Raw genomic sequence first — 57,671 nt, 5'->3', positions numbered from 1 at the left:
GTCCAGCTCCGCGATCCTCCGCATCACGATATTAATATCGCCCTGGTACAGGAAGCTGGCTTCCCCGTTCTTGGAGTTCCATTCCGTCACGCCTTCTATAGCGAACATGCCCTCAGGCAGTTCATTCTTCGCTTGCAGCTTGAACTTTTTGTAGGTGCGGTCCTTCAGGTCGCTCATCTTCTCCAATGCTATGAGCCGCCCCTCTTTAATGATTGCGACACGGTCGCACAGGCGCTGCACCTCGCTCAAGATATGGGACGAGAACAGAATGGCAGCTCCCTTCCGGTTCTCCTCCTCCAGCAAGCTGAAAAATCTTTGCTGCATAAGCGGGTCCAGCCCGCTTGTCGGTTCGTCTAGAATAATCAGCTTCGGCTCATGGAGCAGCCCTTGCACGATACCGACCTTCTTCTTGTTGCCCAGCGACAGATCGTCAATCCGCTTGCTCATATCCAACTCCAGCACCTCTGCCAGCTCAATCATGCGCTTGCGGCAATCCTTCTTATAGAAGCTCGCTGAATATTGAAGCAGGTCCTTCACCCGCATATTGTCGTAATAAAAAACCTCCGAGGGCAAATACCCGATGTGGCGCTTAATTTCCGGCCCATGCTGTACACAGTCCTTGCCAAAAATTTTGGCGCTGCCGCTTGTCGGATAGATAAGGCCCAGCATCGTGCGAATGGTCGTCGATTTGCCCGCCCCATTGGGTCCGATAAAGCCAAAGATCTCCCCTTCTTCCACTTGAAACGTCAAATCGTGAATTCCGCGCGCTCCTCCGTATGACTTGGTCAGATGATTCAACTCGATGATCGGCATTCCCGATTCCTCCCGTGTTCATCCTGTTATCGCCCGATACGATTATTTGTAAAAGGTTGTTTTGAACATCTCCATGTACTGGCCGAATTCTTGGATAATGGCATCCAGATCAAGCGCTTCACCCGATAACTTGCTGCGCTCCTTGTATTGCTCGCCTAGTCCCTCGACCGTCCATAAAATAACGTTGATCGCCCGCTCCGGGCTGATCCCGTCCTTGAACTTCGTCGTGTCGATGCCGGAAAATATCTGTCCGTAATCGCTGGCCGCCATGCTCTGAATCCGCTCCAGAATCTCTCCTCTGACCTCTTCGGCTGCCTCCAAATACACGCTTTTCATGTAATCCATCATGCTTGGATACTTGCCGAATACCGCCAGATTCAGCATTGCCACCTGCTGCATGCGAACGAACAAATCCGTCTCCAGCAAATCCACCGTTTCCCTAAGCTCAGAGTTCACTACCTCAAGCGTATGGTCGTACAGGAAAAAATATAGGTCTCTCTTGCTTTTAAAATAATGAAAGACCAGCCCCTTCGAGATGCCTGCTTCCTTGGCAATCTCATTGGTCGATGCGGCTGTGTAGCCTTTCGATGCGAACTCCTTCAGCGCTGCGTTGATCACGCGCTCGCGCTTCTCTTCCTCTATGCTTAAAAACTTGCTAAACAATGGTATGCCTCCTATTCGCGAATAGAACGCTGTCCCCTTGCGCTGCCGGCAAGCAGGGAGAACAGCAAACAATAACATTGACCACTCCGGTCAATATCATTATATTGTTCGTTGACCACAGCGGTCAATAGCTATTTCATTTTAATTTCTCGATGGAATTATTAATGCGGTAATTGCCGAAACGAAGCATTTCCTCCAAAAAAGCGGACAACCCGGCAGGATCGCCGTATCTCACCTTCATCCAATAGCAGCCTTCTCCTGTCACGCGGTGCAGCTCCGTTACAGCAGGCTCGCTCACCGCCCAATCGCGGAATGCGCTGTGATGATTGGAGGGCAAAAACACCGTGACCATCGCCTCGAATGGCTTCTCCAGCTTGCTGTCGTCCAACTTTACTGTATAGCCGAGCAGAACGCCTAGCTCTTCTAAACGGGCAATCCGGTTTGCCACCGCTTGGCCGGTCATATGGACGCGCTCGCCGATTTCTTTCATTTGCATGCGGGCGTTGCTTTGCAGGCATGCCAATATGGCATGGTCGGTTTTGTCCAGCATATCGGTTCCATTCCTTTCATGAATCAAGCAGACGGCTCGTTATTATTGATTCAGATTATGGGCCTATTCATTCAATCGCATTATAATCGGTTCCATACCAAGTTGAGAAGGGTGATTCTAATGAATATACAATTGCTTAGACATGCTACCATGCGTATCGAGTGGAATGGGAAACATTATTTGCTCGATCCGATGCTCAGTCCCGCTGGCACATTTGATGCGACGTTCAATACAACGCCGGTGCTGCGCAACCCGCTGGTTGAGCTTCCTGTGCCGCAAGAGCAAGCGGCGTGGGCCGATGCCGTCTTGGTTACCCACCGTCATCCTGATCACTGGGATGAAGCGGCTTCGGCTTTATTATCCCGCAAACTTCCTGTCCTTTGCCAATCAGAGGATGCGGATGCTTTTGTTCAAGAGGGATTCGAGCTGGTGCAGGGACTGGCCGCCGGGGAATCCGGCCAATTGCATGACCTGCGCGTCAGCCGGACGGGCGGGCGTCATGGCTACGGTGCCATCGGCCAAATGATGGGCACGGTATCCGGCTTTGTGCTGGATGACGGGAAGCTGAAGCTGTATATTGCGGGCGATACGGTGTGGTGCGACGAGGTAAGTGATGCGCTGGATCGATATGAGCCGGACGTGACTGTGCTGTTTGCGGGAGAAGCCCGGTTTATCGGGAGCGGTGCCATCACGATGGGGCTGGGCGACATTATCCAGGTGCTGCACCGGGCGCCGCAGACGAAAGTCGTCATCGCCCACATGGAAGCATGGAACCATTGCGGCCTCACACGCGAATCGCTCCAGCGGGATCTGGCGCTGGAAGGCTTCTCCGGCCGCGTATTCATCCCGACAGACGGCGAGTTGGTGGTGCTGTAAGCCACAGGCGCGGCGCGCGATTGTATGCCGAGTTTCTCGGCTTAGAGCTCAGCCGCAGGCGCGGCGCGCGTTTGCAAGCCGAGTTTCTCGGCTTAGAGCTCAGCCGCAGGCGCGGCGCGGGCTTGCAGGCCGAGTTTCTCGGCTTACGGCTCAGCCGCAGGTACGGCGCGCACTTGCTAGCCGAGTTTCTCGGCTTAGAGCTCAGCCGTAGGCGCGGCGCGCACTTCCAGGCCGAGTTTCTCGGCTTAGAGCTCAGCCGCAGGCACGGCGCGCACTTGCTAGCCGAGTTTCTCGGCTTAGAGCTCAGCCGCAGGCACGGCGCGCACTTGCAGGCCGAGTTTTTCGGCTTAGAGCTCAGCCGTAGGCGCGGCGCGCACTTGCAGGCCGAGTTTCTCGGCTTAGAGCTCAGCCGCAGGCACGGCGCGTACTTGCTAGCCGAGTTTCTCGGCTTAGAGCTCAGCCGTAGGCGCGGCGCGCACTTGCAGGCCGAGTTTCTCGGCTTAGAGCTCAGCCGCAGGCGCGGCGCGCACTTGCTGGCCGAGTTTTTCGGCTTAGAGCTCAGCCGCAGGCGCGGCGCGCACTTGCAGGCCGAGTTTCTCGGCTTACAGCTTCCGTCCAAACGCGCGTACAACAAAAAAAGCTATCCAACCGGATAGCTTTTTTCACTCTTACACATCTCTGCGCAGTGCGCGCAGAACGTCGATGCGAGTTGCTCTTAGCGCTGGGCGGTAGCCGGACAGCATCGCCACTCCCAGTGCGATAGCGCAAGCCAGCGCTGTGAGGTATGGCGGGATGACGGAGAACAGGAAACCATCCGGCACCTTCTCCTCCATAAAGGTTTGAATCAATACCGGCAGTCCCGCGTTCACCGCGAACGATATGCCGTAGGAGACAATCGTCCCGATAACCGCGCCCATGATGCCGATCAAAGCGCTCTCCAGCAAAAAGATTTTGCGAATGACCGACGGATGCGCACCGATCGCCTTCATGATGCCGATATCCTGCGCACGCTCTGTCACCGCCATCGTCATCGTATTGAAGATGCCGATCGAGGCGATAATAACAGCAATTGTGCCAACGAAGATCAAGCCGATCTTCATAATGAGGAACATTAGATTCACTTGCTTCAGCTCATCAGCAATAGAATGGTTGAAGTAGCCCTTCTCGCGCAGCACTTCGGATATGCCTTTCACATCGTTCGCATGACCAGCGATCACTTGAACCTCAATATAGTTTCTGTCACCGCCTGGTGCCGGCAATTGCTTCAGCAATTCCTCAATTTGCTCAGGCGTGGAGCCCTCCTCCACATATGGCAGCTCGCCTCTTTGCGTACCCGTAATGCTCTCAACCTGCCCCAGCAGATCGACGCCGACGTATAGCGCCTGATCCATCTTCCACTCTTTAGTCGGCTTTGCCGATATGCCGGCAACTACAGCTTCAATCGGCTTTTTCTTCAGCACGCCGTTCTCATAATAACCGACATTCAGCACAATCGTCTTATTCAACCATTCCGAGGCGTCCTTATACTCGCTCGGCACGCCCTGATCATCGCGCTGCTGGCGGATGTTGTAGCCCAGAATCACTTCGTTATTCTTCTGCGGCATTCTGCCTGCGCTTAAGCTGAAGCCTGCGCGCTCCTCCGCTTGGAAGTCCACCTGAAAGGTACGATCGCCAGTTACCGGCTCGCCGTCAATCGTTGGCTCCATCCACTGGCCGATGAAGTTGCGGTACGTGACGGCCTTTACATTAGGGATCGCCTGCAAATCCTTAATATCCGCATCGTACAGATTCGTATCTTCTTTGAATTTGCTTGGGTCCTTGGAGTAAATATCGATGCCTGTCACCAAGCGGTCGCCCACAATATTGTCCACGATGCTTTGCTGCAGGCCGAAACCTACAGAAGCCAGCACAATTAGGAATGCGCAGCCCATCGCCGTAGCAAGCACGGTCATGAACAGCCTGGTTTTGTTTTTCTTCATATTTTGCCGGACGAACCGGAATTGATCCCCTAGCTTCATTCGCGTTCGCCCCCCTGTCTAATGTAGTCCACGCCTGCAACAGAGCGATGCTGCTCATCATGCGCAGCCACCTGCCGATAATCGCTTTGATGAACAAGCTTGCCGTCCTGCAAGCGGATAGCACGATGCGCGATCGAAGCCACCTGCTCATCATGGGTAATAATCACGAACGTAATGCCCATCTCATGATTGAGTTGTTGAATCATCGTCAGCAGCGTCTTCTCATTCTCGCTGTCGAGGCTTCCCGACGGCTCGTCCGCAAGCACGATCGGCGGCTCCAGTATAAGCGACCGCGCAACCGATACCCGCTGCTGCTGGCCGCCCGAGAGCTCGCTCGGATAGTGGCCCCCATATTCAGCTATCCCGATTTGCTCCATCAGCCTCATCACGCGCTGCTTGCGCTCCGCGCCTGTAATGCCTTTCAGCACGAGCGGCAGCTCCACGTTCTCATAAGCGGTCATGCTTCCGATCAGCTGAAAGCTCTGAAAAATAAACCCGTAATTCGCCAAGCGGAAATCCGCCCACTCCCCTTCGCTCAGCTTCGTTACATCTCTGCCGCCTATCTTAATCTCTCCTGCCGAAGGCCGGATATAACCGGACATCAGATTCAGAAGCGTTGACTTGCCCGATCCGCTCCGCCCTACAATAGCGACGATTTCACCTTTCGCCACCTTCAGATCAATATCATGCAGGACAGGCACGACACGTTCCTTGCCTTTCTTGCCAATTATAAATTGATGACTGACATTAGCCAGTTCGATCATAGGCCAACTCCACCTTTCGATAACCTTGCCGTTCACTAAACCTACTATAGCAAGCAAAGGATAAGCGAACTTAAAGAAAACCTTAAATAAAATTATAGAATCCAATAAGAATCTATAGCCTGCATCCGCCTATAGAACTACTTACATTTAAACCTTTTAGCACCTTTACTAGAAAAAAATTTCATTTTAAACTAGGCAAGACTTCCGTAGCTTGGACTACGATAACAGGTCGAGAAAGGGTTGAAGCCATGCGCGACGAACCTCTTGTCAGTGTCATCATACCTACCTACAACCGTGCAGACATTATCACTTCCTCTATACAATCCGTTATAGATCAAACCTACCGCAATTGGGAGCTTATCGTCGTCAGCGACTGCTGCAGCGATCACACCAAAGAAGTAGTAGAATCCTACAGCAAGAGCGATCCGCGCATACGGTTCATCGTCAACAATCGGACCAAGGGAGTAGGAGGCGCAAGAAACTGCGGGCTGCTAAGCGCCCAGGGCTCGTACATCTCATTCCTCGACTCGGATGACCAATGGTTTCCTTACCATTTGCAGGACAGCATCCAGATGCTTGGCGATTCCCGTTCGGATATTTGCTTCGCCTTGTGGGAAGAACATCATGGCGCTACGGTGTATCAAAGCTACAACAACGAGGTCGAACAGCGTCTCCTTGACGAGATGCGAGCTCAGTATGAAACGAAGGGCGACGCCATCATCATCGAGCATGGTCTGATGGAACGTTTTGTCCTCAATCCGCGTCATTTCTATTCCATTAACTCAATGGTTCTCAAAAAACGCCTTCTCCAGCCCTCCGACCTGTTCAACGAACAATTCAGCATAGGCGAAGACACCTCGTTTATTATCCGCTTCTTTGACCGCTGCCGTATCGCGCTCATTACGAAACCCCATTTCATCTACAATCAATCTCCGGACAGCGTCTATTTGTTTTGCGACAGAAGATTGCTTGACCCCGATACGCTATGCCTGCAGCAAGAGCTCCTGGACAAAATCGAATTTGTCGGCCTTCAAACGATTAATATGAGACTGGAAATGCAAGCTTTGGTCCGCCGCTCCCCTCATCTGGGCAACAGAAAAAGGCTGGAGCAGGAAATCAAATATATGCTGGCCCGTCAATATTATACGCTCAGCTATATTCATAAGCTGAATAAGCGGAAGGCTGTTCGTTACTGCTTCCTCTCGATGCGCTATAGCTTTAATGCGTTCAACCTGCTGCTTCTGTCCCATATCGTGTTTGGCGGCAGCAAGCGCAGCGATTTCCTTAGAAAACCTCTTAATCTGTGGTGAAGAAACGAATCAATACTAATCTGAGTACATAGGAGGCGTTTCATATGAATCCGAATCCGTTAGTCAGCGTCATTATGCCTGCTTTTAACCGCGCACGGACCCTGCCTGCCGCTATTGCTTCGGTGCAGGAGCAAAGCTACGGCAATTGGGAGCTTATTGTTGTGGATGACCGCAGCACGGATACAACGAGGAAAGTGGTGGGAGAGCTGGCAGCGAGCGACAGCCGAATTCAGTACATCTCGAATAAGCGCGCCAAAGGCGTCGGCGGCGCCCGCAACAGCGGCATGCTGCATGCCAAGGGAGATCTCATTGCATTCCTCGACTCCGATGACGTATGGCTCCCCTTTCACTTGGAGGAAACTTTGCGCATGATGCAGGATACCGATACCGATGTCGGCTTTGCCCTATGGCTGGAGCGCCAAGGAGACAGGCTGATTGATCCCTTCGAGGAAGCGCATCAGCAGGAACGCCTCAGGGCGCTGAAGCGCTCCTTTCATTCGCATAGCGAAGACATTGTGGTCATGCACAACGGGCTTTTCGAGCGGTATGTGAAAGATACCCTATGCATCTTCCACATCAATACGATGGTGTTCAAACGGGAGAAGCTCCAGCCTGGAGGCATGTTTCTGGAGGACTTTCATATCGGGGAAGACACGGCATTCATGATTAACTTCTTCGATCATTGCCGGATATCGCTGCAGATGAAGCCCCACTCCATCTATCATCTGTCGCCCGACAGCTTATACTTCTTCATCGACCGGAGGGAGATCGATCCCGATCGGCTCCACCTGGACAAGCAGGCGCTTCAGAAGCTGGAGCAAGCCGGACTTCAGGCGCTCGCGTTCAAGCAATTTTTGAGGCAAAAGATTGCGGCCTGCGATTGGCATGACCGAAAACGGCTGCTGCTGCTATCTAGCTACACCTTAGCCCGGCAATATTACACGCTAAGCTATATCCACCGCTTCGAGAAACGGAAGGCGCTCCGCTACTGCCTGCAATCCATGAAGCATAATGTCAATTTGTTCAATCTGCTGCTGATGTGCTATATCCTTTTTTCCGTGAAAAAAAGCAATAACTTCTTGAGGAGACCCATAGATTTGTGGTGATGCCGCCATTCTGTAGGGGAAGTGCGTTACAAAGCCGCCTTCAACAATAAGAAAAAGCCGGGCACAGAGGCGCAGCGCCTCTGACTCGGCCGTTCAATCTTATTCATTCGCCGCGCGCATCTGCTTGCTTCGAAGCTGTCCGCATGCCGCATCAATGTCCGCTCCATGCTCCAGCCTGACGCTTACACTGATGCTTTGCTTTTTCAGCACATCGTAGAACGCTCGGATGGACTCCTGCTCGCTGCGCTGGTATTGGCTATGCTCATCGACCGGATTGTACGGAATCAGGTTGACGTTCACCAGCTTGCTCCGGCCGCGCATGAGCTCTGCCAGCTCCAGCGCTTGCTCTACTCCGTCATTCACGTCCTTCAGCAAAATATACTCCATCGTCATCCGGCGATTCGTCTTCTCCAGATAGTAATCGATCGAGTCCATTAGCTTCTCGATTGGAATCGCTTTGTTGATCTTCATAATGCGCGTACGAAGCTCGTTGTTCGGCGCATGCAGCGATACCGCCAGATTGACGCCCAGATCGCTGTCCGCGAATTCTCTGATCTTGCCGGCAAGACCGCTTGTCGACACCGTAATATGGCGCGCGCCAATCGCCAGCCCCTTATGATCCTTCACGACTCGGATAAAATCGCCCATGTGCTGGAAGTTATCGAATGGTTCTCCGATTCCCATCACCACAATGTGGCTGACGCGCTCGCCAAGGCCCGCCGCGTCCAGATGCAGCTGCACCCGCATCAGCTGCTCCACAATCTCGCCGCTCGACAGATCGCGGCTCTTGGCGATCAATCCGCTGGCGCAGAAGCTGCAGCCGATATTGCAGCCGACTTGCGTCGTGACGCATACCGACAAGCCGAACTTGTGCCGCATCAGCACGGTCTCGATCAGGTTGCCGTCATACAGCTTGAACAGGAACTTGACCGTGCCGTCCTTGGACTCCTGCTTCACATGCTCGGTCATTGTGCTCATCGCGTAATGCTCCTTCAGCAGCGCAATGCAATCCGCATGAACGTCTATCATGTCGTCGAAGGATACCACCCGCTTCCGGTACAGCCAGTCCCAGACCTGCTGCGCACGGAACCTCCGGTGGCCCCTCTCCTCCAGCCAAGCTGTCAATTGCTCTAATGTTAATCCATAGATGGATGTCGTAGTCATGATTGTTCCTCTTTCCAAAACCGCTATATTCCATGCCGCCCCAGCCTGAACAGCCGGACCCGCAGCTTGCTCCTATTGTCCCAAAAATAAAGGGCGAATACAAGACTTACTGCGCCGCCCCTACCCGCTCGACGCGCCTCTTCATATCGGAGAAGCTGATAGCCCCAAGCATTCTCTCCTGAACGACGCCATCCGCATCAATAATGAAGGTCGCCGGGAACGCATTGACCCGGTAACTGTCGGCAGCCTCCCCCTTCGCATCCAGCACCAGAGGGAAGTCATAACCGTATTCCTTCATATATCGTTCCACACCGGCCACGCTGGACTCCTGGCTTGTCACGTTCACCGACAGCAGCTTCACCGCTTCACCCTCGGCGGCGTAATGCTCATACAGCTTCTGAACATGCGGCATCTCCGTCTTGCATACCTTGCACCAAGTCGTCCAGAAGTTGACGATGACGATGCTTCCTTCGTTCCGGGCCAGGGAAATCGCCTCGCCCTCTAAGCTCGCAAGCTCAATAGGAGGAGCGGTCAACCCTGCCCGGGGGCCGACTGTACCATCCGCTTCGCCGCTATCCATGAGCTTAGCTATAACCCCTGTCTGAACCTGTTCCTGAAGCGTGAAGCCAAGCAAGCCAATGACGCCCAGAACCACAATTCCCTGAGTCAGCATACGTCTGATCCACTGGCTGTCGTCAGCCCGCTTCTGCTGCCATTGCTGCCAGCGGTCCAGCCGGCGAAGCAGCACAATAACAACTATAGAGAGCAGCAGTCCGATACTATGTCCGTAATGGAAAGAATTCCGGTCCAAGAAGAGTACAGCAATTCCGTATACCAGCATCCAGCCCGATGCAAGCAGCGCTATCCTCGCGGCGGCCCCGCCCATACCATGTCTTCTAAATTTATAGCCGCACCATACAAGCGCGGCAGCTGCAGCCAGCCAAAATCCGATTCGTCCGCCGCTGAAGAATAGAAGCGACATCGGGTGCTGGATAACGCTCATAGGATCGACGAGCAGCAGGCTGCCTTTCCACACCGCGATCCACAGCACAATCGCGCTCCATGCAGCCGAAACATCCGTCTCCCGCTCGGCCTTATCCATGCCCCTGCTCCCCATCCGAAGCGCCAGAACACCGACGATTCCGGCAGCCAAATAGACGAGCAGTTCCGCGTTCAGCACGAGCGAGCCCAGTTGTATATTCGTCATCGGTCTCCGCCCTTCGTCACGATATGATCAGCCTTCATCATAGCATGATAAGCGCAGCCAAGCGAACGGCCTCTTCATCAAGCGGCGTGGCGCAGCGAGCTTGGCTGTTCCGTGAAGCCCTCCGCCAAGCGAATCAGCCCCTCCTTCCCGACCTTCCGCGACTCCGATCCTACCCGGTAAATATATTGTTTGTCCCCTTGCCCTGATGCGGCAACAGACCAGCTTACTTCCTGGTAGTAGCGGCTGGCGGAGAACGGAACGTCCTCTCCGCTTGTATAGGATGCCAGGTTTCCTCCAAGATTCAGCTCCTCCACTTGCGTTGAACCCGGAACGACCCACCTCTGATCCGTCCTTCTCTCCTCCAGCGCTTCGACCGTAACCAGCAGCGTATCTCCCTCTTCGTTGACATAAGCCAATGTGTACAGAATTGAGGCCGGCGGCTCAAGCTCCTTCATGCGCTTCCAAGCCACGCGTTTGCCGCTCGCGGCAATCTCGTCTTTTAGCTCCTGCATAATATTAAAGCCTTCGAGCCCTGCATTGGCGCTTAACGGCTCCCCCCGGAATGCATCGTTAAATACATATTGTTCCGGAAGCGCCTGCGGCACGGCTGCATGAAGACCTTCCTTCCTCATCCGGTTCACGACCTGCGCATAGCTCTCATGGAGCCATAGCGGCTCCTTAATGCCGAAGAGCGGATAATTACGATATAGAGGATGAGAAGATTCAGCCAGCGCTGCAAAATAGACCATCGCGGCCTCTCCAGGCCGCAGCTCCTTCTTCACATCCTGGAGGGAAGACCATATCTCCTCCGACACAGCCTCATCCAGCACCATATCATCTCCGCCCGAGAATAGCTTCAGGCTCCATAGTCCAAGCTGATTCTGGAACAGCAGCTTCCCGCCCCCATAGGCGAAGCCGGACAGCAAGAGAATCGCTGCCAGCCAGAAGACTGTGCTCCGATGAGAGGTCTTGCCGCCGTCATGCCGCTTTCGCTTGGCGTTCGAGGCCATTTCCCTGAATGCCGCCATCACTTCGTCACTCGGCTCTGCCGGCGCCGTCAACGCTCGCGACTTGCGCCGATAGGCCATCCGCAGCTTTTCTTCAATGAACATACATCGACACTCCTCTCTCGTTCGCCAGCGTCCCCATGCGCGAGCGCAGTTTCTTCAGCGCGGCATGATGCCTGGACTTCACTGTCCCAAGCGGCAGGTCCAGGACCTCCGCGATCATCTCCAGCGAATAGTCCTGATAATATCTAAGTACAATAACCTCCTGCAGCTTATGGGAAAGGTCCTTCACGTACGGCAGTATTTCATCCTTATGATCAATGGCCTCCAGTTCAGGGTCGACGGCTCCCTGCCCCCCTTGTCCGACTGTCTTCGCTTTCTCCAATAACCTGAAGCTGCGCCATATCTTCCTCTTCTGGGTTCTGACCTGACGAATGATAAGCCCATTAAACCAAGGAAGGAACGGCCTGCCGGTGTCATACTGCGGCAGAGACCGGAATAAGGCGATATACACCTCGCTCATGACGTCTTCCGCTTCCTTCTCGCTTCCAACCAAGTAATAGATCATGCTATAGGTATGCGCGCGCGTTGCCTCGAAGAGCGATTGAAACGCCGCTTCATCCCCTTCGCACATCCGAACCACCCACGCCCGAAGTAGTCGATCTTCCATAGGCCTGCCCCCTATCTATGTGTCTTTTCTATTATCCGTTCAGCCTTTATCGGACCTCAATCACAAAAGGGACAACGAGCACTTCGCCCTTCAGTTGAAATTGTCCCCATAGCTTATAAGTACCGGCAGCCGGGAATTCAGCATGAAACATTACGCTGCCAGAGCTGCTCATCCCTTCCACCGCGTGCACATGAACATATTGCTGCGCCGTCTCATCCAATATGACGCAATGTCCGCCCGTTCCAAGGTACGGCTCCAATTCAATCGGCCCGCCTGTATCCGCATCGCGATAAGAGAACACAAGCATCGCCATTTCTCCGCTTCGCAGCTCCTTGAAGCCAGGATACACAGACAACTCGAACTCCACTTGCCCCACCGTCTCCACGTAACTCTCGCTTACAGCCAAGTCCAATATAGAGGGAGGCACTCCTTCCCCTCTAACCCATTGCTTATGAACCGTAATTCCTTTTCGGTCTGGAATAAATTCGGCTGCTAACAGGAAATCTCCTCCATACGAAAGATCAAGCTCTGTACGGAAGGTCCCTTCCCCTTCGTAATCGGGATGCACATGCGAGAAAAACTGAAGATCCCTGCTCACCACGATGAGATGCATCAGCTTGGTCATATCCTCTGAAAAGTCCATTACTCGCTCCCCGCTCGGATTCAGCACCTGCAGCAGCATCACTTGCTCCCCTGTCCCTTTCTCCTCCACGTCGTATACCAGGACGGAATAGCTTTGATCCGAGGGATTGGCGGCCATTGACCCTTTCTGAAGATATGGCAATAGCCCCTTTGACGGAGGCTCATAATCCTTGTTGTACATAGGAGGCGCTGAACAGCCCAATAGCAGGATGACGGCGCACAAGAAACAAATCATCATGCTGCTTGCCCTCTTATGCATAGCTGACGCTCCTCGGCGAAGATATGGCCAGCAGGCTTACCGCGATGGAAGCCAGCATCGCTTGCACAATAGCTCCTGTCCACAGCTCGACCTCCCAGCCGATGCCTGCCGTCATATGCATCCAGAGGAAGTAAAGACTCCAGAGCATCAAAGGAACAGCGCCAGCCACCACACGGTAGCTCCATGTGCGCTCATAAGGACGAAGCCAGCGGTACAGCAAATCGCCCGCAATGCCCGCAGCTCCTGCAATCAGAATAACGGGATAATGCCTGAAGCCGTCCAGCGAGCTGTTGAGCGTGGTAGTTATGACAAGAAACAGGGTCATCGTTCCGATGGGCACGATCCACCGCTTCATAAGCAGGAACAACGGGATCATGAACAACAGCGTGTTAATCAGAATGTAGCTTAATCCTCTATGCTCATTATTGATGGCAATCAGCCAAAGCCCATACTCATTCTGCAGCCATTCAATACTTTTGGCGGAGGGCAGATTATAATGAAACATCCATGTATACATCAGGAAAAACCCTGCGGCAGCAGCAGCCAGCGTAATAGACAGAAACGGGGGAAAGAACAAGCGCCATCCGATCCTGCGAGCCCCTTGCTCGCTCACGGCTGCCTGATACGGGGCGGACAGCAGCAGAAGCGAACCGACAAGCAGCAGCAAATGTGAAGGGCTGAGCAGCGCCGCCGTATCCTTCTCGATGCCGAAGATCGTATGCCAGACCATGTCGGCCAACCCTCCGCATAGAAAAATCGCCACTCCGCATAACCCTGCGCCATAGCCTCTCGGAATACAGCTCATCCACGTTCCCCCGCTCCGCAACCGATTGCGGTATACAATGCCGGACATCCAGCATGCAGAGGCGATGAAACCTGAATACAAGATGGCATGCCATGGTGTGAAGAAGGTCTCCAGCACATCATGGCGATGAGCATAACCATCCACAAAGATCCCGAGCAGCAGCCATGTTCCAAGCAGAATCGTCATATAGTGCTGTACAAGCGTCGCTTCTGCCCGCATAACGGTGTGCCCGTGTGAATTCTCGTGCTTCTGTTCCATTCCTTATCCTCCCGCTCTCATCACCAGCACAGTCTCCACCTTTTCGTCTTTTAGTACAAATTCCAGCACGATGCCATTCTCCTTATCGTAATATCCAAAGAAATGAAGCTCATCCTGCGTCCGTTCTGTATAGTGCGCGCCATATTGCTCCTTAATGCGGTCACGGTTATCGCCAATGCCAATCCCTTCCGCTGTCTTGCCGTCTTGCTTAATCGAATAGCCCTGCAGCTTGCCCTTATAAAAGAAGTACTCATACCCCTCATATTCCAGTACATCTCCGCCTTTGTTAGTTGTCCCTTCAAAGACTGGCTTGCCCAGCTGCTCCCGGATCTCTGTCTGCGTCATATCCCATCCCGATAAACCGCCCTTCTCAGCACTAAGATCGGTGCTTTCCGCATTCGCATAAACCTCGGCCAGCTCAAAAGCCTCACCGCCGCCGCTGCATGCCCCAAGCAGTATGGTGAAAGCCAGTACAATCATCCACCATTTGTTCCTCATAGACGTTCCCCTCCATCCTTTCTCTGTATTAGCCCCATAGCCAGGAAAAGGTTCGATATGGATTGCAAATAATGGAAGCAAGCACGCCAAGAAAAGAGCTGCCGCAGGGATCGTTTCCGATCCGCCGCGGCAGCTCTACGGTAAGACATTGGATTTCTTTCTCAGCTACGCAGTTTTCAGTGCAAATTTCTTGAATCGGAGCAGCGCCACGCCAAGCCCCGCAAGTCCGAACGCGAACAGGATCAGCAGCGTCCAGCCGATGCCGCCAATATCCATGCCGCGAATCATGACGTCCTGCATGCCCTTCTGCGCCCAATATTGCGGCGTGAACAGGCCAATCGTCTGAACCGCCTTCGGAAGAAATTCGTACGGGAACCACAGCCCGCCGACAATGGCTCCGCCCATAGCGATAACTTGAACCATCGCAATCCCCATGTTCTCGCTGCTGACGAGCAAAGCCAGCATGAGTCCGATGCCCGTCGCGCATACGGCAAGTCCCAGCACAATCAAGGCAATGGCCAGTGGATGGCCAAGCTGAAGGCCATAGACAAGCTGGCCGAAGGTAAGCAGCACCGTCGATTGGACGAGGACGACAAGCACATTCGGCACCCACATCCCGACGAGATAATGAATCGGCTTCATCGGCGTGCCTTGCAGCCTGGACAGCATGCCCGAGCGGCGGTCCTTCAGCAGATTCTGAATCATATTAATCATGATGAAGAATACGAACATCACGGTATAGCCCGGAACGATCTGCGTGACAGCATTCGTTTTCGTCGCGTTCTCCTTCACCTCTTTGATCGAGATGGCAGGCTGCATAATCGCATCGATCGCTTCCTCATTCTGTCCCATGCCTGCAAGTATGCCGCGCAGCTTGTAGTCATGGTAGCTTGCAGACACGCTATCCAGCAATGCCAAGACCGGCGCAACCGCCTCATCGGCCACTGTATCCCGGTACAGCTCAATCTCCGCAGATTGCCCCGCCTCGACCTGCTGCCCGTAGCCAGCAGGCACCACAAGCAGATAACTGCGGGAGCCGTCCTTAATTTCTTTGACGCCCTCCTCCAGCGAGCCCCCTTCATAGGCCTCCAGCGCAAAACCTTTGATCTCCCCGAGTCTCTCCAGGAACTGTCCCGAAGCCGCCGAGCCGTCCGCATCATAATACGGAACCTTGTATGTGGTGCTGCTCCCCGCGCTTCCGAAGATGGAGGAGAAGATCACTATAAACAATACCGGGAGCGCGAACAGCCAGAAGAAAGCTCCTTTATCCTTTAGTGTAAGCAAGATTTCCTTGCGTATAATCGTTGCGATCATTTCGATTCATCCTTCCGTTTTCTCATATAGGCATTCTGATGCCCTCTATACCGCACGCCCTCCGCTTCGTTAATCTCGAAGCGTTGTTCCCGTCAGCTTCAGGAATACGCTGTCCAGCGTTGGCTGCATCAGCTCCAGCGCCTTGACCGTCACGCCTTCGCGTGCCCACTTGGCCGACAGCGCCGACAGAACTGACAGCGGATGATCACATTCCAGCACCCAGCCCTTGCCTTCTTGCGTCGCTTTCACAATGCCGTCCACAACGGGAGGCTCCGACACACCGGCAGCTTCCGCATATACCGCCTTCACCGCATGAAGCTCCAACAGCTCTCTTAGACCGCCTTGAGAAACAATCCGTCCATGATCAATAATGGCTACTTCATCGCAAAGGGCTTCAACTTCCTCCATGTAGTGCGTGGAGTAAAGGATCGTCACGCCGTCACGCTGCAGCTTCCGGATCATCTCGAAAATATGGTTCCGCGACTGGGGATCGATCCCGACCGTCGGCTCATCCATAATGACCAGCTTGGGCCGGTGAAGCAGCGCAGCCGCTATATTAATGCGCCGCTTCATGCCCCCTGAATAAGAAGCGACTTCATCGCCCGCCCGTTCCGTCAAGCCGACCGCTTCGAGCACTTCTGCAATGCGCTTCTTCAGCTCCGTCCCGCGAATACCGTGCATGCGTCCGAAGAAGGTCAAATTCTGCTTGCCGCTCAGCTTCTCGTAAAGCGTAATATCCTGGGGCACATATCCGATCAATTGGTGAATGGCTGAAAGCTCCTTGCGGATATTAAGCCCGAACACCTCGATATGGCCTTGATCCGGGTCAATGATGCCGGTCAGCAGCTTCATCATCGTAGACTTCCCCGCCCCATTGGGCCCGAGCAGTCCGAAGCAGCTGCCTGGCTTGACCGTCAGATCGACTCCCTTCAGCGCCTGATGGCTGCCATAACTCTTCTTCGCTCCTCTAACTTGCAGTACATCTGTCATCTCTATTTTCTCCCTCTCTTGTTCGCCGTTATCGTTACCTGTAGTATGCAAGCTTCCATACCTTCCCGCCACAGATTCGGGATAACCTGCAGCTATCCGTGCATCAAATGCTTAAATCGGTGACTGTCTTTCGCAGGGTCCAGCCGACCATTGTGACGTATCCCACTTTGTCATACACCAAAAAGAGGCTGGCTATTGTCATTCACAATGACAATAGCCAGCCTCTATCTCTATCTCTCCGCCTATCCTCTTTCCACAGATTTAGCCTATTCGACGCTAACCGCCACGACTCCGCCAATCCCCTTGATCGCATCTACCATTTCCTTCGGCTCAATCGATCGCGGCACCATCAGATCCAGCTGCACCTCCAGGCATTGCGGAGCGTCAAGCGTGGCTTGCAGCCGTTTCAGCGTCAGCTTCTGGGTCACAATGGACCAGCTCGCCAGCTTTTCCGATACCCTATCAAGCAGCTCCTCTTCTTCCGCCTGAATGGTCAGCTTCCTGACCTTCTTGCTTTTCAGAAAACGATGCTCCATCTTGTTGAACACCCATAATGTGATGAATACGAGCACCGTACCTGCTGCAGCGCCGACATAAAAACCCGCTCCAATCTGCAGCCCGATCGCTGCGACCACCCATAAGGACGCCGCTGTCGTCAGCCCCGTAATGGCTTTTCCAGTGAACAGAATCGTGCCTGCTCCGAGAAAGCCGACCCCGGTAATGACCGCTGTCGCCAGCCGCGCGGGATCAATTCGCACATTAGGCTCGCCGACAAATTCAGCAAAGCCATAGATGGACAGCAGCATAATCATCGAAGAGCCCAGGCAGACCAGGATATGCGTACGAAATCCGGCCGGATGGTTGTGCTGCTCCCGCTCGAAGCCAATGAGGCCGCCGAGCAGGACGGCCAGCACCAGACGAACCAGTATTACCGTATAGTCAATGACCCATGGATTGTAGGAGGCGTTCATTGAAGGATCGGAACCATAAGCCGCTTACGGTTGCGGAATATTGCCCATTCCCGATAGCCGATGTCGTACAAGTGCCGGCCAACCGCTTCAAAATGCTCGCCTACCCGCTCCGGCTCATGAGCATCGGAGCCGAACGTCACCTTAACGCCGTGATGGAGCGCCCGCTCCAGGAAGTACCCGTCCGGCACCCAATTATCGTCAGAGGAATTGATTTCGATGACGACATCGCTATCGGCGATAGCCTTCAGCGTAATGTCGGCAGCCTCCGTGCGCAGCTCCGGGTAACCGTAGAAGTAACGATTCAACGAATCGACATGGCCCAAAATATCATATAACCCGCATTTGGCAGACTGGGCGATAAAGTCATAGAATAGATTTTTCACTTCCAGCTTGCGTACTGAGGTCAAGCCCTCCCAGAACTCCGAATCGTAGATGCCAATGCCGGCAAACTCATGTACGGAGCCAATGACGTAATCAAAAGGATACGTTGCGATAACCGAACGATATAAGTCCAGATGCTCCGGCAGGAAGTCCGCCTCGATGCCAAGCAGCACCTCAATTTTCCCCTCGTATTCTTCCTTCAGCTGGAGCACTTCTTTGATATAAGCGGGAAATTCGCTCCTCGCCATGCTTCCGCTCAAGGACGGGCGATCCTCCTTGGAGGCGAAGAAAGGCGTATGGTCCGAAATGCCGATCATAGCCATCCCCTGTCCAATAGCCGCTTCTATATATTCTCTAACCGAACCGACCGCGTGCCCGCAGCGTTCATGATGCGTATGAAAATCAAACTTCATAAGTTACCTCCGATAAATATGTGATGAATGATGGATCCATTTCGGCTAGCCCTTAGAGCCGGATATAACAATGCCTTGAATGAAATATTTTTGGGCAAAAAAGAACAGGATCAATAGCGGCAATATCGCAATAAGCGAAGCTGCCATCAGCAGATGCCATGGCGTAGCGCCATAGGCCGCCGTAAAATTGGCAAGACCAAGCGAAATCGGATATTTGGTCATGTCGTCCAAATAAATAAGCGGACCGAACAGATCATTCCATCGCGATATCAGCTCCAGAATCGCTGCCGTTGCAAAGGCCGGCATAGACAGCGGGATCATAATGCGGAAGTACATCGTGAAATGGCTTCCCCCGTCAATCTTGACCGCCTCATCCAGCTCCTTCGAGATGCCGAGATAAAACTGGCGCATCAGGAAGATGGTAAAGGCGCTTGCAGTAAAAGCCGGAATGACAAGCGGCAAATATGTTCCTGTCCACCCGAGCTTGGTGAACAGCAAATATTGCGGAATCAACGTCACCTGGGACGGAATCATCATCGTGCTGAGCACAAGCCCGAATAGAAGCAGGCTGCCGCGCGCCCGCAGCCGTGCGAATGCGAATGCTGCCATGGAGGACGTGAAGACTACCGCCGCTACCGTTACAGCCGAATACCACATCGAGTTCCAGAGGAACCGGGCGAGTGGGGCATCGATAAAGATCTGCTTGTAATTGCTCCACTGAATTTCCGACGGAATCCAGGTCATCGGCACGCGGTGAATCTCGCCAATCGTCTTCAGGGACGTGGACAGCATCCAGAACAGCGGGAACGCGAACAAGAGCACGCCGCCATAAAGTAGCACATAAATGACGATTTTCTGAATCGGACGCAGCTCGCCGAATCGGCCGGATGTTGAAGCTTTCATCATAATGGCGCCTCCTTCACTTCGAGTCGTATTCATAATGGACGAATTTTTTGGAGCCCCATAGCGATACGAGCGTCAGCGCGAAGATGAGCAGGAACAATATCCACGCCTGCGCGGAGGCGTATCCCATCCGGAATTGCTTGAAGGCCGTATCGAACAGATAATACACGTAGAAATAGGAGTTCCAGTCCGGACCTCCCTTAGTAATCACGTAGGCTTCCGTAAAGATCTGCAGCGATCCAATCATGCTGATAATGGTATTGAACAAGATTACAGGCGAAATAAGCGGCACTGTAATTTTGCGGAATTTCACAAAGGCGCTTGCTCCTTCCAAGGAAGCCGCCTCATATAGATCCTTAGGCAGCGACTGCAAGGCTGCAAGGAAAATGACCATTGTGCTGCCCGATGCCGTCAATTGCATGAGCACCATTGAAGGCACGACCGTATCCGGGCTCGTGAACCAGCCCGGCCCCTGAATGCCGAACCAGTCGTACAGGACGGAGTTGACGACGCCGAACTGCGGATTAAGCAGCCAGGACCACAGGAACGATACGGCTACCCCGGATATGATGCTAGGCGCATAATAAAGCGTGCGAAGCAGCGATTGCCCTTTAATCTTATTGTTCAGCAGCGTTGCAATGATCAAGGAAGTGACAACCGTAAAGGGCACGGCCATTACACTGTAATACAGCGTCACCGATAACGATTTGTAGAACAGCCGGTCGCCGAAGAGCGTGCTGTAATTGCTAATGCCCGCAAATTTCGGAGACGAGATGACATTGTATTCGGTAAAGCTGAGCAGCAGCGAAGCGAGAATCGGTCCTCCGGTGAAGCATATAAACCCGATAAACCACGGGGCTATAAAAACCCAGAACGACCGCTCCTCGCGTTTCATCGCCAGCGAAAGCTTTCTCATAAGCTACCTCCATTGGCCTAGACGGACACCCTCCTAGTGCCAGGCGTCCGTCTGGCCATCATGTAATTCAAGCTCTGGCTGCTAGTGGTCCAATTTCAGCGACAGGAGGTTATCGTTCAGCACATTCAAACCGTCGGTGACGCTCCGCTTGCCGCCCCACACCTGATAGAGCGACTGGTTCATCGTCTCCAGAATCGTGTTGAATTGGACGATCAGATGATTCTCCGCCTCGCGTCCATACTTGATCGAGCCTTCGTGAACTTGCTTGAACGCCTCGGGATTCATGCCGATCTCCGCACCCATCTTCTCATACCACAGCTTGAACAAGCTGGAGTCTGCCGGCGTTCTGCCCACATCATTCATATAGCGGTAAGCGCCCCCGCCCTCAGCCGGATCCGCCAAGTGACGGACGAACTCCCAAGCCTCATCAGGATGCTTGCTCGTTGCCGAGATGCTCCACGGATCGACGAACAGCGTGACCTTGCGTCCCTCATGATAAGGAACCGCCGCTACGCCCCAATTGAATTCCGCTTGCTTGTAGGAGCCAAGGCCCCAGCCGCCGGTAATGTACATGCCGACCTTGCCGGTCAGGAACGGATCGCCCAGCTGCGAGGATGCCGCTACCGTCTCCGCATCCGGAGCCACCTTGTATTTGTTGATCAAATCCACATTGAACTGCAAAGCCTCGATATTAATCGGCTTCATCAGATCAGGCTCGCCCATCACGCCGGTTGTATACGCTTCCGGTTTGAACAAGTCTCCGCCGAACATCCATGTCATCGCATTGGCGCTCAGAGCGCTGGAGAAGCCGAATACTTGCTTGCGCGCATCGCCTACGTCATGGGACAGCTTCTGAGCGGTCTCCAGCATGGCGTCGAAGTTCCAGGATTGATCATCCCAGTCGGTTGTAGGATAGGGCAGACCGGCTGCATCGAATAAGTCCTTGTTGTAGTAGAGATAGGTGGCATTGCTTACGAGCGGGATGCCGTAGTTTTTGCCGTCGATTTTGTAGATATTGAGCAAATTCGGGTCCATTGTCTTGAGCTCAGGAGCGCCATTCTCGATATATGGCGTCAGATCCTTCAGTGCGCCCATCTTCATGTAAGTCGCAAATCCGCTGTCCGCCTGATTCGGATTCCACACATCCGGCGCTTTGCCGCTGGAGATCAAGGTGGTCAGCTTCTGATCGAATTGATCGTAGGGAATATTCTCAAGCCGAACCTTCACATTGGGATGGCTCTCCTCAAAGCTGGCAATAACTGCATCCTGCCATGCTTTCTTGTCCGGATCTGCGGCCATTACCCATACGATTTCGACCTTCTCTCCGCCTGTATTTTTCTCTCCGCCGTTGCTGCCTTCGTTCGTATTAGCCGAATTGCCGCAAGCGGACAGCACTGCGGATACCGCAAACATTAGAAGCACACTCATCAGAAACATGCGTTTTGTTAATGGATTTTTCATGACACCCTCCGATTTGTTTTTTTGAACCCATCTTCACAACATGTCAAACCAACGAACCCCAAACTTTCAACGATCCTCACCATCTCTAGCTGCTGCATCACCCACTGTTGTTATGGCTTGTTGCCTATCAATATAGCATGTGATAGTATGAATTATCTGCACACATCTTATCTACTTCGTTATTTTTCAACATATCTTCTATTGAATTAAAGGATGGATATTATGTATAAAGGTGGCAGGCCCATGTCCGAGACCAACTTCTATGCCGCTTCCCACTTCGATATCAGCCGTGAACGGAAAGAAAATACGAGCATGCCAAGCCGCCATTACCACAACGGATATGAGATTTTTTATCTGGTGTCGGGAGATATCAGCTACTTCATTGAAGACAAGAGCTATCAGGTTGTTGGAGGCGCTTTGCTGATTATCAACGAGAACGAGATTCATAAGCTGGTCAATTCCAGCAAGGAATCATTCGAGCGGATTACGCTCCTTTTTCAAGAGGAATTTCTTGAGGATATGTTTCCATACAATGACAGCTTTCATGTGCTGTCCAGCTTCTCCAGCGGCAAAAACTTCATGCCTCTGAACGGGCAAGAGCAAAGCATGATCGAGAAGCTCTTCGACAAAATGATTGCCGAATTCACCAAGCAGCCCCCCGGGTATGAATATTATTTGAAGACGCTGCTGTTCGAGCTGCTCATATTCATCCACCGCAAGACGGCCACCTTGCCCGCAGCCGAGCATCACGGAAACAATCCGATGAACCGCAAAATATTCGAAATCGTCGATTACTTAAACCAGCATTATCATGAAGCCCAGACGATCCAGAGCATTTCCAGCCGCTTCTATATCAGCTCCTCCTATTTCTGCAAGATGTTTCGGGAGAATACAGGGTTTACGTTCACGGAATATCTCAACAATGTGCGGATTAAGGAAGCGCGCCAGCTCCTGACGGGAAGCACGCTGAAGGTAGCCGATATCGCGGAGAAGGTCGGCTTTGAGAGCATGACGCATTTTGGGCGCATCTTTAAGGAGATTACCGGCTTCTCGCCGCTGAAGTACCGTCAAGCCAATAAACCCGATCTTGATTGACAATCTATAATGGGATGTTCCGGCGAAAATGAAAAGATGGCGGTGCCAGGTTTTTATACCTGCACCGCCATCTTGGAGACAGCTTATTTTTGCTGGGACTGCTTTCTTTCCGCGTCATGCTTCATGGCTTAACGTTCCTTTTGGACGGATGCATTGAGCGCTTCGGCTTGTTTCGTGAAGTAGTAGCGGAAGCCGAGCCAGAAGATAGAGTATGTTACGATAAACATCAGGCAGCCGAGAATAATAGGCAGCGGCGCCGGCGGAATCCAGCCCACCCCTATTGCAATCGGGAAAAACAATGCGATCGACATCATGAAATGAATGACCAGCTGCTTCAGCGGACTCCAGCGGTCGTATTCGAATATAAATGATGCCGCGCCAAAATATGCGCCCATGAACATGCTCCCCAGCAGATTCCACCACAAGATTTTGGCAGGAACGACTGCATCCTTCATCATCAGGCCTGTCAGCACAGCCAGCAAAATAATGGCCGAGCAGCCGAAGCCCAGCATAACCCGTTTGAAAATTTCACTCGCCATCTTTGCTATCCCCCCATATGAGCTTCTGCTTAAGCTGTGCCACGTAAGATCGTGATACATACTCTTTGCTGCCCGTCTTGAAGTGGACGCACAGGTTGCCGTTAAAGGATAGCTCAAACCGTGCTATCTGCTCTACATTGCCGATAACTGACTTGGAGAAGCGCATAAATTGATGCGGAATAAGCAAATCTTCAATCTCGTAGAGCTTCATCTTCAGCTCAATGCTTTGCCGGTTCATCGAGGCGTATACTTTGCGATTCTCAGCGTATACGTAATCGATATCGCTCGGCTCCAGCAGAACCGAGCGTTCATCTTGAACGCCGACGAGCCTCTTGGTCATCGGGCTTTTGATCCGCTTCACAAGCTCCGAGATTTCCTCCGTCCAATCCTTCGCCTGTATCGTGACTACTGTCTCATCGTATTGATCCTTGATGTCGATCTGAACCTTAATCGCCGTTCCCCCCTGTCTAAACCGAGCTGTTATGTATATCCTAAATTCTATCATTTTGGCTATAGCTTGAGTATCGATTAAGCACGAATTGTTTCACATTGTACATAAAAAATCACCTTTCGCAAGGTGATTTCCACTGCTTCTATCCTCAGAATTCACCTTCGGCAAGCAGCGCCCGCTGCGCTTTGGTCAAGCTTTTTGCCACCAAATCATAAGAATGGTCAATCATCGACTTCACTTCATCCGATGGAACGGTTCCGTCTATCGTAACGGTATTCCAATGCTTCTTGTTCAAGTGGTACCCCGGCTTGACCGCTTCATGCTCCAGCCTCAGCAGCTCCGCCATATGCGGCTCGCACTTCAGCGATATATTCACGATTCCATCGTTTACGCCGATCAGAGCAAACATCTTGCCGCCAACCTTCATCACTAGCGGGTCCGGTCCAAAAGGATAATCCTCCTTCGCCCCTCGATGCTCCATACAATATTGCGCCCACTCTTCCCTGGATAACATGCAATCCCTCCTACAACTCGCCCTGTCCGCAGGCATACCAAAAAAGAGTATGCGCCGCCTTGTCCGGCACCTACTCTCTTTGTACAACAGATTCCAGCCTATTACAACTATTATCGCTGATTACTGCGCCTTAACTGCCGGTGCATTCTTCTGAATGAGCGAGATTTGACCGGCATGAATGCCGGTATGGTACATCAATCGGCCAATGGCTTCAATCGGAGCAGACGGCCCCATTGGAGATTCCACCGGCTCATGCCATTTCTCCTCCTGCAGCTCTTTCATCGCTGTGATCAGGAAAGCGTTAGACGCCTCCAGCAATTCGACCAGCTCGCATAGATTCGAGAATATCGGCTTCTCGCCGCCGCCCCGAGGTCCCCGGCTTGTCATAACCTCAAGGTCCCCCGGCATCTTCCGGCCAAAAAACCACTCGGCGAACATATACTCCACTTCCGCATTATGCCGGAGCATATAGCCGATGGACGCTGGTCCGATCGCCAGGCTCAAGTCTTCCTCAGCCAGTCCCTTCACCATTTTATGAAATCGGCTTTGAATCGCTTCCCATACCGGAAGCACTGTCGCAATTGTCGACATCCATTCCCTCCTGAACGCTGTTAAGATATAGTGTTATTGCGGCTTCACCTACTTCTTTCCGGACTGCTGATGACCGTCACGCGCGACATGCACGAACTGCTCGCCCGCCAGATCAATATCGAAGGCTTGACCGAAGCCCGCAACATAACGTCCTTCCGACAGAGTCAGCTCGAACAGGGAGAAGTCCAGACCGCGCAGCATGCCGATCATGTTTTTGCCGAACCGCTCGCTGAACTTCGCGAAGATCTCCTCCGGCTCAGTTTCACCCAGATTAACGGCGCGTCCGACGAACCGGGCGCGCTGGCGCGCGAACAGATTAGCCGTATGACTCTCATCCTCGATGAGCATGACGTCCACGCTCGGATTCTCCTCCATATAGCGGTAATGGTTGGCAATGCGGCTGATGTAGATGTAAAGCTTGCCTTCATGCTTGATGAATGGCGCGTACGAAATAAATGGAACGCCATCAGCACTGATCGTGCTCAGCATGACCGTCTTCAAGCTGTCGGTGAACTGCAGATACTGCTCTTTCACGGCGTCAATATCCAATGCTTTCAATGGGATCCCTGCTTTCCTCTTGGATTTTTCTTAAAATATGAATGCGCGGAGCCTCGTCCTGTCCCTGTCTCTGTATATCCGTCTCGACTCCGTAGACGCTGCGGATCAACTCCATCGTAAACACTTCCTGCGGCTTTCCGTATACGCATGTCTGGCCATCCTTCAGTACGCATACTTTATCGCTGTAGACGCTGGCATGATTCAGATCATGCAGCACCATGACCACGGTCAGATTAAGCTCTTTGTTCAGCTTGCGCACCAGCTCCAGCACTTCCAGCTGATGTCCGATATCGAGATAAGTGGTTGGCTCATCAAGCAGCAGCACCTTGGGACGCTGGGCAAGCGCCATCGCCAGCCACGCGCGCTGCGCTTCCCCGCCTGACAGGGAGACAACAAGCCGCTCCCGGTACGCATGCATGCCGGTATGATGCAGCGCCCACTCTACAATCTCCCGGTCTTCCCCGCCAAGCCGCTCATACCATTTCTTATGCGGCAATCTCCCGTAACTGACCAGCTCCTCCACCGTCATGTCGGAGGGACTGCTGTTCGATTGGCATAACATGCACATCATCTGGGCCAATTGCTTCGAACTAAGCGCGGCGAGCTCTCGATCGGCAATGCAGACCTTTCCTGACTGGCAGGGAATAACTCGCGTAATGGCCTTCAGAATCGTTGATTTTCCCGATCCATTGGGGCCAATAATCGAGACGACTTCCCCCTCCTTTACATCAAGGGAGAAATCTCTGACGACCGTACGATCCGCATAACCGATTTGCAACGAGTGTACATGAAGCATGCTTAAGCGCCTCCCCTACGCATGAGATACAGAAAATAAGGTCCTCCCGCTATCGCCATAATGATGCCTGCCGGAATTTGCAGCGGGCTGAACAGCGAACGCCCCGCGGTGTCCGCAACAAGCAGCACAATGGCGCCCAGCATAAGCCCCAGCGGCATGCTGAAGCGATAGTCCGATCCGATTAGCAGACGGGCAATATGCGGCACGACCAGACCGACGAAGCCTACCAGTCCGACTGTCGATACGGAGACCGCAGCCAAATAGACGGCAACAAGCGACAGCACAAACCGGACTTGATTCATATTTTGCCCCAAATGATGCGCTGTTTGCTCGCCAAGCCGAAGGACATTGGCCTTGCGCACACAGAATAACGCAGCGATCCAGCCCACAATGGAATAAGGCAGGATGACCATGACATCACCCATGCCTTTGCCGTTAAGACTGCCGTTCAGCCACTGAAGCGCAGCCGGCAGACGATCGCTGTACAGAATGGACAACAAGCCGATGACGCCGCCGAATACGGCATTAATCGCGACACCGGACAAGATAATTCGAATCGGCGTAAATCCGCCCACCCGCTTCCAAGCCATCGCATAGACCATCACAGCGGCGAACCCTCCGCCGGCAATAGCCGCTATTGGAATGAAAGACGAATAGCCAGGCACCACCAGCATAATGAAAAGCGCGGCCACCGCAGCGCCGCTGGAGACGCCGGTAAGGCCGGGGTCAGCCAGCGGATTCAGCATGACGGCTTGAAGCAGGGCGCCCGAAGCGGCCAGATTGGCTCCGATAATAAGAGCAAGCAGCACGCGGGGAATCCGAATATCCCATAGAATGGTATTCGACCTGTCATCGCCTTGGCCGATCAGGGTCAACAGAGACTCCAGCGGAGAGAACCGTACGCTGCCGATTCCAATCGCAACCAGTATGGCAACGGCAAGCACGATGCCGACAACGGCGATGAGCCCCGCCTTGTTCCGTCCCTTCTTCACCATGCTATACGCATGTGCATCCCTAGCCATTATTCATACATAATGCCGGCCAGCCCGTTGTAAGCCGCAACAGCCTTAGGCAGCGACGCGATGCCGAACAGTCCGTAATCCAGCGCTTGCAGCTTGCCGTTCTTGAAGGCGTTCAGCTTCTCCCAAGCGCCGCTGTTCTTCACATCTTCCTCAAACTTCTTAGACACGGCATTAGGATCGCCGTGCGCGACCAGCAGAATAATATCCGGGTTCGCTTCAACGATGCTCTCCATATCTAGCGGAGTGTAGGTTTCCGTCAGCTTCAGCACATCCGACACGACATTGACGCCGCCCAGGTTCTTCACCAAGCTGCCGACAAACGTATTCTCATTCATGAACATCAGCGATTCTACCGAGCCGAACAGGATCAGCACGCTAGGCGCTTCCTTGCCCTCGACAGCTGCTATAGCCTCTTTCTCATCGGCATTAAATTTCTCTATGTACGCCTTCGCAGCATCTTCCTTCTGGAACAAGCGGCCCAAAGCGGTCAGCGACAGCTTCAGCTCATCCAGGGAATCGGCTGGCAGATAAGCAGTTGGAAGCTTCGCCGCCGCAAATTGCTTATCCAGATTTTCCTTGATGGATGCCGGGCCAAGAATCACGTCGGGCTGCAGTCCCGCAATGGCTTCAACATCGGGCTGATGCGACGAGCCGACACGCGGCACGCTATCGAATGCCGCTGGCAGCGTGCTGCTGGAGGTCGGAACCCCGACTGGAGCTACGCCAATCGCATCGAATAATTCCGTAATCGCTACAGAGAGCGTTACGGCCTTTGACGGAGATTGGTTCTCGAATTGGGCAAGCAGCTCGTTCAGCTTGCTCTCGTCAACCAGGCTTTCGGCTGGCTTCTCCGTCTCTTTGTCCGCCTCGTTATTTGTTGGCTCACTAGATGGCTCCACAGCCGGCGACGGAGAAGACGAAGCTACTCCGTTATTTCCTGTATTATTGCCGCATGCGACTGCGAACGCGAGTAATAGTGCAACAACCCCAACTTTCCAACTACCATACTTCATGTTTGTACTGCCTCCTAGTCAATAGAGAATGATAACCATTATCATTATATAGATATTGATTATTATTATCAATAGGAGATTGATATGCTTCTTTTGGATTTCTATTGGCCTAGATCATAAAAAAAGGGCTATCCCAACATCAAATGGGTTGTTTCACTCACGGTTAATCGTAAGAAGGCGTCCCTCCGTCATCTAACGATACCTATTAGGACAGTCCCGTGTGAGTGGAGTGGAAAATGGAGCTGAAAGCCGAGAAACTCGGCTTAGAGGGCGCCGACGAACAGTTATCAGAGCGGAAAGCCGAGAAACTCGGCTTAGAGGGCTTCGCCGACCAGTAATCAGAGTTGAAAGCCGAGAAACTCGGCTTAGAGGGCGTCGCCGACCAGTAATCAGAGTTGAAAGCCGAGAAATTCGGCTTAGAGGGCGCCGACGAACAGATTTCAGAGCGGAAAGCCGAGAAACTCGGCTTAGAGGGCGCCGCCGACCAGTAATCAGAGTTGAAAGCCGAGAAATTCGGCTTAGAGGGCGCCGACGAACAGATTTCAGAGCGGAAAGCCGAGAAACTCGGCTTAGAGAGCATCGACGAACAGATATCAGTGCTGCAAGCCGGGAAACACAGCTTAGGGCTGACTCGCAACTGCCAATAAATAGCTGTCCGCCTCATAAACTAACATAAACAGGAGCTGTCTCAGAAGCCTCCAAACCCACTTTCGCAGTGGTTTTAAAAGGTTTTTCATTCAAGGTTTGTAGTTGATTCATCCGTTGCTTCCCCATTAGGACATTCCTATTGCTTTTTCACGACTATTTTCCTGCTAGTTATCCCCTTTTAGCTGGCGGTATGACCAGGATAATGCCGCTGTATAGCCTCATGGACAGCCTTGGCATACTTGGGAGCTAGAGTGCTGATGGTATGGGTATCGCCCGTATTCATTACTGTGCCTGCATCCTCCGAAATCCAGAGATAATGAACGGAATCACCGAGCTCTACCTGATACTGAGGCTCAGCCATGTTGACGATGCCCGGCTCCGGAACCGCGTCTTTTATAGCCTTATGCCACATCGCAATTTCCTCCGGATCGGTCACAGCCTTCCGGGAGCCTTCAGTCCCATCGCCTAAACCATTCATTGCCCGGAGAGTCGCCGTTCTCTTTTCCTTCACGTTCGAAGAATCCGAAGCGCAGCCTGATAGAACAAGACTTAACAACAGGACAACCAAGCCTGCCAATCCAACCTTTTTCATCCCAGCCTCCCAAGTAATTGTTTTTGGATGGAAACAAAGAAAGAGATGACTGGTGTCGTCATCTCTTCTTTTGTTAATCTGATCGTTATGTAGATTTAGTCGCGGCTAGCCAGCTTGGCCAGCAGACGCAGCATTTCGATATAGAGCCATACCAGCGTAACCATCAGGCCGAATGCCCCATACCATTCCATATACTTCGGCGCGCCTTGCTCTGCGCCCGTCTCGATAAAGTCAAAGTCCAGCACCAAATTCAACGCTGCCACTACCACGATAACAAGCGAGATGCCGATGCCAATCCAGTTGTTGTCATGCAGGTACGGAACCGACAGTCCGAAGAATCCGAGCACAAAGCTCAGCAGATACACAAGCGCGATACCCGCAGTCGCCGCGAATACGCCCAGTCTGAAGTTCTTTGTCGCTTGAATCAATCTGAACCGGTAAGCAACCAACAGTGCAATGAATACGCACATCGTCAGCAGAGCCGCCTGCTGGGTAATGCCGTTATATAGCGATTGGTAATGCGCGGATAGCGCGCCCAGGAACAAGCCTTCGCAAGCCGCGTAGATCGGTACCAGAATCGGCGCCGTCGTTGGCTTGAACGATACGATAAGAGCCAGCACCAATCCGGCGATCGCGCCGCCGATCATCAGCCCGAACACTTCCTGTCCATTGTTGTACATGGACCAGGTTACGAACGCTGCGCCAAGCAGAATAGCAAGCATAATAAAAGATTTGTTGACCGTTCCTTCAATCGTCATTCGTTGTCCGGAAGCCAACTGTCCAGATTCCTGGAATGTGCCTTCCCTTAATGTAGGATTACCGCTGCGTCCGATCACGCAAGAATCACCTCTTCTAGTAGATTGACCATAGTTTATCATAGTTCGTACAACTATACACCAATATAATGCAAAGCTTCGATAAATTATGAAATGCATAGATAAAAAAAAACGAAGAGCACACCCGGCTCTTCGTTTCCTTTATCCTTAATGGGCTGCTGCATATGCCTCCGACTCCGCCGCCGGATCATGCTTCTCTCTGCCCATAAAGCAAGCCGCCCCGACCGCCAGCAGGGCTGGAATCAACCCCCACATGAAGATTTCGGTAATCGAAGAGGATACGCCCGACAACAGCCTCTCCAGCACATTCTCTGGAATGGCGCTGCGCATAGCCGGCTCCATCAGCACATAGGGATCCTTCGGGTCGATCCCAGGAGGCATCGCATCTGCCCCGCCCTCGAAGAGAGCAGTCAATCTATTCGTCATAAATTGGCTTTGCAGAATGCCAAAGACGGTAATGCCCATCATCATGCCAAAAGAGCGCAGGAAGTTAAGCGTAGCGGTAGCCGCTCCCCGATGCGCGGGGGCAATGCCATGAATAGCTGCATTCGTCAGCACCGAGAAGGAAGCGCCTATGCCCAGACCCACAATAATCATATACAGGGTAACGACAAGTCTGGAGGAATCCGCAGAGATCGTTGTCAATAAGCCGAGCCCTGCTACGAGCAATGCCAGTGTAGACACCAGAATGACCCGATAAGACAGCTTTGACATGACAAAACCGCCCAGAGTGGCCGTTACGACCGTTCCTACCATCATCGGCAGCAGCATCAGACCGGAATTAGTGGCCGTTCCGCCTAGAACGCCTTGAATGAAGATCGGGAGATATACCGATGCTGCAATAAACGCCGCGCCGCTGAGCACGGCAATAATCGTGCTGGCTGCGAACAAGCGAACCTTGAACATGCCAAAGGAGATGATCGGCTCCTCCGCCCGCCGTTCAGCCAGGATAAAGAGAATGAACAGCACCGCAAATCCTGCCAGCAAGCCAATAATAGGCAGCGATGCCCAAGGCAGCAGCTTGCCGCCAAGCTCCAGCGCGAACATGAGGCACACAATCGCTCCAACCAGGGTAACCGCACCGGGCCAATCGATTCGGCCCGGATTGCGCACCGCGGATTCTTGATACCCTTTTGCAACCAGAATAAAGGATAGAACGCCTAGAGGCAGATTCATATAGAAAATCCAATGCCAGCTTACATAATCGGTAATGAAGGCTCCCAGCAGCGGACCAAAAACACTCGACATGCCGAACACCGCACCGAATAATCCCATTAGCTTCCCGCGGTTCTCCGGGGCTACGGCATCAAGGAGAATCGTAAAGGTAATCGGCACCAGCGCGCCTGCGCCAATCCCTTGAATCGCGCGGTAGATACTAAGCTCGATAATAGAATCAGCCGTTCCGCATAACATTGAACCCGCCATAAACACGATCATCCCGAACACAAAAAACCGCTTGCGCCCATACATATCCGACAGCTTGCCGAAGATCGGCATCCCCGCCATCTCCGCGACCATATAAGCAGCCGTCACCCATACAAAATGATTCAGCCCTCCAAGCTCGCCAACAATCGTTCCCATAGCTGTAGCGACAATCGTATTGTCCATCGACGCCATCAGGATGGCCAGCAGAAGCCCTGCTACCGCCAGACCTGAACTTTTCTTTGAACCATTCATGCTCATCTTCCTCTCACTCATCGTTTCTTGATTGATCTCAGTGTAGAGCACTAAGACTGACAACTGTGTGTCAGTGTTTGAGAGGGGCAGACAGAAAAAAACCTTTCCTCTGTACAAACAGAGAAAAGGTCCATAAGTTATGGTTATAGCAGTTGATGCGAACACGAACAGAATTAAGCTTCGCTGGCTTGCGCAGCTGCCGGCTGCTCCGCTTCCTTCGTCCTGGAGGACAACAGCAGGTTCAATAGAATCGCCGTCACAGAGCCAGTTACGATGCCGTTCTCCAGCATCATCTTGGCGAATTGCGGCAGCTCTCCGAAGATTTGAGGCACCGTCGCCGATCCCATGCCTACCGCGATGCTGCAGGCTACGATCAGCAGATTGCGCTCATCGCGCAGGTTAATCCCCGCAAGAATGTTCATCCCCGATACCGCTACAGACCCGAACATCACGATCATTGCGCCGCCAAGCACCGCATTCGGAATGATAGTCGTAATAGCCGCCAGCTTCGGCAGCAAGCCCAGGATGACCATAATGCCGCCCGCTGCAAAAATAACGTCGCGTGTTTTCACTTTAGTCAGCGTAATCAAGCCGACATTTTGCGAGAAAGCCGTGTAAGGGAATGCGTTGAAGATGCCGCCCAGCGTAATCGCCACGCCCTCGGAGCGAAGGCCGTTGACGATCTGCTGCTTCTCGACCTTCTGATCCGTCGCTTTGCCAACGGCAAGGTAAACGCCTGTAGATTCGACCATGCTGACAATATTAACGAGAATCATCGTAATAATAGCTGTAATGCTGATCTGCGGAACGCCGAAGTAGAAGGGCTGAACGACGCTGAACCATGACGCGTCAGCAACGTTGGCGAAGTCTACTATCCCCATGAAATAAGCGATTACCGTACCGACTACAAGACCGACCAGGACAGAGATGGCGCGAAGGAACCCCTTCGCGAAGCGATTTACAACCAGAATCACTACTAGCGTAATCAGCGCCAGCAGCAGATTGCGAGGCATTGCAAAGTCGTCGCTGCCTTGTCCGCCCGCTACATTGTTCATTGCAACCGGGATAAGAGACAGACCGATAATCGTCACGACCGTACCTGTTACAACCGTCGGGAAGAAACGCAGGATTTTGCCATATAAAGGCGCTGCCAGAATCATAAAGATACCGGATATAATAATCGCGCCGTACACTGTCGCCAAATTGGACGCCAAGCCAATCGCAATGATTGGACCAACCGCTGTGAATGTACAGCCCAGTACAACCGGAAGACGGCTGCCAAAGTATTTGCCGCCCCATACCTGAAGAATGGTCGCGATCCCGCAAGTGAACAGGTCAGCGGCAATAAGATACGCCATTTGAGTTGGTGTTAAACCGAGTGCCTGGCCTACGATAATGGGAACGACAACGGCCCCCGCATACATGGCCAAGACATGCTGAAACCCTAGTGTGACAACTCTTTGTTTGCTTAACATGCTGTTATGCTCTCTCCTCTGTAAGCTGTCTGTTACCGGTCTCTTCAATAAAGTGAACCTCGCCAGGCTTCATCGACGCAATTCGTGCCAGGGAATGGATACGCACGCCTTTCGCTTCTAGCAAGCCGCGGCCCTCCTGGAAGCTCTTCTCGATAATGCAGCCCACGCCGACAAGCTCCGCTCCCGACTCTCTGACGATATCGACAAGGCCGACCAGCGCCGCTCCCGTTGCCAGGAAGTCATCCACGATAAGCACTCTGTCGCCGGCGTTCAAATAACGCTGGTCGACGCTCACCTGATACGTCTCTCCCCGCGTGAAGGAATGTACCGGCGCAACGTACAGCTTGTCCGACTGCGTCACTGCCTTTTTCTTCTTCGCATACACGAATGGCACGCCCAGCGCAATACCTGCCGCCATAGCGAACTGAATGCCGCTCGCCTCGATCGTCAGCACCTTCGTAATCTTCTCGTCTCCAAAAACGCGCGCGAACTCGCGCCCTGTCGCAAGCGCCAGCTCCGTATCGACCTGATGGTTCAGGAACGAATCCACCTTCAGCACCGTCTCCGACAGGATTGCGCCTTCCCGGCGTATCCGCTCTTCAAGCTCTTTCATCTTCTGTCCTCTCCCTTTGGCTGCATGATCCAACTCAATCGCTTCATTCTTGCCTCTATTGTTCCGGAAAAAAGAAAAAAAGACAGCCTCCACTTGAGCTTGGTCTACTCTCAAGTGAAGCCTGTCCTTCGGGATCGAAATCCGGATCGCACATGCATGGCGAGTCCGCAATGACGATACTCCCGTCCTGCTCCCGCTCTCACTCATAGTCAGATGAATTATCGGTCATCCGGTAGAAACTCATGGGCCATATCCCCAAAATTATATGAGCTTATTCAATTATACTTTAGTATCGTACACACTTTGCGATTCCGTTTCAAGAGGAAAATTTTATTTGCCAAATAATGAAAAATAATCACGTAATAACACTATTACACTAGGATTAAAGGGTATAAGAAACCATGATACTATCCATAAAATACTGTTCCTTCCCTAACAAAATATTGTGCGTTATGATTAACTCATCAGCAATACAAAGGGGAATCAGAACTTATGCAGCCAGACGCCCAGCCCTCGATGTTAAACCTGTTCTGGACATTTCTTAAATTATCGCCCGTCTCCTTCGGAGGCGGTTATGCTATCTTTCCCGCTCTTGAGCGCGAGATTGTCGACAATCGCAAATGGATGACGACCGATGCCTTGACGGACACCTTGTCGCTCGCATCCGCTGCGCCAGGCGGCGTTGGCGTGAATGCCGCTATTCTGCTCGGTTATCGGATGCGCCATTGGCGCGGAGCTCTTGCAGCCGGCATCGGCTCGATTCTGCCGTCCTTCCTGATCGTCCTGGCACTCTATGCGGTCTATGCCCGTATCGGTCCTTCCGCCAAAGCGGAAGCAGCTCTGACAGGCATCACATGGGGCGTCATGACGCTAATCCTATTCTCCGCTGTGCGAATCGGCAAAGCGGCGGTGAAAGACCGTACGACGCTCATTCTGCTGCTGCTTGCTCTGACTAGCCTGCTGCTCGGACTGGCGCCTGTCTATATTATTGTCGCTGGCATCGCCATCGGGATCTTCTACGCCGTATTCAGAGGCAGCCAGCGGAATACCGAAGCGATGAACCGGGCATCCATCAACCACAAGCAAGCAGATCCCGGCTATATGTATTTCATTTAATTCAGTCATCTTAGAAAGGAGCGTCGCTTGCTATGTGGTCCATGTTTTTATTTTTCCTGAAGCTGGGCTTCCTATCCTTCGGAGGCGGCTACGCGCTTATCCCCATGATCGAGCAAGAAGCGGCCAGGCGGCAGTGGATGTCCGGCGATGCCTTCCTGGATCTGATCGGCGTGGCCGGCATGGCTCCGGGACCCGCAGCCGTCAATATAAGCACCCTGATCGGCTACCATACCTACGGCATAGCCGGAGCAATTGTTACCTTGTCAGGTCTTATTCTCCCCTCCGCCATTCTGACGCTTGTGCTGCTGACTGCCCTGTACCGCCTGCAAAAGCAAGCCTGGCTAAACCGCATTCTGTATGGCTTGCAGCCAATCGTAACAGCCTTGATCCTGTTCGCGGTATACAGGCTTGGCGTAGGCTCTCTGGACGGCTCGGTGTGGGACAAACAACTGCTTGTCGGCATCTCTATTATAGGCATAGGCTGGATGATGCTTGTTCGTTACCGGATGCATCCGGTCTTCATCCTACTGTTCTCCGCGATTTGCGGGGCTGCTTTCCTGGCTTGAAGCCAAACCATATCTGAACATGCAACTGCGCAAGTAAATAGGATTCCGATCGCTGTTGTACCCAGATCCCTTGATTATATATTCAAATAAAAAACCAAAACCGCTCCTTGTGAGATGCGTCAAGAGCGCCATCTCATCAGGAGCGGTTATTTTTTTGGCCCAAACGGGAAAAGACCCGGCAAAGGAATTAACCTTTAACCGAGCCCGCCACCATGCCCTTCATGATCTGCTCTTGGAAGATCAGGTAGATCACGATTGTCGGAATAACCGCGATGAACATGGCGCCCATCGTCAGCGCATAGTCCGTGCCGAAGCCGTCGGAGAATAGCGACAAGCTGAGCGGCAGCGTCTTGAGCGCTTGCGTATTGATGAAGACGAGTGCGAACGAGAAGTCATTCCAGAAGCGCAGGAACGCCAGAATCGATACCGTCGAGATTACCGGCAAACAAAGCGGGAAGATGATGCGTCCGAATACGCCCCACCAGCCGTTGCCGTCGATCATCGCGGCTTCCTCGACATCTCTAGGAATGGAAGTCAGATAAGCTATGCCCAGGAAGATCGCGATCGGAAGCTCGAATGCCGTATACGGCATAATAAGCGCCCAGTACGTATCCAGAATGCCAACCTTGTTCATAAAGATGAAGAGCGGCACTAGCGTACTGTGGATCGGAATCAGCATACCCAGCAGGAACATGCCTTTGAGCAGGGGGTTAAGCTTAAATTTGAACCGGGACAGCGCATATGCGGCAAGCGTACCGATGACAACCGTCAGCACCAATGCGACAATCGTTACAATCGCGGAGTTGATCATCGCTCTGCCCATATTGCCAAGATCCCAGGCACGAGTAATATTATCGATCTGCCATTGCAAAGGCCAAGCGTATGGACGATTGAAGAACTCCTGATTCGTCTTAAATGCGCTTATAACCAGCCAGTACAGCGGGTAAAGCGTAACAATCGCGTATATAAGCAGCAGCACTTTCAGCGCAAAGCCGACCGGCTTCTTCCACGCCGCCGGTTTCTCGCCCGCAGCCTGCATTTTTGTCGATGCTTGCATGAGATTCACTCCTTTATCGGTCTAGTTAGACGTCAGACCGCCTTAGCTCCGTCTTTTTGTAATGATGTAGTTCAGACCGATCAGCAATGCGCTGATTAGAATGATCATGGTGGATACGGCGGAGCCATAGCCGTAACGATACACGGTAAAGGTGTTGTTGTACATGTAGGTTGCAAGAAGCTCAGTTGACTGCGCGGGCCCGCCGCCTGTCATGACAATAACATGGTCAAATGCTTTCAAGCTGCCTGAGATACAAAGGACGATCGCGACTACAACCATGTCCCAAATCATCGGAAGCGTGACGTAGAACAGCTTTTTGGATCCGACTGCACCGTCGATTTTCGCCGCGTCGTTCACCTCGGAGGAGATGTTCTGAAGCGCTGCGATAAAGATAATCAGGTAAGGACCAATATTGGCCCAGTTAATCGGAATAGATACGGCGAACATATTAATTTTGGGATCATCCAACCATGCCCGCGTCCAGGACTCAAGTCCAATCGTCTCCAGCACTTGATTCAGAAGACCAATTTGCGGGTTATAGATGTAGCCCCAGATCAGACCGACAACAACAGTAGACAGAACCATTGGCATGAATACCGCCGAGCGGATAATGCGGTTGAAGAACGAGTTCTTCAACAAGAGCAAAGCGAGGAGAAGCGCGATCGGCACCTGGCCGACAATAGCGGACACAACCAGAATCAGGTTGTTCTTCAGGGCTCTCCAGAATATAGGGTCTTGCAGCATCATTTCATAGTTCTTGAAGCCGATAAACTTGGCAGCGCCAAGACCTTTCCAATCAAAGAAGCCATAGTACATGGACCAGATGATCGGAATAATCGCAAAAACAACGAAGATTAGTACTGCAGGAAGCAGCGCCAGAGCGACGAAGCTTCGGGTGCGCAATGATGACAGCATGGCGACAGCCTCCTTCAATCTTTATCGCGCAGCGCATCTTGCCGATGCGCTACGCGATATGGTTCATTCATTATTGAGTCGAGCGAGCTTGTGCATCCTGCAGTTTCTTCGCTACGTCTTCAGGCTTGCCGCCCATCATGATTTCTTGCAGGCCGTTGTTGATCGATTCTGCCGCTTCTGCGGACAGGTAAGCGTCGTATACCGGTGTGATTGTTGCTTCTTTGACAACGTTGAATGCTTTCAGGTAAAGCGGGCTTACATTGGATTGCTCCAGGTCCATGTTGTACATAATCATGGAGTTGCTCTCAGCAATCTTCTTCTGTCCGTCTGGACCGCTGATTGCGTAGATCAATTCAAGAGCTGCGTCTTTTGCTGCACCAGTTGTGTTTTTGCTCAGTGCAAAGCCAGCACCTGGACCGCCGGAGATTGTGCCGCCTTGGCCAGCTCCGCCTTCGATTGCAGGGATTGTTGTTACTTCGATTGGCGCTACTTGCTCTTCCGTTGCGGAAGCTGCAAGGTTAGTAAGCGTCCATGCGCCGCTGATCATCATAGCAGCTTTGCCTTGAATGAAGTATTGCTCAGCTTGCGTGTTGTCAATGCTGTTTGCGCCATCTTGGAATGCTTTGTTGTCTACCAATTCTTTGAACTTGCCAAGTGCGTCAACAAATACTTGATCTTGGAAGGAAGCTTCGCCTTTAGCAGCTTTCAGGAACCATTCAGTACCCGTTACGCGGTCAGCCAGCGAGCCAAGAATAGTCGATTGCGCTACCCAAGGAGCTTTGTTGCCTAGAGCGATTGGCGTAATTTTGTTGTCGTTGAATGTTTTGATAGCAGTCAACATCTCAGCCCAAGTTGTTGGAACTTTAACGTTGTATTGCTCGAACAGATCTTTGTTGTAGTACAGGAACGATGTTGCGGAAAGTCCGATTGGAGCAGAATAAATTTGGTTAGGCTCGAATGTAAAGCGGTCGAATGCGCCTTCCATGAAGTTGCCTTTCCAGTCAGGATATTTCTCAGTCAGCGGTGTAATCGGTTGCAGTAAACCTGCATCGAAGAACTCTTGAGATTGGCTGCCTGCGTATACGAAGAATACGTCCGGCATTTCATTGCCCGCTGCAACTGTGCTCAGACGCTGGCGGTAACCGTCAACCGGAATAGCTTGTGCGTCAAGCTCGACGTTAGGATTATTCTTTTTGTACTCGTCGATCAGGCCGCGAACCGCTTGAGCGCGAAGGTCGTCGCCCGCGAAGTTATGCCAGATAGTCAGTTTTACTTTTTCTTGTTTGCCACCTTCTGCAGGCTTATTGCTTCCGCCTGTGTTCGTGTTGTTTGATCCGCCGCAAGCGGCTACAAGCAGGGATAAAAGCGTGATAAGCGTTACAACCAATGTAAGTCTTTTCTTCATTAGAGTAAGTCCCCCCTCGGTAATGTAATCTCAGTATAGTCAAGACACCGAAGCAGTCGTAGGGGGGAGAATTCAGATTGTAGGGGGTGAAAATTCACCTATTGTCCCCGATCGCGGAAGTGGGAAGGCGTCTCTCCCGTGTACCGCTTGAACATCCGGTTGAAGTGCTTCATATCCTCATACCCTACACGCTTGGCGATTTCGCTTACTTTGGCCGGCGTTTCCCTAAGCAGTCTGATTGCCCACTCGATACGGGCCTCGGTGACGAACTCAATATAGTTTTTCCCTGTTTCCCGCTTAAACAACTCGCTGAAATAATTGGGATTCATGTGAACAAATGCCGCCACTTGCGACAAGGTCAGGCTTTGATCCAAATGCTCGCGGATATAAGCAATAGTCTTCGCAATTGCTGAATTCCGGTCGCCGGACAATTCATCATATTGGCTCATAATCGAAGAGAGAATGCCGCTCATTACTTCCGCGGGCCGTCTCGCCAGCTCATTCAGATCAAGGCTCTCCAGCTGCTGCAGCTCCTTGGCCGACTGCCCGACCGATGCGGCAGCCCGCTCCAGCCAGCGAAAGCCTGCGACGAGAAAGGAATGAAGGTAGGATTTCATGGAGCCGGGCGTTGCTTCAGGATCATGCTTCACAGCAGACAGCGTCTGCTCAATCCAGGCAGCTAGCCGTTCCCGGTCCCGCGACCGAAGCACAGCCGTCAGCCCTTCCTCTTCTTCCTGAGAGCAGACGGTTCGCATGCCCTTGCGGTTTTTGATATCGTCATAGCGGATCAGCTTGGAATCGCCCGCGAGAAAGCGGAATGCAGTCGCTTGCTCCGCAGCCCGCAGCGCCCCGCGCAAATCCTTGACGCTCGCTACCGTGTACCCCGAAGTTGCAAACAGACGGCAATTGAGAATGCGCTCCGCCTGCTCGACCGACGCCTTCACCATACGCATGGCGCCTGGCTTATTGGAGCGGAAAATAAACAGCCAGCCGCCATTCCAATCGAGAATGACGCAATCCAGCGTTTGTCTCAGCTTGTCCCCTAATTCTCCCAGAGCCTTCTCCGCTTCTGCACTCACAGCCACATAAGATTCGGAGGTGGCCAGCCACAGCTCTAGGGATTCCCACTCCGATGCCATCCGCAGCTCCGGATAATACATTAGGATATTCTCGACCTCCTGATCGGAGATCGGCGTTTCTCCCGCCAGCATTCGCTCCAGCAGCTTGGAGCGGAATGCAGTCTGATGAGCCTCCGCCGCCCGCTTCTCCATAATGCGCTTCTGGGCGCGCATTGCTGCCGCCATAATATCGCCAGGCCTGCTTGTCTTCAGCAAATAATCGCTGATCCCTTCCCTCATTGCCTGCTGGGCGTAAGCGAATTCCTCATACCCGGAGAGGATAACGATCTCCGTATCCGGATAATCCTGCTTCACTTCGCGGGCAAGGTCCAGTCCCGTCTTTCCTGTCATTCGGATGTCCGTCATAATAATATCGGGTCTCTCCAGCGGGATGCGCATCAGAGCTTCCTCTGCCGATGCAGCCGGTCTCAGCAAGATGAAGCCATTCTCCTCCCACTTGATCACAGTGCTAAGGCCTTCCCGTATAATGATCTCGTCGTCTATGATCAACAGCTTCACTCTTGCCTCTCCTCCCCTTGGACACGGCCGCTATGAACCGTTTGTTCCCGTTCCTTGCGATATTCCTGCTCCCGTTCTTGTTCAAGCAGCGTTGAGGTAGTCGGAATCGTGAAGGTTACCTTCGTTCCCCGCCCTTCCTCGCTCTCAATCTTCAGTCCGGCCTCCAAGCCATAATGAAGCATGAGCCTGCTATGGACATTGCGCAGCCCGTAGCTGCCGCCCTTGCCGATCTTCTCATCGGATTCCAATCGGCTTGCGATGCGATCCTGCAGCTCCTCTACCCGTTCGGCCGACATGCCGATGCCGTCATCCTCCACGATAAAGGTCATCATCTCGTCATTCTCCATCGCGCGCACGGATATGCGGCCAAGTCCGTCCCGCTTCAGAATGCCATGAATCATCGCATTCTCGATCAGCGGCTGCAGCAGCAGCTTCAGCATGCGCTTCTCCAGCAGCTCCGAAGGGATATCCGATTCATACTGGAACTTGTCCGGGTATCGGATGGATTGAATATTGACATAATTATCGATATGCGAAATTTCCTGATTCACCGTGCAATATTCTTGGCCGCTATTCAAGCTGAAGCGCAGGAAGTCGCTTAAGGATCCGACCATATCGGCGATTCGTCCTTCGCCCTTCATCAAAGCCATCCAGTGAACCGAGGATAGCGTATTGTAGAGAAAATGCGGATTGATCTGGGCCTGAAGCGCCAGCATATCCGCTTCCTTCTTCAGCGACTCGTTCTTCTTGACCTCATCCGTCAAATTCTCGATTCGCGAGCTCATCCGGTTATAGCTGATAATGAGCTGGCCTACCTCATCAATCGTCGTCACCGGAAGCGTAGGCAGAGGCTCGTCCGGACTCGATTTCTTCAAAAACTTCGCCAGCGTCGAGAGCGGCTTTGTCACCTTTTGAATAAGGAACAATACGAATGCGATAACAAACAGCATGGCGATGCTGACCGCAACCGCCGTTAAGGTGAGGAAATACTGGTTCTGCGACTTATACGCCTGAGCCGGAATAATGCCTACGATCCGCCAGCTCACATTCTCCATGTCATAGTGGAGAACCGTCTTCTTGTCCACACCCGAGCCGTATTCCATCCAGCTGCTCGTCGACTTGAAGCTTTTGATGCCCGGGTAATAAGTCTCCAGCAGCTCATTCTTCACGAATCCATCAGGTCCGGCCAGAATCCGGTTGCTGCTGTCGAGCAGCAAAACAACGCCACCGCCTTCTAGACCAGCCTGCTTCAAATGATCGGAGATGACATTTTGCAATAAGCTTATTTTGAGCATGCCCAAACTAGAATATCTGGATGTGCTGCGAATCGGACGCGACATGGTAATGACGTCCCTGGTTCCTTCCGACGATGTCGTCTGAAGATGTACCGGCGACCACCACTTGGAATATTCCGTATAATAATTCGGGAATTCCGCCGTGATATCCGTCCAGCCCGACTCGGTTACGGATTTCGAAGCAATCGCTGGCCTGTCGGACTCGGGCTCCACAATGGCATTGGCGATATAAGGCTTCGACACCGCCATCGTCATCAGCAGCGCCGCAACCTTCCTGCCCAGCTGCACATCCGTCTCCGGCAAGCGCAAATAATTTTGAACATCCTCATGTCCCAAAATATAGAGCGATAAAAACTCCGCATCCCGCACCATGTTGTCCAGGTAGGCTCCGAGCAGCGTCAACGAGTTCATGCCCGAGTTGATAGCCTTCTCCTCTGTCAGCTTCTCCGCGATGGAATAGGAGAACAATCCCAGCGATAGCACCGGCACCAGTACCGAAATAATAATTAACAATGAAAGCTTATGCTTTAGCGATCTTCCGAGCCAATTGTCCATCGTGATCCCCCGCCGCTTCTCTAAGTAGGTCTATGTCATATCGAGTGACATTATAATAATGTAGTATTCTATCATAGCTTCAAATCCCGCGTAACCTTTGGCCTCCTGCATCTAACACTGAATTCATCGACATGAAAGCGTTGCCAAGATGAGATGCTGAACTCCATCTATTCGTTTAGCCCGGTAAAGCATATCCCTATTGTCTCCTTCTGCTCTACGTTTTTCAATAGCTAACGATATCCATCCCCATCCTGATTCATTGCAAAAAAAGACCTCCCGCTCAGAGAGATCTTTCACAAATGTTTCGCTTGCTGTCAACTTGTGCGGCCGGCGGTTAATCCAGCATGCGCATAAATTCATCCACATCCCGGTTAGCCTTCAGCTGGTTGCACTCATAGCAGGCGCATACACAATTGGCAGGTGTCGTATGCCCGCCCTTCGCCCGGGGCAGCTCATGGTCAATCGTATCGCCGTAATTCCCGCAGAAACGGCAGGTATAATTGTCCCGGGTCAGGATGAGCTGGCGAAACTCCTTATTGCTGTACAGCCTGCGAATGGTCGTCCGGTTGACCACGACCGCCGCTCCTTCCCGTACCAGAATCTGCGCAAGCTCGGGCTCAATCTCCTGGTACCAGCGCCTGCCGTTATCGGTTTTTCCCCGCATGCGAATAAAGCCCTGTGCGGTCGGCCGAAGGAACGAGGCGTCTGTCGGACTTTGCTTCTCCCGCTTGGGCGGCGCAGGAAGGGACTCCGGTTGTACAGCCGCCGCCGCTTGGCGCTTCTGCGCCGCACCTGTCCGACGTCTCTTTCGAGGACGCTTCTTGCGCGCAGGCTGCACGGCCTCCGCTTGAGCCGCGGCAGGAGAAGCCGTCGCAGGCTGAACTGCCGCCTCATCAACAGCGGCAGCAGCTGCGAGGCTGCTGTCTGCCGCCCTTCTTGCGGCTGCAGGAGCCAGGTGTGCAGCTTTGCCGCCGCTCCGGCAAGCCCGGCAGGTGCCCCGGCGTCCGTGTCTGCCGGGTCTTCGGCCCGTCCTGCGGAGAAACTCGCTGAGCGGCTTCATGCTGCCGCAGACGCTGCAACGTTTTTCATTCAATTGTGCATGCGAATCCGTATCTAGTGTCGTCATGCCCTCAGTATATCATGATGCGCCTTCAAGTCGAAATGTTTCCTTTAGGGAATAACGGCAGCCCGAGCTGCCCATCCTCATACTGACTAGACATAGGTTCTAGCATCCCTGTTGCGACCGAACTTATAAATGGCAAGCATGGAGAACATAGCTGCGAATGCAAGCAGCGTCAGCACGTTCATCGTTAAATCAGCAGCTGCAGCGCCCTGCTGCAGCTTGCTTACCGTATCCAGCAGCCAGCGCTGCGGCAGGAAATCTGCGATCGTGCGCATCGCTTGAGGCATCCCATCAATCGGGAACATGCAGCCGGCTAACAGGCATGAAGTAATAATCAATGAATTCTGCATCGCGCTTGCCGCCATGGAATTGCTTGCGAAAGCGACGATAACCAGTGACAAAGCAACGGCGACCCAAGCGAATATGAGCAGGACGGCAACCAGCTGCCAGAGCGGGAGGCCAGGCTTAATGCCAAAGCCGGCAATCATCACAACCAGCATAATCGCCATTTGCACCAGGAGCACAAGCATATTCACGGTCACATTGGACGCTACGTAAGCTTTGGCCGAGACGGGAGAAGCCAGCACTCTGAAGTAGGTCCGGTTCTCCTTCTCCTTGATCATGAACGCCGACAGATTCACGGCCGAAAACATCATAAAGATGATCAGGTAGCCGATTGCCCGGTTGGCCATATCCCGCTGAGCCGATGTATCCGCCACATCTTCCGTCAGCAGCCCGAATTCCGCCGCCTTGTACTTGGCATAGACGGCATCGAAACTCTCTCCGCCACTCTGAGCCGTCCTGCCGATAGCCATCAGATTGCCGATGTAGGGATCCAGATAAGACCGGATGTAAGATGCCGCCATCGAACCTTCAAGTGCGACCAGCTCTATGGGAAACTCCTCCTTGCCTCCTTTAACCCATGCGGAGAAGCCGCTTGGGAGGATAGCTGCCGCATCCAGTTCTCCAGCCAGAACAAGCTCGCGCGCCTCCTCCTCCTGAACGTCACTCCATTCCACATTACGGATGCTATCCAGAAAATGAACGACATCCGATGCAACCGCTTGTTCGCCATCCTGATTCACTATGCCAATCCGCACCGACACATCGCCTTGCCCGCTATAGATGAGAAAAGCAAGACCAATGCCGATGACTGGCGTGAGCAAATACAGCAGCAAGCTCTTGTAGCTTCTCAACATGGCTAGGGTCGTTCTCTGAATCAACCATATCGTATCTCTCATGGCTACAACCCTTCCCTTCTTCTCATCATGACAGCGGATATAAGGAGCATCGCCGCGGCGACTCCAAGGTTAAGCGCTGACGCGGTTATAGCTGCGCCAGTCTCGCCGCCGTAAATAAGGTCCATCAATGCTTCATTGGACCAAGTAAGCGGCGAATAGGGAGCCAGCATGCTGACGAAATCCCCGTTATCTTCAATGCGGTAATAAGAACCGCCGAAGAAGCAAGCCAACTGGATGATCGTCATAATGACAATGCCTGAAGCCTTGCCTTTGACAATATAGCTGATTCCAAGACCCAGGCTTAGCGCAAAAGCGATCTCCGAAAGCAGCACGAGCCAGACCATAGGTAGATTGTCGCCCCAATTCGCGTCGTACATATATTTGCTGATCAGCATAATCATTGCGATAAATCCGGCATTGAGCACCATCGTGCCTACAATCTTGCCCACAAAGATCTCGCCCTTGGATATCGGAGAGGCTAACAAGCGAATGGCCGTATTGCGCGTTCTCTCGCTGTCAATCAGATTTCCTGCCGTTGCAGCGCTGTATAATATGATCATCGTTGTAACCGCAACGGCAAAATAGTCCATTGCTGCCGGCATGTGCGAGCCTTTAAGCCGGGTCTCCTTCACATAGCTCCCTGGTACCATGCTCTCCAGTTCCGGCTCAGCCCCGGCAATACTCAGCTTATAGCGATCAGCAAATGCCGACAGGATACCGCTAACCATGCTGTTCTCTATACTGCTCCGGCTATTGCCATAATAGTGAAAGCCAGATGGATTCAGTGCTGCATATCCGGAGTAGCTGCCGTCTCGCACCCCTTCCATCGCTTCCGCATCGCTACCCTCGAACTTCTCGAAGACCATGTTCTCTGTACCGGATTGGCGCAGCCACAACTCCCAATCCGCACCGATCGAGCCATCCTCGCTATGATCCGAATAGAGGACCCGAATATCCCCGACCGCAACGCTGCCGTTAAAGGCGCTGGACAACAGCGAGCCCATGATCAGCATGAGCAGCACAGGCGTAGCCAGCATGAATACAAGCATCTTCACATCGCGAAACATCATTAACTCCTTGACTGCTATACGCCATATGTTCATGGATCGTCCCTCCCCTCCCGCAATTGCAGTTATGAATCCCGCAAGCTTCTGCCCGTCAGCGTCAGAAATACCGTCTCCAGGCTCGGCTGGCTTTCCTCTACCGATCGAATCTCAATGTCCGCAGCCATCAGCCCCTGAATAATGCGATTTAGAATGTTTACTTCCGCATCAGTGCTGATGCTCACGCTATTCTGCTCGTCATTGACGGTGACAGTCCGTACACCGGCAATCTCACTCAGCTTTCTTGTATCGAGACCCGTGGCAGAGCGGACGTCGATGCGGATTTCTTTTTGATCGGTAATGATGGATTTAAGCTGTGCCTTTGTTCCCTCCGCGATGACTTTGCCGTGGTCGAGAATCGCGATTCGGGTACACAGCTCCTCGACTTCCTCCATGTAGTGGCTTGTGTAGATGATGGTGCTGCCCATCTCGTTCAGCTTCCGCACCGAATTCAGAATGTAATTGCGGGAATGGGGATCGATGCCTACCGTCGGCTCATCCATGATGATCAGCTTCGGACGATGGGCAATCGCACAGGCAATGTTCAATCTTCGCTTCATGCCGCCGGAGAAATCTCTCGGGTAGCTGCGATGCTTGTCGCTCAAGCCTGTGAACGCCAGCGCCTCCTCCGCTCTGCGCTTCAACTCCGGGCCCCTTAGTCCGTATAGTCCGGCAAAAAAACGAACATTCTCATAAGCGGTCATATCCTCATAAATCGCCAATTCCTGCGGCACGATGCCGATATTGGACTTCGCGAACTTGCCGTTTTTAGCGATGTTTTTGCCCAGCAGCTCGATCTCGCCTTTCGTAATCGGAATGAGCGAAGCAATCATATTGATCGTTGTGCTTTTCCCCGCTCCATTCGCGCCTAGCAGACCGAAAATTTCACCCTCTTGAACTGCAAGCGTCAATTGATCGACTGCAGCGAATTCCCCGTATTTTTTGGTCAGCTTTTTCAATTGCAATACGTTCATCGCTTATCCTCCCGCTTCATTTTCAACCTACGTTCATCATATAAAAAAGGGATGAACCTGCGAAGTGCACAAGTTCATCCTTTATCCATGAGAATCTTCATGGTCTGCACATGAACCATTCATGCGCTGGCTAGGGGAATAAGCATCGTGACGGCAAAGCCCTTGGACCCGTCAACGATCACTTTGCCGCCTACGGCTGCTGTCCGCTCCTCCATGCCGATCATTCCAAGCCCTTTGATCACCTTAGACGCGCCCGTGCCATTATCGCTTACGCTTGCTTTGATCATTGTATGGAGCACTTGGATATGAATCGATACGGCCGTGGCTTCGGCATACTTGACTGTATTCGTCAGCGCTTCGGTTACATTCTGCTGAATGATGTGCCAGTGAAGCGGCTCAATCCGATCAAGATTCCCCTCATAGGTCAACTGAGTCTCCATCTCATGCGTCGCGGCGAATTCATCCGCGAGCAATCTCATCCGATTAATGCCGAGCTGCTCCTTGAGCGGCTTCATGCTCTTGAGCACCTGACGAATCTGCTCAATACCCTCCTTAGATATATGTATGGCATTCTGGAGCAATTCCGCCGAGCGGGCCGCATCTGTCGCATACAGACGCTTAGCAGCCTCCATCTGAATCAGCGCCCCGGTCATGGAGTGGCCGATTCGGTCATGAATTTCCTGCGAAAGCCGGTTGCGTTCCTCCAGCTTGAACATATACTCCGATTGCCTCCGGTGCTCCATGCTCTCATGAAGCTGCTTCTTCAGCCGGTATTGCTCCTCACGCATCGCTTCCAGCGTGCTTCGGTAAGCCTTGCTCTTGTCGGTGTAAGCTGAGAGAACCGTGAGAAATAGATAGCTTATAGAAGCAGTCAAGCCATAGCTGGCATACAGCTCCTTTGGAAGCAGCAGAATCGGAGCCATCATCAAAAGCAGAATAGGCGCAGGATGCCGCAGCAGAGGTCCGGCAAGGCGGTGCAGGTTCACGGGAATCAGCAGCGCCAGCATCGGATTCAGTTCATAGGATAGGGTGATGATGAACAGGATGGACGCTGCGGCGCCTGCACGCTGCAGCGTTGCAGAACGCATAATATGAGAGAAGAGCTCCATGCTGATATACAACAAAATGGCAGCCGTATACCAGTTGGTTAGCCCGCTCTCGGATACGTAGACGGAACCCGTCACATAGAGCAGCATGACAAGCTTGAATATGATCGACCAGTTCTCCGGCCGTATCTCGCGCTCCCTCACTTATTTGCCCTCGCCTGTCAAATAATAAATGGCAATCTGCGTTCGATGCTCCAGCCCCGTCTTGCTTAAGATGGAGGTGATATGGTTAGCTGCGGTACCTTCCGATATGTACAGCTGCCTGGCAATCTCCTTATTGGACAAGCCCTTCGCAATAAGCGCCATAATATCCAGCTCTCTTGGCGTGAACAAGGCTTTGTCGATTTTCTCTCCTGCCCCCGGCGCCTTCTCTTGCTCTCTTGCCGTCATTAAACCGGATGCCAGCTTGTTCAGCACGACATCCTGCAATACATGATGACCATTGTGCACGGTGCGAATCGCATCCCGGATCCGTTCGGGATCGTTATTTTTCAACAGATAACCCTTCGCGCCATTACGAATGGCGTCCTGGATAAACTGGTCATCGTCAAAGGTCGTTAAGATCAGCACCTTGGTCCCTGTACGCTCGGCGATCAGCTTGGTTGCCTCCACTCCGCTCATGACCGGCATCTGTACGTCCAGCAGCGCCACATCCACATCATGAGACTCGCAGTAGCTAACGGCTTCCCGGCCATTCTCCACCGTAGTGACCACCTCGAATTCCTCAAATGTCGTTAATATAATTTTCATGCCTTCTCTTACAAAGGAATTATCATCCGCGATCAACACTTTCATTTTCATCCTGCTTCACGCTCCCGTTCGACGATCCTAAGCCTGCTCACAGCTTATCGCACCCTCTTGTGTTTTGTAAATAATCGGAACACCCTGTTGGACAATGAAATGCTGCTGAGCCGCATCGTCGTAAAACAACAAAAAAACTCCCGACACATAGCCGGAAGTTTCTCATGAATATTATTGTTTGATGCGAAGCTCGCCATCATAGGAAGCGATAATGCCATACAGCTCCGGACGGCGGTCGCGGAAGATGCCCCACTCGATGCGCTGCGTCTCCAGCTGGTCCAGATCAAACTCCGCTACCAGCACCGTCTCCTCGCTGCGGCCCGCTTCAGCAACCTTATTGCCTTGCGGTCCTGCGATAAAGGACGAGCCGTAGAACGTAATGCTGGAATCCTCATCGGACTCCAAGCCGATGCGGTTCGACGCAACGACCGGCACCAGATTGGATGCCGCGTGGCCGAGCATGCACATCTGCCAATGATCCTTGGAATCAATCGATCCGTCCTGAGGCTCGGAACCGATTGCTGTCGGGTAGAAGAGAATCTCGGCGCCCATCAACGCCATGCAGCGCGCAGCTTCCGGATACCATTGATCCCAGCATACGCCGATGCCGATTTTGCCATAACGGGTATTCCATACTTTGAATCCTGTGTCGCCAGGATTGAAGTAGAACTTCTCTTCATAGCCCGGACCGTCCGGAATATGGCTCTTGCGGTATTTGCCCAGCACTTCGCCGTCGGCGTCGATCACAGCCAGCGAATTGTAGCGCGCGTTGTTCTTCTTCTCATAGAAGCTGATCGGAAGCACAACCTGCAATTCCTTTGCTACTTTGCGGAAGTGATTGATTGCCGCATTCTCCTCCAGCTCTGTCGCATAGACGTAATAGTCCGCCTTCTCCTTCTGGCAGAAATACGGCGTCTCGAACAGCTCCTGAAGCAGGATGATCTGCGCGCCTTGCTTGGCCGCCTCGCGCACCAATGCATCCGCCTTGCGGATGTTGTCGTCTCTATCGGTAGAGCAGCTCATTTGGGTAGCCGCTACTTTTACTTTTCTCATCGTGTTGCCTCCTCTTCCCATTATTACGCTTATCTCCGGCCAGCCGGCATCTGTTGCGTCGTGCAGTGAACATTGCCGCCTTCCGCGATAATGGCCATGCCATTCACCTTGCGGATCCTGCGTTCAGGGAACGCTGCGGCAAGAATCTCCTCCGCCTTGCGGTCCGTCTCTTCGGCTGCGCCGCCGAACACGGGCAAGATAATGCCATCATTCACAAAATAGAAGTTCAAGTAGCTCAGCGTCAGACGCTGGCCTTCGAATTCCCGGTATGGCGGCTGTGGAATCTCAATGATCTCCAGCTTGCGCCCCTTCGCATCAACAGCATCGCGGAGAATTTGGAGATTCTCCTGTGTAATCGCATAGTTCGCATCCGACGGATCGTCGCATACTTGAATAATGACTTTGCCCGGCGCTGCGAAGCAAGCGATATTGTCGACATGACCGTCCGTCTCGTCGCCGTCCAGACCGCGATTCAGCCAGATGATCGTGTCCACATTCACGAATTCCTTCACTTGGGCTTCAATCTGCTCGCGCGTCAACTCCGGATTGCGATTCTCATTCAGCAAGCATTCCTCTGTCGTCAGAAGAGTGCCTTCTCCATCGGCATGAATCGATCCGCCCTCCATTACAAGCAGCGCATCGAACTGGCGAACCCCGACATGCTTCAGCACTTGCGGCGCTACCGCATCATCCAGGTCCCATGGCGAATACTTGCCGCCCCAAGCGTTGAAGCCCCAATTCACGCCGGCAAGCTCATCCTGCTCATTCAGCAAGAAGGTTGGGCCATTGTCGCGGAACCAGGCGTCATTGTGCCCGATCGGCAGCAGCTCCACGTTGTCATTGCCCGTAAAGCGGGCGCCTACGCGCTCCAGGTCATCCGGGTTAACAATAACCGTAACCGGCTCGAATTCGGCAATTGCCGTTATAATCTCGGCGTATCCCGCCGTTACTTCCTCGTAATTCTCAGGGTATACCATCGAATCTTGAACAGGCCAGGACATAAAGGTTCTCTCGTGTTTTGCCCATTCAGCAGGCATTCTATATTTCAAATCTCTAGGATTCATCTTATCCTCCATTATCATATCCATAATAGGCATGAACGGGACAACCCCCGATTCACCTACCTATCATATAACAAAAAAACGCCTGTAACAATGGATGATAACGGGCAAATTTCACCCCCGTCAACTCCAAACAAAACCAACTAATTCTCCTCTTTGACGGAGCCCTCTGCCAGCATCTGATCGATAAATTGCTGCGCGGCAACCGGTATGGCAAGCTGCTTCATTCGCACGATGCCGAACTCGATCCGCGGAATCTGTTCCTTGAGCTTTACCTCGAACAAACTGCCTTCATCCAGCTCTTTTGTTACGAACTCCCGAACCACATAGGAGATGCCCAGATTCGCTTGAGCAAAGCCGATGAGCAGTTGCAAGCTTCCGATCTCATACTTTGGTTCAAATGTCACGCCATACGAGGCCATCAACCGGTTCATCGCTTGGCGCGATGTCATATGGGGCGGGAACACAACGAGCGGGTACTCCGCTAGCTCTTTCATAGACACAGGAGCCTCTGACAGATGCTTGTACTTCTCCCCCGCCACAAAACAATCCTGAATCGATAATAAGCTCGTCGTCATTAGCGACTCATCTTCTATAGGCAGACGAACGATGCAGAAGTCGATCTTCCCTTCCTTGAGCAGCTTCAGACAACCCAGAGTGGATCCATGAACAACCTTGATCTCAATCGTCGGGTACTCCCGGTGAAACCGTTCCATATGAGGCAGCAGCACATATTGGATGACCGATATGCTGGCAGCGATGCGCACCTCTCCTCCGCCCATCTTCGCCACCTCGTCAAGCTTGCTCTCTGCTGACATGATAAGCTCGTAGGCTTGCTCAATATAGGCAAATAATGTGCTGCCTTCGCTCGTCAGCGACACGCCACGCGGCGTGCGGTGGAACAAATTCGTATGGAGCGAGTCCTCCAACTGTTTGATGGCCAGGCTGGCGCTGGGCTGAGCCATATGAAGCTCTTGTGCGGCCTTGGATATGCTGCCGGCTTTCGCCGTGTAATAGAATACACGGTACAACTCCAAATTCACCATAGCTATAAACCTCCGTTATAACTGCTATATCTATTATCAATTATCACTATATCATAGGAACAGGTTATGATAAGACCCAGATTATACAAAAATTTCTGGTTGAAGGAGGATACGCACGCCCATGACACGTTACACCTTATTTGCCATGTTCGCCATGACCTCATTCCGCATGCATAGTGTTTATCGAAGCAATACCGTCATTCTAGCACTAGGCTCCTTCTTGAGGCTGTTCGTCCTCCTGAGCGTATGGCAGGGCTTATTCCGGGGGAAAGAGGAAATCGGCGGAATCACCTATGAGGACATGATGCTATTCGTGCTCATCAATCTGCTGGTTGGCACGCTGACTTACTCCCGCATCGGCTCAACAATCGGCGACCGGGTAGTCAGCGGCACGATCAGTACAGATCTGATCAAGCCCGTCTCCTTCAAGTCGTATATGATCGCCGACCAGTGGGGTGAGAATCTGTTCCGCTTTCTCTTCAGTGCAGTGCCAGCCTGCGCCATCTATTTCATTTTCATGAGCGTTCCGTCGATTGCCGCGGAACCTGCACGAATTGCGCTTTTTCTCATCAGCGTTACTTGCGGCATCGTCATCATCTACCATATCCACTACTTGCTGGGCCTTACGAGCTTCTGGACAGGCAATGCCTACTATATCGACTGGTTCATGAAAGCCTTCTATGAGCTGTTCGCCGGCACATTCGTTCCATTATGGTTCTACCCGCAGTGGCTGCTGCAGATTGGCGCTTTCCTGCCCTTCCGGCTCGTCACATTCGAGCCCATCGCCATATTGGCAGGCAAGACGGGGCTTCAGGAAGCGCTTGGCATTCTTGCCCTGCAAGTCTTCTGGATTCTCTTCCTGCTGCTGATTGAGAGATGGGTATGGTCGAGGGCTCAGCACAAAATATTCGTACAAGGAGGTTAGCCATGGATTACGCATCGCTGTATTGGACCTTCATCCGCATCAATATCAAGGCCAAAACCGAATACCGCGCAGCCTTCCTGCTCACCTTTCTGTCGCGGGGTATCGTATGGAGCACCGAATTCGCTTTGATCTGGGTGCTGCTCTACAAATTCCAATCTATTGCCGGCTGGGGGCAGTATGAAGTGATGTTCCTATACGCTCTCAATCTGACCTCTTATTCGCTGGCTGCATTTTTCTGCTTCCATCCGTTCACGAAGCTTCCAGCCAAGATTCAGTCCGGGGAGTTCGACGAGCTGCTGACGAAGCCGATGAATCCGCTGCTTTATCTGATGAGCCGAGAATTCACCGCATCCTATTTCTCCAATGTCGCTTTCGGCATGCTGTTCATCGGCATCTGCATCTCTCAGCTGAAGCTATCGCTCAGCGCATGGGATTTCTTCTTCCTCTTCATCACGCTTGTTGGAGGCACGCTAATTCAGGCTGCAGCCTTCATCTATACCGCTATCCCTTCATTCTGGATGGTGCGGAATACAAGCATTGCACAGCTGCTTCTGTTTGATTTCAAAGATTTCATCCGCTATCCGGTCTCAATCTATCCGGCATCGATTCAGATTGTGCTGACTCTCATTGTGCCTTATGCCTTCATCAACTTTTATCCGGCGCAATATTTCTTGGGCAAACAGGATTTCTTGATGTTCCATCCCCTATTCCAATATCTCACCCTTGCAGTTGGCTCGGTCCTATTCGCTGGCGCGCTGTTGTTATGGAACTGGGGCATCAAGCAATATCACAGCACAGGTTCATAAAAAAGGAGTTGTACCCCATGATCGAAGTACATGACGTGTCGAAGAGTTATAGAGTGAACCGTCCCCGCAGGGAAGGATGGCTTGCTGCCGTCCAATCGCTGTATGCCCGAGCCTATGACTGGAAGACGGCTGTCTCCGGCCTTAATTTTCATATTACAGAGGGGGAGCTCGTCGGCTTCATCGGACCGAACGGCGCCGGCAAATCCACTACCGTCAAGATGCTCTCCGGCGTGCTGACCCCTACCTCCGGCCGCATTATTACGAATGGCATTGAGCCAAGCCGGGACCGCAAGCATAACGCTATGCATATCGGCGTCGTCTTCGGCCAGCGCTCCCAGCTGTATTGGGACTTGCCTATGGATGATACATTCCGTCTATTCCAGCGTATGTACCGAATTGACCCTGCGGTCTTCCGCCGCAATGTGGATTTTATGGTGGAGCTGCTTGAAATGAAGGGCTTCTACCGGACACCAATCAGACAGCTAAGTCTCGGACAGAAAATGCGCGCTAATCTGGCTGCCGCACTTCTTCACGATCCTCGTATTCTGTATCTGGACGAGCCGACTATCGGTCTTGATGTCATTGCGAAGACCAATATCAGGCGGTTCCTGAAGGAACTGAATGCGGAGAAAAAAACAACGGTTATTCTGACAACGCATGACATGGATGATATTGAAGAGGTTTGCGAACGCCTCATGATGATCGACGACGGTCAAATCATCTATGACGGGGGCCTTCAGGCGTTCAACAGCCAATTCGGCGGAGGCACAATGCTGGAGGTGGAGTACAAAGGCTGTAACGCTCCTTTGGATGATCCTCGACTCCAAGTAGTCGCGCATACAGGCAACAATGTGACGTATCAATTTGATCGAACCGATATATCGCTTGGAGAAGCCGTCAGCCTGGTGTCTCGACGGCATGAACTTCGTGATCTAAGACTTAGGGAACCAGAGCTGGAGAAAACGATTGGAATGATCTATACCAAAAATAAAAGGCAGCGGGAATTGAAATAGGCCACTGCCGAAATAAACCAATCCAACATTTTTATAATATACGGTGCCTGACCGCCAGCGCTTGTGCTGTGAAGACTGCATGCCGCTCCCGCATAACCCGCTCTGTGTCAGGGTCAAGTCCCCAGCCTGAGAGCTGGGAAGCAGGCCGCAGCGCAGCGCATAAATCCCAATAAGGTAGGCTCTCGTAAGCCAGTTGCGGCATCTCTTGGCGATATTGCTCCGTGAAGGCTTCCATCGCTGCTTCTCCGTATGCCCAGAGCAGCTCCATTCTGGCGTTGCCGACATCCGACAGCGGATCGCCCCAAGCCGCATCCTCCCAGTCCATAACAGCGGCAAGCTCACCCTCCTTCCAAAGCACATTGCCCGGCCAATAGTCGCCGTGCAGGAGAGTCCCCTCATTCAGGCGCAAGCTTGGCCAAGCCATCATTAATGCCTCTCGAATCGGCCCTTCGCTTAACGAATCGTCGAGTTGGCCCGGTCTGCTTGCGAGCTTCCCCGATACGACCTTATGCATATCCGCCAGGAAGGGGAGCTCTGTATGGCTAATCCTCACTTGGTGAATCGCAGCAAGCTGGCTTGCCAGCTGCCGGGCTTTATACACCGATTGTTGCGGCTGCAGCTCCACCTGCCCCTCTACATAAGCCGCTACAATATATGGACTTGGAAGGATAGCACAAGATGCATCGTACAGCATCGGCTGGGCCACGCTGATTCCATTCTGCTTCAGCAGGCGCAGCAGCTCGAATTCATGCCCGGCAATGTCCGCGTCTCTGCTCAGATCCGCCGCTCCGTGCTGGCGAACCACATAACGATTTATTTCCCCTTGGCTTGAAGCAACCTCTATATAGGTAGTCACAGCCGAGATGCCGCCTGCAAGTCTTCGGCAATCCCGAAGCTCTCCGCCTGTGTTCAGCTTTTTTGCAATTTGCGCAAAAGGCTCGTGGTCATAAGCTTGTTCATTAGTCATGATGGCCTCGCTTTCCGGCTGTGGTGCAGTTGCCTTTCATTTGTTCCCTGCTTTATATTATACTTTGCATGAAGCTGAATATAGGAGATGAACTTCCGATGTCAATGAAACAAGAGCTGCTTACCCGGTTTTTCACATATGTAAAGGTTGATACGCAGTCCAATGAAAATAACGAAGAGTGCCCGTCCACTCCAGGCCAATTGACGCTTGGCCGCATGCTGGTCGAGGAACTGAAGGCGATTGGCATGAGCGACGTGACCGTTGACGCCAACGGATACGTGATGGCTACGCTGCCTGCCAACACGGACAAAGACGTCAAAACGATCGGCTTTATGGCCCATCTCGATACGGCGACGGATATGACTGGCGCAGGTGTCAATCCGCAGGTAGTCGAGAACTATGATGGCGGAGATATTGTGTTAAATGAAGCGCAGCATATTATTCTGTCGCCGAAGGAATTTCCTGAGCTGCCAAGCTATAAAGGTCATACGCTCGTTACGACTGACGGCACCACGCTGCTCGGCGCCGATGACAAGGCAGGCATGACGGAGATTATGACCGCCATGGCTTATCTCATCGCCCATCCGGAGATTAAGCACGGCAACATCCGCGTTGCTTTTACACCGGATGAAGAAATTGGCCGCGGCGCGCATCGCTTCGATGTAGAAGCGTTCGGAGCAGCTTATGCCTATACGATGGACGGCGGTCCGCTCGGCGAGCTTCAATACGAGAGCTTCAACGCGGCAGGAGCCAAGATCACTATTCAAGGCAAAAACGTCCATCCCGGAACAGCAAAAAACAAAATGATCAACGCGATCAAAATCGCCATTGAATTGAACAGCAAGCTTCCGGCAAGCGAAGCGCCTGAGCATACGGAAGGCTACGAAGGTTTCTTCCATCTGATGGCGCTGGAAGGCGATGTGGAGCATGCGTCGCTCAGATATATTATTCGCGACCATGACCGCAATCTCTTCAATGGCCGCAAAGAGCGCCTGGCTGCCGTCGTCGAAGAGCTGAAAGCGAAGTATGGCGCTGACCGCATTCAACTGGAGATGAAGGACCAATACTACAACATGGGCGAGAAGATCGAGCCTGTGAAAGAAGTCGTCGACATTGCGCACGAAGCGATGGTCAACCTTGGCATCACTCCGATCGTCGAGCCGATCCGCGGCGGCACAGACGGCTCCCAGCTGTCCTTCAAAGGGCTGCCTACGCCGAATATTTTTACCGGCGGCATGAACTACCACGGCCGTTACGAATACGTCTCAATCGACCATATGGAGCTGGCTGTCAAGACGATCGTCGAGATTGTACGCTTGTACGAAGAGAAAGCCTAATAACAGGATTAGCTGAAATGAAAAGATCGCCTTGCATGGCCGTTTGGCTTTGCTGGCGATCTTTTTGATGCAACTATTCCAGACCTGCCTTCCGGTATACCCTCTCCGGCCTGCCGACTGTGCCATAAGAGATATCTGCCGCCAGCACGCCCTTCTCGACGAAATATTCCAGATACCTGCGCGCCGTCGT

At 52.6% G+C, this 57,671-nt stretch carries 58 protein-coding genes, 1 pseudogene and 1 riboswitch (2 of these 60 cut by a window edge); of the genes and pseudogenes, 11 read left to right on the top strand and 48 right to left on the bottom strand.

What is annotated here, in order from left to right; all coding sequences use genetic code 11:
• From D3P09_RS23390 to D3P09_RS23380, 3 genes are all read right to left on the bottom strand, one after another.
• Positions 1-813 carry the 5' portion of an ABC transporter ATP-binding protein gene (locus D3P09_RS23390; RefSeq protein WP_120113854.1) on the bottom strand. The gene continues 72 nt to the left of window position 1, outside the view, so 813 of the gene's 885 nt are visible here — the first part of the coding sequence; it begins with the start codon at positions 811-813; its stop codon lies beyond the left edge, outside the window.
• A gap of 42 nt (positions 814-855) precedes the next feature.
• Entirely contained in the window at positions 856-1,476 is a 621-nt protein-coding gene (locus D3P09_RS23385; RefSeq protein WP_165867561.1) for a TetR/AcrR family transcriptional regulator, read from the bottom strand.
• Between the two features lie 136 nt (positions 1,477-1,612).
• A complete protein-coding gene (locus D3P09_RS23380; RefSeq protein ID WP_243644423.1) occupies positions 1,613-2,053 on the bottom strand; it encodes an Lrp/AsnC family transcriptional regulator in 441 nt (146 codons plus the stop codon).
• Between the two features lie 93 nt (positions 2,054-2,146).
• Between D3P09_RS23380 and D3P09_RS23375 the strand changes: the two genes are divergently transcribed.
• Together D3P09_RS23375 and D3P09_RS23370 are read left to right on the top strand one after the other, a co-directional pair.
• Complete coding sequence (locus tag D3P09_RS23375) at positions 2,147-2,902, top strand: MBL fold metallo-hydrolase (RefSeq protein ID WP_120113851.1); 756 nt, start codon at positions 2,147-2,149, stop codon at positions 2,900-2,902.
• 20 nt (positions 2,903-2,922) lie between these two features.
• Positions 2,923-3,558, top strand: coding sequence for a hypothetical protein (locus tag D3P09_RS23370; protein WP_120113850.1), 636 nt, complete (start codon positions 2,923-2,925; stop codon positions 3,556-3,558).
• A 12-nt stretch (positions 3,559-3,570) separates the two neighbouring features.
• Here the strand turns inward: D3P09_RS23370 and D3P09_RS23365 are convergent, their stop codons facing one another.
• Together D3P09_RS23365 and D3P09_RS23360 are read right to left on the bottom strand one after the other, a co-directional pair.
• A complete protein-coding gene (locus tag D3P09_RS23365) occupies positions 3,571-4,920 on the bottom strand; it encodes an ABC transporter permease (RefSeq protein ID WP_120113849.1) in 1,350 nt (449 codons plus the stop codon).
• A gap of 95 nt (positions 4,921-5,015) precedes the next feature.
• Positions 5,016-5,684 (bottom strand): annotated as a pseudogene (locus tag D3P09_RS23360) (ABC transporter ATP-binding protein); the annotation flags it as partial.
• Positions 5,685-5,932: 248 nt separating this feature from the next.
• On the opposite strand from D3P09_RS23360, the gene D3P09_RS23355 reads away from it, so the two are divergent.
• A complete protein-coding gene (locus tag D3P09_RS23355; protein ID WP_120113847.1) occupies positions 5,933-6,994 on the top strand; it encodes a glycosyltransferase family 2 protein in 1,062 nt (353 codons plus the stop codon).
• A gap of 44 nt (positions 6,995-7,038) precedes the next feature.
• Positions 7,039-8,100 (top strand): glycosyltransferase family 2 protein, encoded by a 1,062-nt coding sequence (locus D3P09_RS23350; RefSeq protein WP_120113846.1) that lies wholly within the window; start codon positions 7,039-7,041, stop codon positions 8,098-8,100.
• 99 nt (positions 8,101-8,199) lie between these two features.
• Here the strand turns inward: D3P09_RS23350 and rlmN are convergent, their stop codons facing one another.
• The 14 genes from rlmN to D3P09_RS23280 form a co-directional block, all read right to left on the bottom strand.
• Positions 8,200-9,264, bottom strand: coding sequence for a dual-specificity RNA methyltransferase RlmN (gene rlmN, locus D3P09_RS23345; RefSeq protein WP_120113845.1), 1,065 nt, complete (start codon positions 9,262-9,264; stop codon positions 8,200-8,202).
• 106 nt (positions 9,265-9,370) lie between these two features.
• Positions 9,371-10,471: a TlpA family protein disulfide reductase gene (locus tag D3P09_RS23340; protein ID WP_120113844.1), complete on the bottom strand. Its 1,101-nt coding sequence runs from the start codon at positions 10,469-10,471 to the stop codon at positions 9,371-9,373.
• A gap of 77 nt (positions 10,472-10,548) precedes the next feature.
• The gene (locus D3P09_RS23335) at positions 10,549-11,583 is read right to left on the bottom strand and encodes a hypothetical protein (RefSeq protein WP_120113843.1); all 1,035 of its coding nucleotides are present in this window, start codon (positions 11,581-11,583) and stop codon (positions 10,549-10,551) included.
• A complete protein-coding gene (locus D3P09_RS23330) occupies positions 11,573-12,148 on the bottom strand; it encodes a sigma-70 family RNA polymerase sigma factor (protein ID WP_120113842.1) in 576 nt (191 codons plus the stop codon). Before D3P09_RS23330 ends, D3P09_RS23335 begins: the two co-directional genes overlap by 11 nt.
• Before the next feature lie 46 nt (positions 12,149-12,194).
• The gene (locus D3P09_RS23325) at positions 12,195-13,049 is read right to left on the bottom strand and encodes a hypothetical protein (RefSeq protein ID WP_120113841.1); all 855 of its coding nucleotides are present in this window, start codon (positions 13,047-13,049) and stop codon (positions 12,195-12,197) included.
• A complete protein-coding gene (locus D3P09_RS23320) occupies positions 13,042-14,112 on the bottom strand; it encodes a hypothetical protein (RefSeq protein ID WP_120113840.1) in 1,071 nt (356 codons plus the stop codon). Before D3P09_RS23320 ends, D3P09_RS23325 begins: the two co-directional genes overlap by 8 nt.
• A gap of 3 nt (positions 14,113-14,115) precedes the next feature.
• Complete coding sequence (locus tag D3P09_RS23315) at positions 14,116-14,610, bottom strand: hypothetical protein (protein WP_120113839.1); 495 nt, start codon at positions 14,608-14,610, stop codon at positions 14,116-14,118.
• Positions 14,611-14,775: 165 nt separating this feature from the next.
• Positions 14,776-15,924: an ABC transporter permease gene (locus D3P09_RS23310; protein WP_120113838.1), complete on the bottom strand. Its 1,149-nt coding sequence runs from the start codon at positions 15,922-15,924 to the stop codon at positions 14,776-14,778.
• Between the two features lie 69 nt (positions 15,925-15,993).
• Positions 15,994-16,914, bottom strand: a complete 921-nt coding sequence (locus D3P09_RS23305) for an ABC transporter ATP-binding protein (RefSeq protein WP_120113837.1) — start codon at positions 16,912-16,914, stop codon at positions 15,994-15,996.
• Between the two features lie 266 nt (positions 16,915-17,180).
• Complete coding sequence (locus tag D3P09_RS23300; RefSeq protein ID WP_120113836.1) at positions 17,181-17,885, bottom strand: MgtC/SapB family protein; 705 nt, start codon at positions 17,883-17,885, stop codon at positions 17,181-17,183.
• A complete protein-coding gene (locus D3P09_RS23295; RefSeq protein ID WP_120113835.1) occupies positions 17,882-18,679 on the bottom strand; it encodes a histidinol-phosphatase in 798 nt (265 codons plus the stop codon). Before D3P09_RS23295 ends, D3P09_RS23300 begins: the two co-directional genes overlap by 4 nt.
• 45 nt (positions 18,680-18,724) lie before the next feature.
• Entirely contained in the window at positions 18,725-19,585 is an 861-nt protein-coding gene (locus D3P09_RS23290) for a carbohydrate ABC transporter permease (RefSeq protein ID WP_120113834.1), read from the bottom strand.
• A 13-nt stretch (positions 19,586-19,598) separates the two neighbouring features.
• Positions 19,599-20,498, bottom strand: a complete 900-nt coding sequence (locus tag D3P09_RS23285) for a carbohydrate ABC transporter permease (RefSeq protein WP_120113833.1) — start codon at positions 20,496-20,498, stop codon at positions 19,599-19,601.
• A gap of 81 nt (positions 20,499-20,579) precedes the next feature.
• Positions 20,580-21,959, bottom strand: a complete 1,380-nt coding sequence (locus D3P09_RS23280) for an ABC transporter substrate-binding protein (protein ID WP_120113832.1) — start codon at positions 21,957-21,959, stop codon at positions 20,580-20,582.
• A 243-nt stretch (positions 21,960-22,202) separates the two neighbouring features.
• Here D3P09_RS23280 and D3P09_RS23275 point away from each other — a divergent pair, with 243 nt between their 5' ends.
• Entirely contained in the window at positions 22,203-23,054 is an 852-nt protein-coding gene (locus D3P09_RS23275; protein WP_165867560.1) for an AraC family transcriptional regulator, read from the top strand.
• 128 nt (positions 23,055-23,182) lie between these two features.
• On the opposite strand, the gene D3P09_RS23270 is transcribed toward D3P09_RS23275, so the two are convergent.
• The 13 genes from D3P09_RS23270 to D3P09_RS23210 form a co-directional block, all read right to left on the bottom strand.
• Positions 23,183-23,593 carry a DUF3021 domain-containing protein gene (locus D3P09_RS23270; protein WP_165867559.1) on the bottom strand — a complete coding sequence of 137 codons (411 nt, stop codon included), beginning with the start codon at positions 23,591-23,593 and terminating at the stop codon, positions 23,183-23,185.
• A complete protein-coding gene (locus D3P09_RS23265) occupies positions 23,583-24,098 on the bottom strand; it encodes a LytTR family DNA-binding domain-containing protein (RefSeq protein WP_243644421.1) in 516 nt (171 codons plus the stop codon). Before D3P09_RS23265 ends, D3P09_RS23270 begins: the two co-directional genes overlap by 11 nt.
• Before the next feature lie 94 nt (positions 24,099-24,192).
• On the bottom strand, positions 24,193-24,558 hold the full coding sequence (locus D3P09_RS23260; RefSeq protein WP_120113829.1) for an MmcQ/YjbR family DNA-binding protein: 366 nt from the start codon (positions 24,556-24,558) through the stop codon (positions 24,193-24,195).
• 120 nt (positions 24,559-24,678) lie between these two features.
• Positions 24,679-25,149, bottom strand: coding sequence for a DinB family protein (locus D3P09_RS23255; protein WP_120113828.1), 471 nt, complete (start codon positions 25,147-25,149; stop codon positions 24,679-24,681).
• A 48-nt stretch (positions 25,150-25,197) separates the two neighbouring features.
• Positions 25,198-25,707, bottom strand: coding sequence for a HugZ family pyridoxamine 5'-phosphate oxidase (locus D3P09_RS23250; protein ID WP_120113827.1), 510 nt, complete (start codon positions 25,705-25,707; stop codon positions 25,198-25,200).
• Complete coding sequence (locus D3P09_RS23245) at positions 25,688-26,503, bottom strand: ABC transporter ATP-binding protein (protein WP_120113826.1); 816 nt, start codon at positions 26,501-26,503, stop codon at positions 25,688-25,690. The genes D3P09_RS23250 and D3P09_RS23245 overlap by 20 nt, the downstream gene beginning before the upstream one ends.
• Before the next feature lie 2 nt (positions 26,504-26,505).
• Positions 26,506-27,498, bottom strand: a complete 993-nt coding sequence (locus tag D3P09_RS23240; RefSeq protein WP_120113825.1) for a FecCD family ABC transporter permease — start codon at positions 27,496-27,498, stop codon at positions 26,506-26,508.
• A gap of 26 nt (positions 27,499-27,524) precedes the next feature.
• Positions 27,525-28,538, bottom strand: a complete 1,014-nt coding sequence (locus D3P09_RS23235) for a helical backbone metal receptor (RefSeq protein WP_120113824.1) — start codon at positions 28,536-28,538, stop codon at positions 27,525-27,527.
• A gap of 826 nt (positions 28,539-29,364) precedes the next feature.
• Positions 29,365-29,778 (bottom strand): YhfM domain-containing protein, encoded by a 414-nt coding sequence (locus D3P09_RS23230; protein WP_120113823.1) that lies wholly within the window; start codon positions 29,776-29,778, stop codon positions 29,365-29,367.
• Between the two features lie 95 nt (positions 29,779-29,873).
• Positions 29,874-30,614, bottom strand: coding sequence for a Bax inhibitor-1/YccA family protein (locus D3P09_RS23225; protein ID WP_207892547.1), 741 nt, complete (start codon positions 30,612-30,614; stop codon positions 29,874-29,876).
• A 147-nt stretch (positions 30,615-30,761) separates the two neighbouring features.
• Complete coding sequence (locus D3P09_RS23220) at positions 30,762-32,291, bottom strand: MDR family MFS transporter (protein WP_120113821.1); 1,530 nt, start codon at positions 32,289-32,291, stop codon at positions 30,762-30,764.
• Between the two features lie 173 nt (positions 32,292-32,464).
• Entirely contained in the window at positions 32,465-33,766 is a 1,302-nt protein-coding gene (locus tag D3P09_RS23215) for a nucleobase:cation symporter-2 family protein (protein ID WP_120113820.1), read from the bottom strand.
• A gap of 4 nt (positions 33,767-33,770) precedes the next feature.
• Entirely contained in the window at positions 33,771-34,379 is a 609-nt protein-coding gene (locus D3P09_RS23210) for a xanthine phosphoribosyltransferase (protein WP_120113991.1), read from the bottom strand.
• A gap of 186 nt (positions 34,380-34,565) precedes the next feature.
• A riboswitch (purine riboswitch) is annotated at positions 34,566-34,668 on the bottom strand.
• Between the two features lie 203 nt (positions 34,669-34,871).
• On the opposite strand from D3P09_RS23210, the gene D3P09_RS23205 reads away from it, so the two are divergent.
• A complete protein-coding gene (locus D3P09_RS23205; protein ID WP_120113819.1) occupies positions 34,872-35,495 on the top strand; it encodes a chromate transporter in 624 nt (207 codons plus the stop codon).
• 32 nt (positions 35,496-35,527) lie between these two features.
• Positions 35,528-36,061, top strand: coding sequence for a chromate transporter (locus D3P09_RS23200; protein WP_120113818.1), 534 nt, complete (start codon positions 35,528-35,530; stop codon positions 36,059-36,061).
• A gap of 187 nt (positions 36,062-36,248) precedes the next feature.
• Here D3P09_RS23200 and D3P09_RS23195 read toward each other — a convergent pair whose 3' ends face one another.
• The 14 genes from D3P09_RS23195 to D3P09_RS23130 all read right to left on the bottom strand — a co-directional run bounded on the left by D3P09_RS23195 (position 36,249) and on the right by D3P09_RS23130 (position 52,433).
• Positions 36,249-37,118 carry a carbohydrate ABC transporter permease gene (locus tag D3P09_RS23195; protein ID WP_120113817.1) on the bottom strand — a complete coding sequence of 290 codons (870 nt, stop codon included), beginning with the start codon at positions 37,116-37,118 and terminating at the stop codon, positions 36,249-36,251.
• Between the two features lie 42 nt (positions 37,119-37,160).
• Entirely contained in the window at positions 37,161-38,033 is an 873-nt protein-coding gene (locus D3P09_RS23190; protein ID WP_120113816.1) for a carbohydrate ABC transporter permease, read from the bottom strand.
• Between the two features lie 70 nt (positions 38,034-38,103).
• Positions 38,104-39,438 (bottom strand): extracellular solute-binding protein, encoded by a 1,335-nt coding sequence (locus D3P09_RS23185; RefSeq protein ID WP_120113815.1) that lies wholly within the window; start codon positions 39,436-39,438, stop codon positions 38,104-38,106.
• A 98-nt stretch (positions 39,439-39,536) separates the two neighbouring features.
• Positions 39,537-41,075 carry a response regulator transcription factor gene (locus D3P09_RS23180; RefSeq protein WP_120113814.1) on the bottom strand — a complete coding sequence of 513 codons (1,539 nt, stop codon included), beginning with the start codon at positions 41,073-41,075 and terminating at the stop codon, positions 39,537-39,539.
• Positions 41,072-42,925 carry a cache domain-containing sensor histidine kinase gene (locus tag D3P09_RS23175; RefSeq protein WP_120113813.1) on the bottom strand — a complete coding sequence of 618 codons (1,854 nt, stop codon included), beginning with the start codon at positions 42,923-42,925 and terminating at the stop codon, positions 41,072-41,074. The genes D3P09_RS23180 and D3P09_RS23175 overlap by 4 nt, the downstream gene beginning before the upstream one ends.
• Before the next feature lie 334 nt (positions 42,926-43,259).
• Positions 43,260-44,051 carry an HNH endonuclease gene (locus D3P09_RS23170; protein WP_120113812.1) on the bottom strand — a complete coding sequence of 264 codons (792 nt, stop codon included), beginning with the start codon at positions 44,049-44,051 and terminating at the stop codon, positions 43,260-43,262.
• Between the two features lie 86 nt (positions 44,052-44,137).
• On the bottom strand, positions 44,138-45,289 hold the full coding sequence (locus tag D3P09_RS23165) for an ABC transporter permease (protein ID WP_120113811.1): 1,152 nt from the start codon (positions 45,287-45,289) through the stop codon (positions 44,138-44,140).
• A gap of 2 nt (positions 45,290-45,291) precedes the next feature.
• A complete protein-coding gene (locus D3P09_RS23160; RefSeq protein WP_120113810.1) occupies positions 45,292-46,392 on the bottom strand; it encodes an ABC transporter permease in 1,101 nt (366 codons plus the stop codon).
• A gap of 29 nt (positions 46,393-46,421) precedes the next feature.
• Positions 46,422-47,366 (bottom strand): ABC transporter ATP-binding protein, encoded by a 945-nt coding sequence (locus tag D3P09_RS23155; protein WP_120113809.1) that lies wholly within the window; start codon positions 47,364-47,366, stop codon positions 46,422-46,424.
• Positions 47,367-47,485: 119 nt separating this feature from the next.
• Positions 47,486-48,616, bottom strand: coding sequence for a sensor histidine kinase (locus tag D3P09_RS23150; RefSeq protein ID WP_243644419.1), 1,131 nt, complete (start codon positions 48,614-48,616; stop codon positions 47,486-47,488).
• Positions 48,617-49,273 carry a response regulator transcription factor gene (locus D3P09_RS23145; protein ID WP_120113808.1) on the bottom strand — a complete coding sequence of 219 codons (657 nt, stop codon included), beginning with the start codon at positions 49,271-49,273 and terminating at the stop codon, positions 48,617-48,619. It abuts the gene before it with no gap.
• Between the two features lie 171 nt (positions 49,274-49,444).
• Positions 49,445-50,326, bottom strand: a complete 882-nt coding sequence (gene aguB, locus D3P09_RS23140) for an N-carbamoylputrescine amidase (RefSeq protein ID WP_120113807.1) — start codon at positions 50,324-50,326, stop codon at positions 49,445-49,447.
• 29 nt (positions 50,327-50,355) lie between these two features.
• Positions 50,356-51,390 (bottom strand): agmatine deiminase family protein, encoded by a 1,035-nt coding sequence (locus D3P09_RS23135; protein ID WP_120113989.1) that lies wholly within the window; start codon positions 51,388-51,390, stop codon positions 50,356-50,358.
• Between the two features lie 140 nt (positions 51,391-51,530).
• Positions 51,531-52,433, bottom strand: a complete 903-nt coding sequence (locus D3P09_RS23130; protein ID WP_120113806.1) for a LysR family transcriptional regulator — start codon at positions 52,431-52,433, stop codon at positions 51,531-51,533.
• 121 nt (positions 52,434-52,554) lie between these two features.
• On the opposite strand from D3P09_RS23130, the gene D3P09_RS23125 reads away from it, so the two are divergent.
• The 3 genes from D3P09_RS23125 to D3P09_RS23115 are packed head-to-tail and all read left to right on the top strand — an operon-like array spanning position 52,555 to position 55,177.
• Positions 52,555-53,358, top strand: coding sequence for an ABC transporter permease (locus D3P09_RS23125; RefSeq protein WP_120113805.1), 804 nt, complete (start codon positions 52,555-52,557; stop codon positions 53,356-53,358).
• Between the two features lie 2 nt (positions 53,359-53,360).
• Complete coding sequence (locus D3P09_RS23120; RefSeq protein ID WP_165867558.1) at positions 53,361-54,164, top strand: ABC transporter permease; 804 nt, start codon at positions 53,361-53,363, stop codon at positions 54,162-54,164.
• 17 nt (positions 54,165-54,181) lie between these two features.
• Positions 54,182-55,177 (top strand): ABC transporter ATP-binding protein, encoded by a 996-nt coding sequence (locus D3P09_RS23115; RefSeq protein ID WP_165867557.1) that lies wholly within the window; start codon positions 54,182-54,184, stop codon positions 55,175-55,177.
• 31 nt (positions 55,178-55,208) lie between these two features.
• Here D3P09_RS23115 and D3P09_RS23110 read toward each other — a convergent pair whose 3' ends face one another.
• On the bottom strand, positions 55,209-56,144 hold the full coding sequence (locus D3P09_RS23110; protein ID WP_120113802.1) for a phosphotransferase family protein: 936 nt from the start codon (positions 56,142-56,144) through the stop codon (positions 55,209-55,211).
• Positions 56,145-56,248: 104 nt separating this feature from the next.
• Here D3P09_RS23110 and pepT point away from each other — a divergent pair, with 104 nt between their 5' ends.
• Positions 56,249-57,481, top strand: a complete 1,233-nt coding sequence (pepT, locus tag D3P09_RS23105; RefSeq protein WP_120113988.1) for a peptidase T — start codon at positions 56,249-56,251, stop codon at positions 57,479-57,481.
• 73 nt (positions 57,482-57,554) lie between these two features.
• Here pepT and D3P09_RS23100 read toward each other — a convergent pair whose 3' ends face one another.
• A protein-coding gene (locus D3P09_RS23100) for a response regulator (protein WP_120113801.1) crosses the window boundary here: on the bottom strand, positions 57,555-57,671 show its 3' portion. 582 nt of this gene lie beyond the right edge of the window; 117 of the gene's 699 nt are visible here — the last part of the coding sequence; its start codon lies off the right edge, out of view — the gene reads right to left on this strand; it ends in the stop codon at positions 57,555-57,557.

The organism is Paenibacillus pinisoli, from assembly GCF_003605435.1.
Classification (GTDB): domain Bacteria; phylum Bacillota; class Bacilli; order Paenibacillales; family Paenibacillaceae; genus Pristimantibacillus; species Pristimantibacillus pinisoli.
Note: the sequence above shows the minus strand (reverse complement) of the source record. Positions and strands in the feature narration are given on the sequence as shown.

Coding starts and splice junctions, on each gene's coding strand:
- D3P09_RS23130 (WP_120113806.1), bottom strand. CDS start 52,433: ATGGTGAATTTGGAGTTGTACCGTGTATTCTATTACACGGCGAAAGCC.
- D3P09_RS23265 (WP_243644421.1), bottom strand. CDS start 24,098: ATGATAGAATTTAGGATATACATAACAGCTCGGTTTAGACAGGGGGGA.
- D3P09_RS23110 (WP_120113802.1), bottom strand. CDS start 56,144: ATGACTAATGAACAAGCTTATGACCACGAGCCTTTTGCGCAAATTGCA.
- D3P09_RS23255 (WP_120113828.1), bottom strand. CDS start 25,149: ATGTCGACAATTGCGACAGTGCTTCCGGTATGGGAAGCGATTCAAAGC.
- D3P09_RS23220 (WP_120113821.1), bottom strand. CDS start 32,291: ATGAATGGTTCAAAGAAAAGTTCAGGTCTGGCGGTAGCAGGGCTTCTG.
- D3P09_RS23185 (WP_120113815.1), bottom strand. CDS start 39,438: ATGAAGAAAAGACTTACATTGGTTGTAACGCTTATCACGCTTTTATCC.
- D3P09_RS23170 (WP_120113812.1), bottom strand. CDS start 44,051: ATGACGACACTAGATACGGATTCGCATGCACAATTGAATGAAAAACGT.
- D3P09_RS23160 (WP_120113810.1), bottom strand. CDS start 46,392: ATGAACATATGGCGTATAGCAGTCAAGGAGTTAATGATGTTTCGCGAT.
- D3P09_RS23315 (WP_120113839.1), bottom strand. CDS start 14,610: ATGAGGAACAAATGGTGGATGATTGTACTGGCTTTCACCATACTGCTT.
- D3P09_RS23165 (WP_120113811.1), bottom strand. CDS start 45,289: ATGAGAGATACGATATGGTTGATTCAGAGAACGACCCTAGCCATGTTG.
- D3P09_RS23215 (WP_120113820.1), bottom strand. CDS start 33,766: ATGTTAAGCAAACAAAGAGTTGTCACACTAGGGTTTCAGCATGTCTTG.
- D3P09_RS23135 (WP_120113989.1), bottom strand. CDS start 51,390: ATGAATCCTAGAGATTTGAAATATAGAATGCCTGCTGAATGGGCAAAA.
- D3P09_RS23375 (WP_120113851.1), top strand. CDS start 2,147: ATGAATATACAATTGCTTAGACATGCTACCATGCGTATCGAGTGGAAT.
- D3P09_RS23230 (WP_120113823.1), bottom strand. CDS start 29,778: ATGAAAAAGGTTGGATTGGCAGGCTTGGTTGTCCTGTTGTTAAGTCTT.
- D3P09_RS23325 (WP_120113841.1), bottom strand. CDS start 13,049: ATGCATAAGAGGGCAAGCAGCATGATGATTTGTTTCTTGTGCGCCGTC.
- pepT (WP_120113988.1), top strand. CDS start 56,249: ATGAAACAAGAGCTGCTTACCCGGTTTTTCACATATGTAAAGGTTGAT.
- D3P09_RS23245 (WP_120113826.1), bottom strand. CDS start 26,503: ATGCTTCATGTACACTCGTTGCAAATCGGTTATGCGGATCGTACGGTC.
- D3P09_RS23125 (WP_120113805.1), top strand. CDS start 52,555: ATGACACGTTACACCTTATTTGCCATGTTCGCCATGACCTCATTCCGC.
- D3P09_RS23295 (WP_120113835.1), bottom strand. CDS start 18,679: ATGAAGTTTGATTTTCATACGCATCATGAACGCTGCGGGCACGCGGTC.
- D3P09_RS23305 (WP_120113837.1), bottom strand. CDS start 16,914: ATGACAGATGTACTGCAAGTTAGAGGAGCGAAGAAGAGTTATGGCAGC.
- D3P09_RS23115 (WP_165867557.1), top strand. CDS start 54,182: ATGATCGAAGTACATGACGTGTCGAAGAGTTATAGAGTGAACCGTCCC.
- D3P09_RS23275 (WP_165867560.1), top strand. CDS start 22,203: ATGTCCGAGACCAACTTCTATGCCGCTTCCCACTTCGATATCAGCCGT.
- D3P09_RS23205 (WP_120113819.1), top strand. CDS start 34,872: ATGCAGCCAGACGCCCAGCCCTCGATGTTAAACCTGTTCTGGACATTT.
- D3P09_RS23300 (WP_120113836.1), bottom strand. CDS start 17,885: ATGAACGCCTCCTACAATCCATGGGTCATTGACTATACGGTAATACTG.
- aguB (WP_120113807.1), bottom strand. CDS start 50,326: ATGAGAAAAGTAAAAGTAGCGGCTACCCAAATGAGCTGCTCTACCGAT.
- D3P09_RS23355 (WP_120113847.1), top strand. CDS start 5,933: ATGCGCGACGAACCTCTTGTCAGTGTCATCATACCTACCTACAACCGT.
- D3P09_RS23190 (WP_120113816.1), bottom strand. CDS start 38,033: ATGCTGTCATCATTGCGCACCCGAAGCTTCGTCGCTCTGGCGCTGCTT.
- D3P09_RS23145 (WP_120113808.1), bottom strand. CDS start 49,273: ATGAAAATGAAAGTGTTGATCGCGGATGATAATTCCTTTGTAAGAGAA.
- D3P09_RS23290 (WP_120113834.1), bottom strand. CDS start 19,585: ATGATGAAAGCTTCAACATCCGGCCGATTCGGCGAGCTGCGTCCGATT.
- D3P09_RS23270 (WP_165867559.1), bottom strand. CDS start 23,593: ATGGCGAGTGAAATTTTCAAACGGGTTATGCTGGGCTTCGGCTGCTCG.
- D3P09_RS23350 (WP_120113846.1), top strand. CDS start 7,039: ATGAATCCGAATCCGTTAGTCAGCGTCATTATGCCTGCTTTTAACCGC.
- D3P09_RS23340 (WP_120113844.1), bottom strand. CDS start 10,471: ATGACGAATATACAACTGGGCTCGCTCGTGCTGAACGCGGAACTGCTC.
- D3P09_RS23320 (WP_120113840.1), bottom strand. CDS start 14,112: ATGGAACAGAAGCACGAGAATTCACACGGGCACACCGTTATGCGGGCA.
- D3P09_RS23260 (WP_120113829.1), bottom strand. CDS start 24,558: ATGTTATCCAGGGAAGAGTGGGCGCAATATTGTATGGAGCATCGAGGG.
- D3P09_RS23195 (WP_120113817.1), bottom strand. CDS start 37,118: ATGCAAGCATCGACAAAAATGCAGGCTGCGGGCGAGAAACCGGCGGCG.
- D3P09_RS23285 (WP_120113833.1), bottom strand. CDS start 20,498: ATGAGAAAGCTTTCGCTGGCGATGAAACGCGAGGAGCGGTCGTTCTGG.
- D3P09_RS23240 (WP_120113825.1), bottom strand. CDS start 27,498: ATGGTGAAGAAGGGACGGAACAAGGCGGGGCTCATCGCCGTTGTCGGC.
- D3P09_RS23210 (WP_120113991.1), bottom strand. CDS start 34,379: ATGAAAGAGCTTGAAGAGCGGATACGCCGGGAAGGCGCAATCCTGTCG.
- D3P09_RS23335 (WP_120113843.1), bottom strand. CDS start 11,583: ATGTTCATTGAAGAAAAGCTGCGGATGGCCTATCGGCGCAAGTCGCGA.
- rlmN (WP_120113845.1), bottom strand. CDS start 9,264: ATGACTACGACATCCATCTATGGATTAACATTAGAGCAATTGACAGCT.
- D3P09_RS23155 (WP_120113809.1), bottom strand. CDS start 47,366: ATGAACGTATTGCAATTGAAAAAGCTGACCAAAAAATACGGGGAATTC.
- D3P09_RS23120 (WP_165867558.1), top strand. CDS start 53,361: ATGGATTACGCATCGCTGTATTGGACCTTCATCCGCATCAATATCAAG.
- D3P09_RS23200 (WP_120113818.1), top strand. CDS start 35,528: ATGTGGTCCATGTTTTTATTTTTCCTGAAGCTGGGCTTCCTATCCTTC.
- D3P09_RS23330 (WP_120113842.1), bottom strand. CDS start 12,148: ATGGAAGATCGACTACTTCGGGCGTGGGTGGTTCGGATGTGCGAAGGG.
- D3P09_RS23235 (WP_120113824.1), bottom strand. CDS start 28,538: ATGAAGTATGGTAGTTGGAAAGTTGGGGTTGTTGCACTATTACTCGCG.
- D3P09_RS23310 (WP_120113838.1), bottom strand. CDS start 15,924: ATGATCGCAACGATTATACGCAAGGAAATCTTGCTTACACTAAAGGAT.
- D3P09_RS23280 (WP_120113832.1), bottom strand. CDS start 21,959: ATGAAAAATCCATTAACAAAACGCATGTTTCTGATGAGTGTGCTTCTA.
- D3P09_RS23175 (WP_120113813.1), bottom strand. CDS start 42,925: ATGGACAATTGGCTCGGAAGATCGCTAAAGCATAAGCTTTCATTGTTA.
- D3P09_RS23365 (WP_120113849.1), bottom strand. CDS start 4,920: ATGAAGCTAGGGGATCAATTCCGGTTCGTCCGGCAAAATATGAAGAAA.